The sequence below is a fragment of the Kitasatospora purpeofusca genome, assembly GCF_000718025.1.
GTDB lineage: Bacteria > Actinomycetota > Actinomycetes > Streptomycetales > Streptomycetaceae > Kitasatospora > Kitasatospora purpeofusca.
Genome location: NZ_JODS01000022.1, coordinates 1 through 57,671, shown reverse-complemented (window position 1 = coordinate 57,671; position 57,671 = coordinate 1). Strand labels below are relative to the sequence as shown.

The following is a 57,671-nucleotide window of genomic DNA, read 5'->3' as shown; positions in this document are numbered from 1 at the left end:
CGGTGCCGGTCGGCATCGCGGTCGAGGGCTTCCCGGCCCCCGTGGCGGCGGACGCCGCCGACCCGTCCGACCGGATCCTCGACCGGCTGGTGCTGGTCGACGCGCTCCGCTCGCTCGACCGCATCCACCAGGAGGCCGTGGTGCACGTCCATCTCCTCGGGCGCCCCGGCGCGGAGGTCGCCCGCGCCGTCGGGATACCCGTCGGGACCCTCAAGTCGCGTACCCACCACGGCGTCCGGTCGCTGCGCCGGCACCTGGTCGACCGGGGCGCGGTCGCCTCGTGACCGTCGCCGCCCTCCGTTCCGCGACCGGAGCCTCCTCTGTCGCAACCGTCCGTTCCGCCGCCGCCGTCGCGGCGTTCCCGCCGTCCGGCCTGCTGCCCGCGATGCCCGGCACCACAACGCTGATCGGCATCGGCGGGGTGCTGGTGCTGCTCGCCGTCCTCGCCCACCTCACCGCCCGCCGGGCGGGCGGCTGGCGGGCGTTCCGGCGCCGGCTGCGCCGCGAACTCGCGGCGACAGCGGCCGCGTTCGCCGCCCCGTTCGCGGCTCGCCTGCGGTACGGGCGCCAACTGCGCACCGTCCGGCTGCTGCTGGCCGACCGGGCCGGCTGGGCCGACGCCGAGCGGGCCGTCCTCGACGCCGGACGGGTGGCGGGGGCGCGCCCGTACGCCGTGCTGCTCGGCGCGCACACCGTCGGTGTGCTGGTGTCCTGCGGCCCGGGCCGGCCGCCGGTCCCGCCCGAGCCGTGGGTGGTGGACACGGCGGACCCGCGGCTCTGGTGGGCCGCCCGGGACGAGCTGCGGTCGACAGCCGCGGCTCGCGGCCAGGCGCCACTGCTGGCGCTGGTCGGCACCGACGGCCCCGCCGCGGTGCTGCTCGACCTCGCGACCGGACCCGCCGTGACCGAGTTCGGCGGCGACCGGGCGCTCGCCCACGCCGTACTCCAGGCGGTGGCGGCGCAGTTGGACGCGCGGCTGCCGGTGGGCGCCGTCACGGTCGCCGACGGCGTGCACGCGCGCCACACGGGTCCGGCGCCGGCCGAGGCGCTCGCCGCGGCCGACCGGGTCGCGGCGGACGGGGAGCCGGCCTTCGCCGTCTGTCCCGTCCCCCCCGCGGGATTCCGCCCCGCGGCGGGCGCCCGGCTGCTGGTGCTCGGCGGTGCGCGGGGCTCGGCCCGGCTGGTCACGGTCGACCGCGACGGCCTCCGGCTGCGCGGGACGGCGCTGCGGGTCGAGGCGGTCGCACTGGCCCGGGCCACGGCCCGGATCCTTCGGGCCCTGCCGCCCTACCCGGCCTTCGCACCGGCGGAGTTGGACGACTCCGACCTGGTGGAGCCGGGCGGTGTGCCGGTGGAGCCGGAGGAGCTGCCGGAGGCGGAGGAGCCGCCGGAGCGGCAGGAGCCCTCGGAGTCCCCCGGGGCGGAGGAGCCGGAGGAGCCGGAGGGGCCCGAGGAGCCCGAGGAGCCCGAGGAGTCGACGGCAGGGTCCGTGTCGGCCACGGTGATGACGACGGATCCGGATCCGTCCGAGGAACCGCCCGGGGGCTCTTCCGACCCGTCGGACCCGTCGGAGGAGTCCGGTCCGGGCGGCGAACTTCCCGGCACCGGAACGTCGCTGGCGCTCGTGCCGCTGCAGTTCCGGGTCGGACCGGTGTATCCGGAGCCGGACGAGGGGAGCGGATCCGGTTCGGAAGCGCCGCAGTTCCGGGTCGGCCCGGTGGTGCCGGACCCGACGGCCCTGCGGCTGCTGCTGCGTGGACCGGAACCGGAGCAGGAGCCGGTCGAGCCGGCCGAGCCCGGGGCGGCAGAGTGGCCGGAGCCCCTCCCGGAAGCGGAGGCGGAGTCGGCGTCCTGGCTCCCGCCGGAGGCGGCGTCCTGGCCCCCGCCGAACCCGAAACCGAACCTCAGCCCGGAACCGGAGCCCGAGCCGGAACCGGAGCCCGAGCCGGACGTCGAGGACGACTTCGCCGAGCCCGAGCCGGGACCGGCCGGGCACCCGGCCGGTGTCTCCGCCCGTCCCTCCGGGACCACCCTGCTGCCCGCGCCCCGGCCCGTCGGCTGACCTCGCGACCGGGCCGTGCCCCGGCACCCCGGCACCCCGGCCGACGACCCGCCCGCCCAGTCCCGCCTGCCCGACCTCCTGGAGACCACCCGGTGAAGCTGACCGTCACCGTCGCCGACGGCACCGACCGCCGTGACCACGTCCTCGACCTGCCTCCCGGTGCGACCGTCGGTGAGCTGGCGGCGGCGCTCGACCGGCGGGACCCCGACCCCGCGGCGGCCGTCGCGACCGCCGGACCCGGCTACGGCCCCGGTCCTGGTCCCGGCCCCGGTCCCTCCGGCGGCGACGTGGAAGCCTTCCTGGCCGGAACGGGAGCCGTCGCCCCGCGCGGACTCCACCTCGGGCCGCGGCGGTTGGACCCGGGGACGGCCGTCGCCGGGACGGGAGTGCGGGAGGGCGCCGTGCTCGGCCTCGGCGCCCCCGCCGACGAGCCCGACCGGGTCCGGAGCAGCGCGCCGGACCGGCGCCCGGGCGACCCCGTCCAACTGGAACTGCACCTCGTGTCCGGTCCGGGAGCGGGGCGGGTCTGGCGGCTCGGACCCGGCAGCCACGAGATCGGCACCGACCCCTCCTGCACGGTCCGCCTCCGGGCTGCCGGCGCGCCCGCGGGCGGCCTCTGGCTGACCGTCGGCCCGGACGGCTCCGCGAGTTGGCACCGCGCTCCCGTCGGCCCCGGCCGGTCGAAGAGCCCCGGAAGCACCCTGGGCAGCGACGCCGACCGCGGCTTCGACAGCGACTTCGACAGCGACTTCGACACTGACGGCTACGGCTACGGCGACAGCGACGGCGAGGGCTCCGCCCCGGGCGCCCCCGGGGGCGGCACCCCGCCCGCGGACGAGGGAGACGAGGCGGTCGCGCTCCGCACGCCGAGCCCGCCCGCCAAGGACCGCAACGCCCACACCGACCGCACCCACCGCGGCGGCACCGGGGAGCGCGGCACCGGGGAGCGCGACACCGCCCCCGCCCGCCGCGCCGGCCGGAACGACCCGCGTCCGGCCGCCCACCGAGCCGACGGCGGCACCGCCTGGCCGCCGGGCGCCGACCTCACCGTCGGTGCCGCCCTGCTGCGCCTGGTCGAGCCGGTCGAGCCGGACGCCGCCGTGGTGCCGTCCGCCGACGGCATCGGCGTCGACTACAACCGCCCGCCGCGGATCGTCCCGCACCTGGACGCCGAGCGGATCCGGCTGCCGCTGCCGCCGGTCGCCCCCTCCCGGCGGCCCTTCCCGCTGCTGCTGATGCTGGCCCCGGTCGTGCTCGGCATGGTCATGGTGGCGGTCTTCCAGTCGTACTTCTACCTGGTCTTCATCCTCTTCAGCCCGCTGATGGCCGTCTCCAACTGGATCGTCGGACGGCGCGGCAACCGCAAGCAGCACGAGGACGCGGTGGCCCGCTACGAGGCCCGGCGCCGGGTCCTGGAGCAGGAGGTCCGGACCGCCGCCGACCGCGAGCGCCGGGTGCGCGGAGTGGCGGGGCCGGACCCCGCGACGGTCGCGCTGACCGCCACCGGCCCCGGCGGCCGGCTCTGGGAGCGGCGCCGGCACGACCCCGACCACCTGGTGCTGCGGATCGGCACGGTCGACCAGCCGTCGGTGAAGGAGATCGACGACCCGGCGCGGGACGAGAACCACCGCCTGGTGCGCTGGAGCATCCCCGATGTGCCGATCGGCATCGAGGTCGCGGAGTTCGGCGTGGTGGGGGTGGCCGGTACCGGGCCCGCCGTCCAGGCGCTGGCCCGCTGGCTGGTCGCCCAGTCCGCCGTCCTGCACAGCCCGCGGGACCTGCGCGTCGTCGTCCTCTCCGACCGCTCGCGCGCCGACGGCTGGGCCTGGGTGCGGTGGCTGCCGCACCTGCGCCCGCCCGGCGGCGGGGCCGGACCGGTGGTGGCCGTCGGCAACGACCCGGAGTCCACCGCCAACCGGATCTCCGAACTGGTCGCCCAGATCCAGGCCCGGCGGCGGGTGCTCGGCTCCTCCATGGGCAAGGCGATGTTCAACGAACCGGACGTCCTGGTGATCGCGGACGGGGCCCGGCACCTGCGCGACGTGCCCGGCATGGTGCAGGTGCTCACCGAAGGACCCGGGGTCCGGGTCTTCAGCGTCTGCCTCGACGCCCAGGAGCGGCTGCTGCCCGAGGAGTGCGGCACCGTCGTCCTCGCCGCCGGGCACCGCCTCACCGTCCGCCGCACCGGCGCGCCCGACCTCACCGACGTGCGCGCCGACCTGGTCGACGCCGACTGGTGCGAGCAGGTGGCCAGGGCGCTCGCGCCGGTCCGCGACGTCAGCCCCGAGCACGACGCCGGTCTGCCGCAGTTGGTCCGGCTGCTGGACCTGCTGCGGCTCGAACCGCCGGACCCCGCCGCCCTGCTGGCCCGCTGGCGCCGGCGCCCGGCCGCCACGTCCTTCCTGATCGGGACGGGCTACGACGGCCCGCTCACCCTCGACCTGGTCCGCGACGGACCGCACGCTCTGGTCGCCGGGACCACCGGCTCCGGCAAGTCGGAGCTGCTCCAGTCCTTCGTGGCCTCGCTGGCCGCCGCCAACCGCCCGGACGAGCTCACCTTCGTCCTGGTCGACTACAAGGGCGGTTCGGCGTTCCGAGAGTGCGCCGAACTCCCGCACAACCTCGGTATGGTGACCGACCTGGACGCCCACCTGGTGGAGCGCGCCCTGGAGTCGCTCGGCGCCGAACTGCGGCGCCGGGAAAGGCTGCTGGCCGATGTCGCGGCCAAGGACCACCCCGAGTACCGGTCCAAGCGGGTCGCGGACCCGACGCTGCCCCCGCTGCCGCGACTGCTGCTGGTGATCGACGAGTTCGCCACCCTGGTCCGCGAGGTGCCCGACTTCGTCCCCGGGCTGATCGGGATCGCCCAGCGCGGCCGTTCCCTCGGCATCCACCTGGTGCTCGCCACCCAGCGGCCCTCGGGCGCGGTCACCAGCGACATCCGCGCCAACACCAATCTGCGGATCGCGCTGCGGGTCACCGACTCCTCCGAGAGCCAGGACATCATCGACACCTCCGAGGCGGTGCACATCCCGGCCTCCGCGCCCGGGCGCGCCCTGGTCCGGCTGGGGCACCGCTCGACGGTGCCGTTCCAGAGCGCCTGGGCCGGTGCGGCCCGCCCCGACCCGGCCGGCGCGGCCGGCGCGGCCGCCGTCGAGCGGCCCCGTGGGACGGTGCGCGCCGCCGCCCTGTCCTGGACCGGCCTCGGCCGCCCGCTCGCCCTGCCGCTCGCGGCGGGCGACCCCGCCGCGCCCGCCGCGCCCGTCCCCACCGACCTGCAGGCCCTGGTCGCCGCCGTCCGCGAGGCCGCCGCCGCCCTCGACGACTTCACCCCGCAGCCCAGCCCCTGGCTCCCCGCACTGCCCGAGGAGGTGCTGCTCGACGAGGTGACGGCGCTGCTGCCGCCCCCCGAGGACGCGGCGCTCCCGGTGGTCCCCTACGCGCTGGAGGACGTCCCCCAGCTCCAGCAGCGCCGGGTCGCCACCGTCGACCTGGCCTCCTTCGGCCACCTGTACGTGATCGGCGCCCCCCGGTCCGGCCGCACCCAGGTCCTGCGCACCCTGGCCGGCTCGGTGGCCAGGGCGGCGTCCTGCGCGGACGTCCACCTGTACGGGATCGACGCCGCGGGCGGCGGCCTGGCCGCCCTCAACGCCCTGCCGCACTGCGGGGCGGTCGTCTCCCGGCACGACCAGGAACGGCTCGAACGGCTGCTGCACCGGCTCACCGCCGAACTGACGCGACGTCAGGAGCTGTGCAGCGAGCGGAACGCGGCCGGGCTCAACGAGCTGCGCGCCGCTCTGCCGAAGCCGGAGCGGCCCGCGCACGTGCTGCTGCTGATCGACGGCTGGGACGCGCTGTCCGGGCTGCTGGACGACCACGACAACGGCCGGCTCGCCGACCTGGTCACCCGGCTGCTGCGGGAGGGCGCGGCGGCCGGCATCCATGTCGTCGCCACCTCCGAGCGGTCACTGCTGGGCGGCCGGCTCGCCGCGCACAACGACCACAAGCTGCTGCTGCGCCAGGGCGACCGCAACGACTACCAGTTGGTCGGACTCTCGCCGAGCAAGGTGCCGGCCGGCATCCCGGCCGGCCGCGGCTGGCACACGCTCAGCGGCACCGAGACCCAGGTCGCGCTGCTCGCCCCCGGCGCGGGCGGCCGGGAACAGGCCAGGGCGCTGGCGGCGATCGGCGCGGACAGCACCCGCCGCGACAGCGCGGTGCCGGCCGGACTGCGGCCCTTCCCGGTCGCCGCGCTGCCCCGCTCGGTGGACTTCGCGGAGGCCTACGCGGCCGTCCCGGAGGAGTCCCGCCGCCCGCTGTGGGGCCTGCTCGGCCTCGGCGGCGACGACGCCGGACCGGTCGGGGTGGACCTCGCGGGGGCCGCCGCCGCCTTCGCGGTGCTCGGCCCGCCCGGATCCGGGCGCAGCACGGCGCTCGCCTCGCTCGCCGTCTCCCTGCTCGCCGGCGGCACCGGGCTGGTCGTCCTCGCGCCGCGCCACTCCCCGCTGCGGGCGCTGGCCCGGCACGCCGGGGTCCGGGTGCTGACCGACGCGGACCCGTCCGCGCAGGACGTGCAGGCCGCCCTGGACGAACTCACCGGCCCCCGCGTAGTGGTGGTCGACGACGCGGACCTGCTGGCGGCACCCGCCTGCGACCGGGTGCTCAAGGAGGTCGCCGCCTTCGGCCGGGACCGCGGCCTCGGCCTGCTCTACGCGGGGTCGGCGGACGCCCTCCAGGTGGCGATGGGCAGCTGGCTCAGCGCGGCCAAGCGGGCCCGGCGGGGACTGCTGCTGGGGCCGAAGAGCCTCCAGGAGGGCGACATGATCGGGGTCCGGCTGCCGGTGCACCTGATCCGGGCCACCCCGGTCGCGGGCCGCGGCTGGACCACCGGGCGCGGTGGCGAGGCGATGGCCGTGCAGGTGCCGCTGACCGTGCTGCGCACCGAGGACTGAGCGGGGCCGGGGCCGAGGGCTGAGCGGGGCCGGGGGCGGAGCGGGCGTCATGCGCCGCTCCGCCCCCGGCCCGTTCGGTGGCGGCGTCAGCTGCTCTCGCGCAGGCTGCTCGCCATGTCCTGGTCCATCTGGTGCATCTGGTCCTTGATCTGGCGGAACTGCTTCGCGAAGCCCTTGATGCCCTCCATCGCGGCCAGCAGGCTGGTGTTGAACTTGTCGTACGCCTCCTGCATCGCCGGGCTGGACTGCTGGAACACCATGCCGTCGCCGAGCAGGTTGTTCACGTTGTTCTTCAGGTCGTTGAGCATCGGGACGATGTTCTCGGCCGCCGAGTCGAGCTGGCCCGAGGTGGTCTCGATCTTCTCGAAGTCGAGGGAGATGTTGGGCATGTCGCGGTCCTTTCGAAGGGGGGATGGCCGGCCGGGGAGGTCATGGGTCCCGGCCGGTTCGGGCGGCGCCCTCAGTCGTCCTGGGAGCTTCCGCCGCCGGTCTGCTGCCACTCCTGGCCGGGGCCGTTGCGGTGGTACTGGGTGGCCGTGCCGTCGTTGTCGGTGACGGTCATGTCGCCGCTGCCGTCCTCGTGCAGATGCGTCTCGGCGTGGTTCTTGGTGCCGTCCGCGTACACGGTGTCGGTGGTGAACGAGCGGCCGTGGTCGGAGTAGGAGGTGGTGGAGGTGTAGCTCTGCCCGTCGTGGGTGACGGTGGTCTCCTCCTTGATCACGTTGTGGTCGGCGTCCAGGGTGAGGTGGGTGTGCACCGAGCCGTTCGCGGTGTCGATGGTCTGGTCGACGGGCGGTGCGCCGGGGTCGGTGGCCCGGCAGAACTCCGGCACGGTGCCGTCCGCGCCGGGGTGGCACTGGTCGGCGTGGGCGTTGCGGTACTCCCAGGCGGCCTGCCGGTCGCGCCACTGGTCGAGCCCCATGTTGGCGCCCATCACGCCCAGGCCGTCGGCGATCTGGGCGTCCACGTCGAAGAAGCCGTCGGCGACCGCGCCGAACACGTCGCCGAGCTGCTTGAGGTGGTCCACGGCCCGGTTCATCGGGTCCTTGGAGAGCCGGTAGAGGCTGCGGAAGCCGTTGGTGACGTTCGGGTCGCCGAACACCGCCTGGGCGTCGCCGAGCTTCCCCGAGCCGTACTGGGAGAACAGGCTGTCGTGGAGGGTCGGGGAGATCCGGTCGGCCAGGTTGTGGAGGTCCTTGCGGGCCTCGTGCAGGACGCCGTAGTCCATCGAGAAGTCGGGCACGGGATTTCCCTCCGGTCGGATCGGCACGCGGTTCCCGGTCGACCACGTGCCGGCGGCCCCCGCGGTTCACCGGAGGCCATGTGACGTCCGCCGTGAGCCGTGAGCCGTGAGCCGTGAGCCGTGGGCCGTGAGCCGTGAGCCAGGAGCCGTGAACCGCCCGCCGTGAACCGCCCGGGACCCCGGCACGTGGTCCTCCCGAGAGGTGCCGCGCGCCGCGGCGGCCGGGCCGTGCCCACGGACGAGGAGGAGACGACGGTGCCCCAGCGTCCGACCGACTGGAACGCGATCGGCCTGTCCGCCGACCCCACACCGGGGGACCCGGACCGGATCGACGAGGTGCAGCGCTCCCTGGCCGACCTCGGCCGCACCGCCCGGGAGATCGACGACGCGCTCGCCGCCGTGCTCGACAAGACCGGCCAGGGCGCGTTCACCGGGCAGACGGCGGACGCCCTCCGGGACAAGATCAGCGGGCCGCTGCGGGCCTTCGTCCAGTCGGTGGCCGACGGCTTCGAGAACTCGGCGCGGGCCCTGACCACCTACGCCGGAGTGGTCCGCGACCAGCAGTGGCGCGCCGACAACGCGCTCTCCCAGGGCCGCGGCCTGGCCCAGGACGACACCCGGCGCACCGAGCTGGCGAGCACCGCCCGCCAGGCCGGCACCGCCCAGGACGAGGCCGGCCGCACCGCCGGCTCGGCCCTCAGCAGCGCCGCCCGCGGGATCAAGCAGCCGGTCTCCGACTGCGACCTGTTCTGGGAGGCCTTCCAGTGGCTGGCGATCGCGCTGATCCTGCCCGCGCTGATCTTCGGCGGGCCGATCGCGCTGATCGCCATCGGCGTCAACCTGGCGATCTTCGTGAAGACCGCGGTCGACTTCTCCCAGGGCAAGGCCAGCGCGCTGGACCTCTTCCTGTCCGGCCTGGGCATGATCGCCCCCACCACCAAGGGCCTGCCGCTGCTCAAACTCATCAGCGCCGGGGCCAAGTTCACCTGGACCGGGATCAAGGGCGTCGCCCAGGCGATCGGCGGCTTCTTCCGCGGCGTCTTCACCGGCGGCGGCTCGCACGCCTTCGCCTTCCTGCCGGGCCTCGCCGATCTCGCCCGGATGACCGGTGGCTGGGTGAGGACGGGCGGCCTCTGGGTGCTGAACGGGGTCACCCGGCTGCCGCACTTCGCCGGGATCACCTTCCGGGCCAGCGGGATCGCCGTGGTCAACGGCGTCAAGGGGCTGCCCGCCCTGGTCCGCGGTCTGCCGGCCAACCTCGGCCGGTTCGGCTCCGCCTCCTGGGACTTCGCGCGCGCCCAGCTCGGCGGCGCCAAGTGGCTGCGGCTGGTGCTCCCCGTCGACGCGGCCGAGATCGGTCGCTACGGGCTGCGCGGCGCCCTGCGGATCGGCCTCTGGGAGCGCGGGGTCCTCGGCAACTTCCGGTACGGCGCCCCGCTGCTCGGCACCGCCGGGCGGACCGCGGCCGCCGTCCCCGTGCCGCCCCCGGTGCACACGGTCGACGCCCTGGTGGACCTCTCCCGCACCGACCTGGCGAAGGTCAGGGTCGGCGACTGGGCCGGTCCGCGTCGGCTGGAGATCCCGCACCTGGAACCGTCCGGCTCCGGTCTCTCCTACACCAGGCCGTCCGACTTCCGCCTGCACAACGACCTCGCCGACCGCCTCTCGCTCGCCCCGGACGCCGTCCGCAAGCTGGACGCGCTGCTGGACATTCCGGTCCGCGAGCTGCACCCGGTCGGCAGCTGGACCGGCGGCACGGTCGTCACCTCGGGCGGACTGCACGTGGAGACCGGACTCGGCGTCAGCGCCGCGCCCGGCGGCCTGCACGGGATCGGCGGACTCACCGGTGCCCCGACCCCCGCCCCCGTGCACCTGGCCGACACCCTCACCGCCGGCGGCCCCGCCACCGCCCACGCCCCGAACCTCCAGACCCAGGCCCTCGCCCTGCACCAGGCCGGCGGCGCGCCGACCGCCCTCGGCACCGGCGCGCTGCACACCGCCTCCCCGGCGGCCCCGGCCGTCCACACGGCCGACCTGCTCACCCCGTCCGCCGTCGCCGTCCCGCACCTGACCACCGGCACGCTCCCGACCGCCGCACTGCACGGCGGCGGCGCGGGCCTGCCGTCGACCGTGACGGGCGCCGTGACCGTGCCCGGCCTCGGCACGGCCGGGCACGGCGCGCACCTGAACGGCGCCCTCGACCTGCTGGCCACCGGCTCCCCGCTGAACCGGGCCGACGCCCCCGTCTTCACCGCGGGCGGGAACCTCGGCGACCACAGCACCCGCGCCCTGGCGGCCAGCCAGGTCAACCTGCACCTGGGGGAGTTCGCGGCGCCCCGGGTCGCCGCGACCCCGGCGCCGGTGCTGCCGTCGGTGCACGCCGTCACCCCGCCCACCGCCCTCGTCGGCGTACCCGGCCCCGGCGGCGTCACGGACCTCGGAGGCGTCGGGGCCGGGGCGCACGGCGGTCTCGGCCGGGTGGACGAGGCGCTCGGCCTGCTCCAGCCCGGCCCCGGGCACGGGTCGGTCCAGGGACTCGCGGGTCCGGTCCCGGCTGCGCCCGCCCCGCTGCCGCCCGCCGTCCTCGGTTCGACGCCGACACCGACACCGACGCCGCTGCCGCCGGCCGCGCCGCTGGTCCAGGGTCCGGCCGCGCCGCTGCCGCCGGTCGGGCCGGCGCACCCGGCCGCCGGGTCGGCGCACGACCTGCCGACCGTGCCCGCGACCGGCGGACACGGTGGACACGGCGGTCCCGAGCGGCTGACCGGCCCCGAGCGGCTGACCGGTGCCCAGCTGGACCGGCTCTGGCGCGAGCAGGGCGACCGGGTGGCCGGGCTGTTCGGCGCGAGCGACGACCCCGGCCGCGGCGCCCGGCTGGACGCCTGGGCCGACCTCACCCTCGCCCGGCACGACCTCGGCCGGGCCGAGCGCCTGCTGTCCGACCTCCACGCGCGTCCCGGCGGCGGTTCCCGGCCCAGCCCGGTGGTGATCCACGCCCAGGCGTCGGTGGACGCGGCCGCGCTCAAGGTCGACGCGGCCCTCGACCGGGTCACCGGCCTGGGGATCGACCCCGCCCGGATGGACCGCGACCTGGCCGCGCTGACGGCCGACAGCCTCCGCGAGCGCCCCCGGCTGCTCGGCGGCTCGGACGGCGGCGGCGGGGTGCCGCCGCACGTCGGCCAGCAGCCCCAGCTCGCGCCGCACCCGGCTCCGCAGCACGGGCCGGCCCAGGCTGTCCAGCCCCCGCAGCACGTCCAGGCGCCGCCGCCGGTGCAGCACATCCAGGCACAGCACATCCAGGCACAGCACGTCCAGCCGCAGCCGCCCGCGCCGCAGCCCGTCGTGCTCGCCCTCGCCGACCAGGGCACGGCGGGCCCCAACGGCCTGCGGGTCGAGTCCACCGTCACCCCGAACGGGACCGTCCACCGGGTGCTCGACTCCCACCACGTGCCCGACCCGATGCTGCAGCCGACGCCCCGTCCCGGCGGCGGCTTCGACCTGCACGACACCCGGCTCGGCACCACCCACTCGTACGACGGCAACGGCCGCCTGGTCGCCGAGGACCTGCCGCTCACCGGCCTCGACGGCACCCCGGCCGGCCTCCGGGTGCACACCGACTTCGATGCCCAGGGCGCGGCCACCCACCGGGTGCTCGACCCCAACGGCGCGACCGGCCTCCAGGCCGCCCCGCGTCCCGGCGGCGGCTTCGACCTGCGCGACCCCGCCACCGGCGGCCACCGGGGCTTCGACCACGCCGGCGGGCTGGTCGAGGAGGGCCGTCCGCTGCTCCGCGGCGACGGCACGCCGTTCGGCCCGGTCCTGCTGCTCGGGCACGACAACGGGACGGTCACCCGCTCGCTGTCCGGCGGCGGCCACACCCTCACCGAACTGCCCGGCGGCGCCGGCCTGCGGGTCACCGACCCGGCCACCGGCCGCTCGGCGCTGTTCGACCACGGCGGGGCCTTCCGCGCCGAGGGCCTGGCCCTGGGCGATGCCGCGGGCCTGCGCGGCCACCGCTTCGCGACCCGGCAGGGCGGCGGGTTCGTGGTGACGGACGTGGCGGGGGCGGTGCTGCCGGGTTCCACGGCGGTGGGCGTCGCGGGCGGCGGGGTCCGGGTCACGGACGCGGTGTCGGGCGGCTCGGTGCGCTTCGGCGCGGACGGTCTCCAGGTGGAGCGCGGTGTGGCGCTGGCGGACGGGGCGGGGGTGCGAGGTGCGCGGTTCCTGGAGGGGAACCCGCCGCGGGTGACGGACGTGTCGGGTGCGGCGGTGCCGGGTCTGTCGGGCGAGGGCCTGGCGGGCGGCGGCTGGCGCGTCACGGACGCGGCGTCGGGGGTGTCGACGCGGTACACGGCGCAGGGCGCCGTCGTCGAGCACGGTGTGGCGCTGGCGGACGGGGCGGGGGTGCGAGGTGCGCGGTTCCTGGAGGGAGCGCCGTCGCGGGTGACCGACACGACGGGTGCGGCGGTGCCGGGTCTGTCGGGCGAGGGCCTGGCCGGCGGTGGCTGGCGCGTCACCGATCCGGTGTCGGGGGTGTCCACGCGGTACACGGCCCAGGGCGCCGTCGTGGAGAGCGGGGTCGCGCTGGCCGACGGTGCCGGGGTGCGCGGTGCCCGGTTCCTGGAGGGCAACCCGCCGCGGGTGACCGACGTGACGGGCGGACCGACAGGTCTGTCCGGCGAGGGCCTGGCCGGCGGTGGCTGGCGGGTCACGGACCCGGTGTCCGGTGTGTCGACGCGGTACACGGCCCAGGGCGCCGTCGTGGAGAGCGGGGTCGCGCTGGCCGACGGTGCCGGGGTGCGCGGCGGCCGCTTCGTCGTCCCGCAGGGCGGCGGCGGGCACGCGCTCACCGACGCGGCCGGGGCCGTGCTGCCCGAGCGCGTGGTGGCGCACCCCGGCGGCGGGTTCCGGATCGAGGGCGCGCCCGCCGTCCCGGGCGGCGGCGTCCCGTACGAGCGGTTCGCCGCCGACGGCACGCCGACCGCCGGCGGTCGGCAACTGCTCAACGGCAACGGCACCGTGGTGGGCCACCTGGAGCGACCGGTGCCCGCGCCCGGCCACCCGGCGCCCGCCGGGCAGCCGGCCTGGCTGGACGCCGCCTTCCAGCCGGACGCCACCCGGGTGGTCACCGCCGACGGCGCCGGTCTGCGGGTCACCGCGCCGGGCGGCTCCTACCGGGTCTTCGACGACGCCGGACGCCTCACCGACGACGCCGCCCGGCTGCACGCGCCGGGCGGCGGCGCGCTCGACCAGTGGGTGGTGGTCCACACCCCGCCCGGCGGCCCGCGCACCCTGGAGGTCCTGGACGCCACCGGCACGCCGGTGCCGAACCTCACCGCCGCCGACCGGCCGGGAGGCGGCTTCCAGGTCACCGACGCGGCCGCCGACAACGGCTTCGTCCGCTACGGCGCCGACGGCGGCCGGCTGGAGACCGGCACCGCGCTGCGCGGCCCCGACGGCAATCCGGACCGGACCTTCGCCGTCCTGCCGCCGCCCGGCCCCGGCGGCGCCGCGCTCCCGGGCCACCTGGAGGACGCGGCCGGCCTTCGGGTCCCCGAACGGACCGTCACCGTCCGCGCCGACGGCGGCCTCCAGGTCTCCGTCGACCGGCCGAACGGCCCGCGGCACGGCGAGTTCACCGCCCACGCGCCGGGGGACGGACGGATCACCCAGCAGGGCTTCAACGTCGTCGACGGCGGGCGGCGCACCGACCACCAGTACGTCGTCGACCACACCCCGGCGGCCGGCGCGACCTGGAGCAGGCAGCCGCACCCGGCGGCCGCCGCCCCGCCGCCCGCCGGCACCGGCGCCTTCCACCACGGCCGGGTGGAGACCCTCGGCGGCGGCAACCGGATCCGGCTGATCTCCTCCACCTACACGCCCGTCGAGGTGTTCGAACGCCGGGTGCTGCCCGGCGGCGGCCTGCTGGACTCCTTCCGCCGCACCGACACCCTGCTGTTCGGCGACCTCGACCGCCGCACGGTCTGGACGCAGTGGGACGCCGCCGGCGGCCTCGGCGCGCACGGCACCCGGCGCTACGACACCTCCGGCTTCGGCTGGCGGGACCTCGACCACCGCGGCAACCCCGTGCACGAGTACCGGGACGGGCTGCAGAAGACCGGCGGCGTCACCGGCCACACCTTCGCCGTCCGCAACGCCGACCGCAGCTGGACCTGGCACCGCTTCGACGGCGCCGGCCAGGAACTCGCCCACGGCCCGCGCACCCAGCACCGGGACGCCGGCTGGACCGACCGGCTGGCCGACGGCACCCTGGTCCAGAAGCAGTGGGGGATGGGCCACGGCCCGGGCAAGGCCGGCCAGTTCCTGGAGCACACCTGGCAGGGCGGCGGCGTGCGGCAGACCTGGGAGCGGCACTCCCCGCACGGCAAGGAGGTCGGCAAGCGCGAGGTCCTCGCCACCGACAACGCCGTGCTGACCACCAGCCGCTGGTCCGAGCAACGTCCGCCGGTATGGGTGCGCCGGCACCTGGTGGGCGCCGGCGGGCCGCAGGGCGTCGCCGCGCACCTCGCGGACGACACCCGCTACCAGGTCTTCCTGTGGGACAAGGCGGGCGGAGTCAACCCCGGCGGCGGCGTCCGCTACGTCGGCATGGACGGCGCGGCGGTCGACCTCGGCGCCGACGGCCGCTTCGTCCGCTCCACCGGGAAGCTGCACGGCGGCACCACGCTCAAGGTCGGCGACCACGCCAACCCGCCCGCGCACCCGCCCACCAACCCGGCGCACCTGCCCTGGGAGGAGCCCGGCCGCCGCGGCTACCGGGCCGAGCTGGTCCCGCCCGCCGGGGCCGGCCGCGACCACCCCGTGTGGCAGGACCGGTTCAGCCCGGACGGCGGCGCCAACTGGCAGGTCGCCCGGGAGGGCTTCGCGGACGGCTCGGTCCGCGAGTACCGGGTGCCGCCCCAGGTGGACCCGGCGACCGGCAACGTCCAGGGCCGGGGCACCCACGCCTGGGTCCAGCGGGACGCGCACGGCAACCTGACCGGCAGCCACGACATCTGGCAGGACCCCCAGGGCAACCGGATCGAGGTCACCGGCACCGGCCGCCCCGACTCCGGGCGGTGGACCTGGACCGCCACCGACCACCTCGGCAACCGCACCACCGGCCGCCGCGAGTCCTTCCGCGGCTCCGACGACCCCCGGCTGCCCTGGGACGACTCCTTCCGGGACTTCGACGCGGGCGGCGCCCTGCTCCGCGAGCGCAACATGCTGGACGGCGGCCGCTGGGTCGACTCCTGGCGGGGCGCGGCCCCGCCCGGCGGCGGGCAGCACTGGCACACCGCCAAGTACGAGGCGAACGGCACGGCCGTCGACTTCGGCGCCGGGCAGCAGGTGCGCCGCTGGTGGAACGCCGACACCCGGGCCTGGCAGGACGACTGGACGGCCCGCACCCGGCACTTCCGCGACGAGTTCCGTCCGGCCGCCGGCGGCCCCGCCCTCACCCTGCGCGAGGTCCCCCCGCACCTCGCGCTCGGCGAGGGCCCGCTGCGGGTGCGCCAGTACGTGCCCGGCGGCAACGCCCCGCACCCGGCCGGGAGTTGGAAGGAGTTCGACCACGGCTCGGTGGTCCGGGAGCGCAAGCCGCTCGGCGACGGCACCTTCCTGGAGAAGGACGCCTGGCGCGGCCAGTGGCGCCGCTACGACCAGCACCAGCGGATCATCGCCCAGCGCACCGACAGCGGCCTGGTCTGGGAGACCGGGCCCGGCGGCAACCTGCGGGTCACCGGCAACGAGTACGACTTCCGCGGCCCGCTCACCGAGATCCGCGGCTTCGGCCGACGGGTCCGCGAGGCCAACCGGCTGCCCTGGGGCGACTCGGTCGAGGTGCGGGTGCCGCGGATGCAGAACGCCCTCGCCGGCGTCCCCGGACTGCCGGCCGCGCACAACGGCGTCGTCCCGCTCGGCGAGGCCCTCTACCAGCCGTACTGGAAGGTGCTGGCGAAGAAGGTCGCGCTGGAGTTCGGCCAGGAGTTCGTCCTGGAGTTCGGCGCCAACCTGGCCGTCAACGGCATCGTCGCCGCCGCCAACAACAAGCCCTTCACCGGCAAGGACGTGCTCAAGTCCTTCGCCAACGCGGCGGTCGGGGCGGGCGTCAAGAGCCTCGTCTCCACCGGCATGCACGAACTGCGCGGCAGCGCGGTCGGCGGCCCCAAGTCGGTGCTCGGCAACGTCGACGGCGGCAAGCACGAGCTGCGCCACCCCAACAACCACGACAAGCACTGGGCCAACGAGTGGGCGGGCAACGAGACCCCGACCCGCTGGCGCGGCGGTACCTACGACTTCTTCTACAACGCGGCGCTCGGCGGCGTCGTCGGCTGGGTCAACGGCGCGATGAACGCCTCCGTCTGGGGCGTCACCGGCGCCGACGGCAAGACCCATGTGCTCAGCGGCATGGACGCCTTCCTGGACGGCGGCATCGCCGGCCTGGCCGGCCTCACCACCGCGAGCAGCGCGGCGCTCGCCAAGAACGCGATCATCGCCGGCGGCGGCAGCCGCCTCTTCCACCGCCAGGGCTTCGCCGAGTTCTGGCTCCAGCTCCCGTTCAAGATCTTCGAGAAGACGGTCACCTCGCTCTGGCTGACCAACGCCTACCGGGCGAGCATCGACCCCGCCTGGTACCGGGCGCCCCTGCCCGCCCCCGCGCCCGCCCCCGTAACGAAGCAAGGACAGCAGCCCTGATGCCCCACCGGACCACCCGGACCCACGCCGTCGGCCCGCGCGGCCGCGGCGCCCACCGCCTCGTCGCCGACGCCCTGAAGGCCGCGCAGCCCGGCGACACCGTGGTCGTCGCGCCCGGCCGCTATCAGGAGTCGCTGGAACTGGCCCGCCGGGTCGTCCTGGTCGCCGAGCAGGGCCCCGGGACGGTGGTGCTCGCCGCCCCGCCGGGCGGCGCCCCGGCGCTCCGCGTCCTCGGCCCCGACTGCCTGCTCCGGGGCCTCGACCTGGAGGGCGCCGACCCCGGGGACCCGGCCGTCACCGTCACCGCCGGGGCCGGCCTCGTCCTCGACCGCTGCACCGTCACCGGCGGCCGGATCGAGGTCCGCGGGCCGGAGGGCGCCGAACCGGGGGACTTCCGCGAGGGCGAGGAGGGGACCTCCGCCGTCCTGCTGCGCGACTGCCGCCTGACCGGCGCCCGGCACGCCGCCCTGCGCCTGTCCGGCGGCGCCCGGGTCCGGATCGAGTCCACCACCGTCACCGACATCGACGGGGTGGGCGCGGTGCTCGCCGGCACCGCCCGGCTGGACGTCACCGGCCTGCGCCTGGAATCCACCACCGGCTCGGGCATCCGGCTGCGCGGCAGGTCCCGGCTGCGGATGACCGAGTCCCGGCTGACCTCGCCCGGCCGCGCCGGGCTGCTGCTGGAGGACACCGCCCACGCCCTGGTCACCACCACCCGGATCGAGACGCCCGGGACCGCCGGCCTCCACCTCGGCGGCGACTCCCACGCCGACCTGACCGACACCCGGGTGCTGCGCCCCGCCGCCAGCGCCCTGGTGCTCCAGGACTCGGCCCGGCTGACCGCCGACGGCTGCACCGTCACCGCCCCGGGCGCCAACGGGCTGCTCGCCACCGGCACGGCGCGCGCCCGGCTCACCGACTGCCGGCTGGAGGACTGCGGGTTCAGCGCGGTCCACATCTCCGACCGGGCCGAGGCCGCGTTCACCGACTGCCGGGTCCGCCGGGGCGCCGAGCACGGCTTCCACGTGGCGGGCTCGGCGGTGCTGGGCCTCACCGACAGCACCGTCGGCGAGATCGCCCTGACCGGCGTCGCCGTCACCGACGAGGCCCGGGCCACCGTCACCGGCTGCCGGATCGACACCGCGCACACCGGCGTCGCCGTCGCCTCCCCGGCCGGCACCCGGATCGACCGCAGCACGGTCGTCGGAGCCGCCCGGGCCGGCCTGGAGGTCTCCGCGGGCGGCCGCGCCGTGCTGACCGGCAACCGGGTCACCGGCTCCGGCGCCGCCGGACTCCTGCTCGACTCCGGCTCCGAGGCCACCGTGGAGGGCGGCTCGGTCGAGGGCGGCAGCGGCTCCGGCGTCGTCGTCTGGACCGGCGCCCGCCCGGTGATCACTGGCCTGCGGATCGACGGCACCGGCCGCAACGGCGTGTACTTCGCCGAGGGCGCGGGCGGCCTGCTGACCTCCTGCGACCTGGTCGGGACCAGGCTGCCCGCCCTGCACCTGGCGGCCGGCGCCGCGCCGAGGCTGCGCCGCTGCCGGGTACTGGACTGCCCGGCCGCGTTCGGCGGCGACGGGTCGGCGGCCCCCGTCCTGGAGCAGTGCGACGTCGACGGCGTGCCGCTGGCCTTCGTCGGGGCACTCCAGCCGCCCGCCGCGCCCGCCGCGCCCGTCCTGCCCGGCGCACCCGTTCTGCCCGGCACACCTGCCGTGCCGGCCGTCCCCCTCCCGCCCGCCTCGGCGCCCGCCGAACTCCCCACGGCGGAGCCCGAGGAGGAGCACCTGGACGACCTGCTGGCCGAACTCGCCACCCTGGTCGGCCTGGACCGGGTCAAGCACGACGTCCAGTCGATGGTGAAGCTGATGCAGGCCGTCCGGCTGCGCGAGGAGGCCGGCCTGCCCGCGCCGCCGCTCAGCCGCCACCTCGTCTTCGCCGGCAACCCCGGCACCGGCAAGACCACCGTCGCCCGCCTCTACGGCCGCCTGCTCAAGGCCCTCGGCCTGCTGCGCCGCGGCCACCTGGTCGAGGTCGACCGCAGCGCGCTGGTCGGCGAGTACGTCGGCCACACCGGCCCGCGCACGGCGGCCGCCTTCAACCGGGCGCTCGGCGGCGTCCTGTTCATCGACGAGGCATACTCGCTGGTCCCCGAGTCCGGCGGCCACGACTTCGGTCTGGAGGCGGTGGCGACCCTGGTCAAGCTGATGGAGGACCACCGCGACGACGTCGTGGTGATCGCCGCCGGCTACCCGGCCGACATGGCCCGCTTCGTCGGCTCCAACCCCGGCCTCTCCTCCCGCTTCACCCGCACCCTGCTCTTCGAGGACTACTCCGCCGCCGACCTGGTGGCCATCGTCGAGCACCAGGCGCGCGAGCACCGCTACGAGCTGACCGGTCCGGCGCGCCTGCGGCTGCTGCACCACTTCGAGACGCTCCCGCGCGGCGCCGGCTTCGGCAACGGCCGCTCGGCCCGCCAGACCTTCCAGGAGATGACCGAACGCCAGGCCCAGCGGATGGCCGAGGCCGTCACCCCCACCCCCGACCAGCTCTCCACGCTCGAACCCGCGGACCTTCCCGCCCCCGTCCTCGGCTGACCGGCGGGGTTGATCCCTCCCCCCGGCGCGGGCCAGGATCCTGACTCATGAACGACACCAACGACGTCAACGACACCAACGACAGCTGGGACATCGTCAACGCCCTTGCGCACCGGTTGGACGCGCACTCCGACCGCACCGACGAGCAGCGCTGGACGCTGCAGGCCCTCAAGCTCCAGGAGGAGGCCGGGGAGGTCGCGGAGGCCGTGATCGGAGCCCTCGGCGTCAACCCGAGGAAGGGCTTCTCGCACGACTGGGACGACGTGCGCAGGGAGGCCTGCGACGTGGCGCTGTCCGCCCTGGTGATGCTCACCCGGATGGGCGGGGACCCGCGCCGCTTCTTCGAGGAGCACCTCCGCTCGGTGGCCGGCCGCGACCTCCCGGACATTGCGGTTGACATTACGGCCTGACCACCGGGCGGCGCGGCCCGCAGCCGGGTCAGCGCTGGCAGAACACCTGGGACACCGCGGTGAACCAGCCGCCGGACTGCCGCACGTCCGAGGCGAGCCGGTAGCACTGGCTGCGCTGCCACCCGGCCGCCTGGGCGTAGGAGAGGGCGACATTGGTCGCACTCTCGATGGCCGACCCCATCGTGCCCCCGGTCCCGCTGCCGGTGAACTTCGCCGTCTCGGTCGCGGCGACCGCCCGGCCCGCACCGGTCGTCGCGGCCTGGGCGGAGGCCGCGCCCCCGAGCAGGCAGGCCGAGGCGGCGAGGGCGACGGCGGTGACGCGTAGCCGGACCATGGACGTACGGATCATGGGAACTCCTCGATGACGTGCGGCGTGCCGCTTGTGGCGATCGGTGGGCCCGGGGCCGGGCCGGCACGCCCAGTCTCAGCAGTCCCGCCACGCCCGACCAACACCCTTCGACCCACGTCGAATCCGGGCGGCCGCCCGGGGCCGTCGTCCCCCTGGCGTCCCGGCGAAGCGCCAGTAACATGAGCAGTCCTCATATTTCCATCCGGGAGGCTGCCATGCCGGACCGCTTCGACCTGCCCACCGGTTTCCGCTGGGGTGTCGCCACCGCCGCCCACCAGATCGAGGGGGCGGTGAACGAGGACGGCCGCGGCCCCTCGATCTGGGACACCTTCACCGCCCGCCCCGGCACCGTCCGCGACGGGCACACGGGTGCGGTGGCCTGCGACCACTACCACCGGTATCCCGAGGACATCGAGCTGATGCGCGGCCTCGGGCTGGACGGCTACCGCTTCTCCATCGCCTGGCCCCGGATCCAGCCCACCGGCGCGGGGCCCGCCAACCCCGCCGGACTCGCCTTCTACGACCGGCTGGTCGACGCCCTCCTCGAAGCCGGCATCACCCCGCTCCCGACCCTCTTCCACTGGGACCTCCCGCAGGCCCTCGAAGACCGCGGCGGCTGGCTGAACCGCGACACCGCCCACCGCTTCGCCGACTACACCGCCCTCGTCGCCGACCGCCTCGGCGACCGCGTCCCCGCCTGGATCACCCTCAACGAGCCCTTCGTGCACATGGTCTACGGCTACGCCCTCGGCATCCACGCCCCCGGCCGCGCCCTGATGCTCGACGCCCTCCCGGTCGCCCACCACCAACTCCTCGCCCACGGCCTGGCCGCCACCCTCCTCCACGAGCGCGGCCTCGACGTCCTGATCTCCAACAACCTCACCCCGGTCGAACCGGCCTCCCCCTCGCCCGCCGACCTCGCCGCCGCCGACGCCTACGACACCCTCCACAACCGCCTGTTCACCGACCCGCTCCTCCTCGGCCGCTACCCCGACCTCACCGCCTTCGGCACCGGCCCCGACCTCCACGGCGCCGTCCGCCCCGGCGACCTCGACCTCATCACCGCCACCCCCCTCACCGGCCTCGGCGTCAACTACTACAACCCCACCCGCATCGCCGCCCCCACCGACCCGAGCCTCCCCTTCACCTTCGCCGAGATCCCCGAGGTCCCCCACACCGCCTTCGGCTGGCCGATCGTCCCCGACGGCCTGCGCGCACTCCTCGTATCCCTCCACGACCGCTACGGCACGGCCCTCCCACCGATCACCATCACCGAGAACGGCTGCTCCACCCCCGAGGGCCTCGACGACCCCACCCGCATCTCCTACCTCTCCACCCACCTCGACGCCCTCGCCACCGCCGCAGCGGAAGGCGTCGACGTCCGCGGCTACTACACCTGGTCCCTCCTCGACAACTTCGAATGGGCCGAGGGCTACCACCAACGCTTCGGCCTCGTCCACGTCGACTTCGACACCCAGCAGCGCACCCCTCGCGCCTCCTACGCCTGGTACCGCGACCTGGTTGCCGCCCACCGGGCGCGGCTGCCAAGGTAGTTGGCTTCAATCGCTGCGGGATGTATGGCCTTCCGGCAGTGGCCGAGAGGTCATCCGGATGGTGCGGCCTGCGGCGGCTGGGCCCGAGAGCTGCGCAAATGACAGGGCGTTCTATGAATCCGCAGCCCATCGCCAGTGGTCTCAGTCGCGGGTCGGTTGTACGGGGACCCGAAGCGCGCCGCCTCCGGAGAGTTCGTGCAAGGTCATTGCCGGTTCGCGAGGCGGCAGGTTAGCTTCACTCCTGCACCACCCGTCCCGTACCAGTCCGGCCGGCGCTCCGTTCCCCGGCCGGGTCCCGCACCCGGATGATGTGGAGAGCACATGGCTCGAATAGATTCCTTACTCCGGCTCGGCCTGGCCGCACCGGTCGTGCTGTCGCTGACCGCCTCGCTCGGGGCCCTCCCCGCGACGGCCTCGGCGGCTCCCCGGGCGCAGGTCGCCGAGCGGGCCGCGGACGCGAACGCCCTGGCGTACGTGGTCAACACCAGGACCGACCGTCGCACGATCGCAGCGGTGCAGCGGGCCGTCACCGCGGCCGGCGGCAGCATCGTCGTCACCTACGACGGGATCGGCGTCATCGTCGTCCACTCGGCGAATCCCGACTTCGCCCGGCGCATGCGCGCGGTGCCCGGCGTGCAGTCGGCGGGGGCCACGCGGACCTCGCCGCTGAGCCCGGCGGGGGCGGGCGACACGGGCCTGGTGCGGCCTCTGTCCGCAACCGAGGTCGCGAGCATAGGGAAGGCGTCCGGCAGCGGCGCCGAACCCCTCGAAGCCGAGCAGTGGGCGCTGCGGGCGATCGGCGCGGACCAGGCCGCGAAGATCGACCCGGGCAGCGGGAACGTCACGGTGGCCGTGATCGACACCGGCGTCGACGACACCCACCCGGACCTCGCCCTGAACTTCTCCCCCTCGCAGTCCGCGAACTGCGCCGGCGGCAAGGCCGACACCACGTACGGCGCCTGGCGGCCGGTCGACCCAAACTACTTCCACGGCACCCACGTGGCGGGCACGATCGCCGCGGCCCGCAACGGCGTCGGCGTCGCGGGCGTAGCGCCCGGGGTGAAGGTCTCCGGGATCACGGTCTCCCAGCCCACTCCGCGCCAGCTGATCTACGCCGAGAGCGTGGTCTGCGCCTTCGTGTTCGCCGCCGACCACGGCGTGCAGATCACCAACAACAGCTACTACGTGGACCCTTGGCAGTACAACTGCCTGGACGACCCCGACCAGAAGGCCATCATCGACGCGGTCGACCGCGCCCAGCTCTACGCGCAGCGCAAGGGCACCCTCAATGTCGCCGGGGCCGGCAACGCCAACCACGACCTGGCCTCCGACGGTTTCACCGACGGCGGCAGCCCCGACGACTCCACCCCGTCGAGCCGGACGGTCGACCCGCACACCTGCTGGGACCTGCCCGCGCAACTGCCGGGCGTCGTCACGGTCAGCGCGACCGGCCCCACGAACACGCGGGCGTACTACTCCAACTACGGCCTCGGTGTGATCGACGTCGCGGCGCCGGGCGGCGACCAGTACGTCGCTTCGGACACGCCGTCCAAGAGCGGCGGCATCCTGTCGACGTTGCCGAACAACCAGTACGGCTACGAGCAGGGCACGTCCATGGCCACGCCCCACGTCGCCGGTGTGGCGGCGTTGCTGAAGTCCGCCCACCCGCACGCGACCCCGGAGCAGTTGCAGGCGATGCTCAAGGCCCAGGCGGACAACCCGGGTTGCCCGACGGCCCCGGCCGCCGGTACCGCCGGAGCCGGTGAGGCCACCGCGGACGCCGTCTGCGTGGGCGGCAAGCGGGTCAACGGGTTCTACGGCTTCGGCATCGTCAACGCCCTGCGCGCGGTCAACTGATCGTTTCAAAATGAGTCTTGGTCGGCAGGCTGTCCGGGTGCGTGTTGCTCTTGTGCCCGGATGACCTGTGGGGGCGGGTGGCTCCGCTGCTGCCGCCCGCTCCCGAACGACGCCACCGCCACCCCGGGCGACTGCGGGTCCCGGACCGGGCGGCGGCCCCGGCGGGCATCATCCACGTGCTGCGGACCGGTGTCGCATGGCGCGATGTCCCCGTGCGGGCCGTGGGCTGCTCCGGAGTCACGGCCTGGCGCCGCCTGCGGGACTGGACCGAGGCCGGCATTTGGCCCCGTCGGCATGCCGCACTGCTGACCGCACTGCGCCGCACGGACCTGCTGGGCCTGGACGACTGCGCCGTGGACGGCTCACACGTCCGAGCTCTCAAAGGGAGGATCATGTCGGCCCCTCACCCGCCGACCGTGCCCGACTCGGCCCCGAACACTATGTGATCGTGGACCGTTGCGGCACCCCGCTCGCCGTGACGCTCACCGGAGGCAACCGTCACGACATCACCCGACTGCTGCCCCTGCTGGACGCGATACCGCCGATCCGAGGACTCCGAGGACACCCCCCGCCGCAGGCTCCGGCGGCTCTTCGCCGACCGGGGCTACGACTACGACGAGTACCGCCGCCTGCTAAACGTGGTCGCGGTAGCGCGCGGTATCACCGGTCCGCTGACCGAGCTCGCCCCGCAGGTGCACCCGGTGTCCGTCGACCTAAACGTCGGCGCGGTACGCCTCCGGCTGACCGGTCTCCTGTCGGTCACCGACGACGACTGGATCCAGGGACTGACGATCAACTTTCTCGCCGCAGTCCGAACCGCCCGAGCGGCCCTGCCCCGTCTGATCGAGCGCGGCAACGCCTCAATCGTGACCGTGAGCTCGGTCAACGCGTTCCTGCCCGACCCGACGATCATCGACTACTGCGCGGCCAAGGCGGCGCTCTCAAACTTCTGCAAGGCCCTCTCCAAGGAGGTCGGTCCGCGCGGAGTGCGGGTGAACACAGTCAGCCCCGGGCCGGTGTCCACAGCGCTGTGGCTCGGTGACGACGGCGTCGCCGCGACTGTCGCGAAAGCGGCGGGCGGAGATCCGGAGGACATCGCTCGAGCCGCCGTCCCGCAGTCGGCGATCGGCTGCTTCAGCCTCCCCCAGGAGGTCGCCGATCTGGTCGTGCTGCTGGCCGGCGACCGGGCGGGTAACGTCACCGGCAGCGACTCCGTCATCGATGGCGGCCTCGTCCGGACACCCTGAAATCCGCCCGGTCCGTGCGGACGGCGCCCATGCGAGATGCCGCTGACACTGGTCGGTTCCCCCTGGAACTGCGGTCACGCCGCGACCGATTGCCAGGAAGTCCACCGGCGTACCGGGGGAATCTGCCGCAGAAGGGAAGGGTCCTGCCGCCGCAGTGCCTCCAGCTGTCGGCCCTGCACGACGCAGACCCTCGACACCCCCTGGGGGGGTCGAAGGCCGGGGCGGCGCGGGGCGCGCACGCATGCCACGGTCCGCCGCGGAACCCTCAGCGGTGCGAGGGGGCCAGCAGCGCCTGGTCCTGGTGGCTGAGGCCGAGCCGGTCGGAGTGGAACCGGTGGTGACAGGCGAAGGCCGCTCACGGGGTCGCGCCGGAGCCTGCCGATGTCGGTGAGGGTCCGCAGGGCTTCCCGCAGTCGGTGAAGGTGGCGAACCAGGATCGGTGGCTGCTCCTCGACACCTTCTACCACCACGGCTTCAAGGCACTGTCGTCTGTCGGTCCGCTCAAAATCCGCCCGGACCACCTGTCCAGAAGTGCGTCGGCCGTCAAGCGGGAGAAGCGTGCCTCCTGAGTTGCTTCCTGTTTTTGAATGCGGCGCCCGGCGGCGTCTAGGTTGTGCAAAACGAGCCGGGATTCCATCGATGGAAGTCCAGGGTCCGGCTGGTTTGCCAGATTTTCGGGAGGGACAAAAGAAATGCGCAGTACTTTCTTCAGGGTGGCCGTCGTCGCGGTGGTCGCGGGCGGCGCTGCCGTGGCGGTCCCCGCGACGGCCTCCGCGCAGCCTGCCGCATGTTTCGTCAAGGCCGAGCTGGACCTGGGGCGGGGGAAGGCGACCTCGTGGTGCATCAGTCCCGGGCCGAGGGAGATGAAGGAGCATCGCGCCGTGATCAAATGTACTGTTTTGCGTGGCCGTAACAATGCCCATGACGTCACGTTCTCCGTATGGGGACCGTGGCAGAAGATAGGCGAGCAGTCTGTCGCGATGTGTGGGTTCAGCTCCAGCACGGCAGGGTTTTCGTTCGAGACCCGTTGACCCACTGTGCATGATTCGCTTGCACAGCAGGAAGGCGCTAGGAAAGGAGCCGGGTGAATGGACCTGGTGATCGGTGACCCACTCCACGGACGGGTGGAGATCTCTGTGGATCGCGAGCGAGGGGTGATCGATGTCCGATCCTCCTCCCTGCCGGATACGACCATGATGCGCCGCGAAGGGTCCGTGGCCGGTGACCCATCGCCCATCGGCACCCGTGACCCGCAGCAGATCGTGCTGACAGTGGGGAACGAATCGGGCCGGGTCGTTCCTGGAACAGGGTTCGCCACCCGCAGGTCGTACCGCGTCGACGTCGAGTTCTGCGACGCCTCCTACGTGTTCGCGCCTGTCTCGGAAAGCCTCACCCGCTTCACCCGGAACGGGGCTGAGCTGGCCGTGTTCGAGCGGACGCCCATGGGCTCGATCACGGCTTCCTGGGCATCCCGGACCGCCCTCACCCCTGGTGAGGCCGCGCTCGGCTACGCGCTCGTCGGCGCATACGGGGTGGGGTCACCCGGAATGCTCAAGTCGATCATCGGGCACGGAGGGTCTCCCTTCTAGCCCTTCCCTCGCGCGAGTGCTCGGACGGGTTTTCCCGTCCGAGCACTCGCGCGAGGTGCCGATGCGTCTGCCGGAATGAATGGGGCGGGAGATCAGGGCGGAACAGGGCGCCTGGGCTACCACTCAGCTCGTTGACGCTCCGCAGTCAACTTGTTACGATTGATTGGATCTTGGTCGACGTTTCGACCGAATTCCCGTAGTCCGCCGACAGGATCCGGCGGGCGTCGGAGGCGCATCGACATGGCAACGCACCCCCTGGTCGCGCTGAGAACCGCGACCGGCCTCTCGCAGGCCGCCTACGCCCGGCTGATCGCCAGGACCCACGCGGAGCTCGGGCACGGACAGATGGCCGCGCGGCGGGAGAAGGTGTCCCGATGGGAATCCGGGCGGATTGCCCCCGAGTTCACTGCCCAGCTCGCCATGGCCCGTATCCACCAGGTGGACGAGGGCATCGTGCTGCGTCTGGGATGGCCGCAATGGCTCATGGCCGCCACCGGGGACGACGACCTCCTCCAGCAGCCGTGGTCCCCGCAGGGCGCCGTCGCCGTCTCCCGGCTCACCGCGGCCGCGGCGGGGGAGCCCGGCGCCGCGCTGATCGCCACCGGCTCCTGCCTCACCGCCCAGATCCGCGGCGTCCTCGCAGCCCTCGCAGGTGGAGCCCGCCCGCCCGAACGCGGCGGTCCCCGCATCGCCCCCGAAGCACTCGTCTGGGCCGAGCAGCGCATTCTCGCCCTCGAACGACTCGAAACCGGCAGCCCCGTCCCCCAGCACGCCCTCTACCTCGCCGCCCGCACCGAGTACCGGCTGATCACCGATCTGCTGACCAGCCACGGATACGACCGCGCCACCGGCACCCGACTGCTCCTGCTGTGCGCCCGCACCGCCACCCTGTGCACTTGGACCAGTCACGTCGCGGGAGACGAAGCCTGGACCGAGCGCTACAACCTCGCGGCGATCCGTGCGGCCTCTGCCGCCGGAGCACCGCATCACACCGTCGCCTACCTCACCCAGCTCTGCTACCGCCACCTGCGCCGCGGCGACCCCCGCGACGCGCTCTCCCTGCTCCGGGCCGCCCGCGCGATCGTCCCCCGCCCCACGCCACGTCTGGCCGTCAAGCTGCACGCCCGTCAGTCCGTCCTCTCCGCCCGGCTCGCCCAACGCACCGCCGGCCTGCGCGCCCTGGACCGCGCCGAACACGCCCTCGCCGCGGCCTCACCGCAGTGGGACCCGGAAGCCGATCCCACCAGCGGCAACATCAACGAGGACTACCTCGACTTCTCCCGCGGCCACACCTGGCTGCGTCTGGGGCAGCCCACCCGCGCACTGTCCTGCTTCAGTGCCCTGCTCGGCGACCGAGCGGCCCCGGACCGGTCCCCGAGCCCCTACGACCCCGTCCAACTGTGCCCGGCCGTCGAGGCCCAGCTGGACGCCGGACGGATCGACGAGGCCGCAGCCACGATCCGCCGCGCCATCGACCGTACCGGCGGTTTCCTGCCCGGACTCGCCAACCGCTTCCGCCGCTACCTGGCCCCCCACGCCGGCCACCCGGACGTGCGGGAACTCCTGGAGCGACTGGCCGAACGCCCCCCGGCGCACGCCGTACCCGACCGCGGGCAGCAGAACCCGTGAGATCCGACCCGGCCGGCCGTGATGTACCGCCGGAGCCGGACGGACCGGTGGGAACTGCGCACGGGGATCGTCCTCCGTCCTCGATCGGATCGAGGAACGTCGGGACGCTCAGACAGGGGGCTCGGTGGCCAGCCGGTAGGCCACCAGGTCGCCCACCGAGATCAGCACCAGCCCGTCGCGCGCGGCGAGTTGCTGCAGGTCGTGGAGGCGGGCCATGCGCCAGTCCGGCCGGACGACCTCGCACATGGCGGTCACACCGGAGAGCCCCGCCAGGCGGGACAGGTCCACCCCGGCCTCGGTGTGGCCGTCGCGCTCCAGCACGCCGCCGCGAGCGGCGCGCACCGGGAAGACGTGGCCCGGCCGGGCGAAGTCGCCCGGCGCGACGGCCGGGTCGGCCAGCGCCTGCACGGTGCGCGCCCGCTCCTCGACCGGGATGCCGGTGGTTCCACCGGCGATCAGGTCCACCGAGACGGTGAAGGCCGTGCCGTGCAGACCGGAGTTCTCCGCCGCCATCTGCGGCAGGTCGAGTTCCTCGCACCGCTCGAACGGCACGGCCGCGCAGACCACGCCGGAGGTGTGGTCGAGCATGTACCGCAGCGCGGTCTCGTGGGTGTACTCGGCAGCCACCATGAGGTCGCCTTCGTTCTCGCGGGACTCGTCGTCGAAGACGATCACGAAAGCGCCACGGCGGAAGGCCTCGATCGCTTGCTCAACCTGCTGCAGGCGGTCGGCTCGTGGGAAACGCGTGGTTGCCATCTGCTCTCTCCTGAGGTCGGGAAACCCTGGACCGGGAGGTCCGGAGGGTTCACTGGTCTGCGAGAGAACGCGGCCATCCGGAAAGACACATGCTTGCGCGCACGGCCCTCCACAATGGACGGCGCCGAGTGCGCGGGGAGGGACGGCGAACGGCAGCTCGCCCCCGTGCACAGACGCCGTTCCGGGGAAAGCGAGCACCAGGTCCGTACGGTGGGGCGGCAAGCCCACTACCGGCCGGACACGGTGTCGCCGCGCACTGCCTTCCATCCGGACTTTCACCGTCGGTCCTGGAGTTTCACCAGGTCAACCAGCCGATGGCTTCGGCTGGGTCGCGGACTTTGACCGCCGGTTCGGAATTGCACCGACCCCGGAGCGCGCGAACACTCAGACCGATCATGACACGTGTGCCCCGGGTTGTGGATGTGTGCCCCGAAGGAGGCAACAAGTCGGTGGCTGGGGGACGGTCCGTCACATCGACTTCCCGCTTGCTCTCCCGAGGGCGACCCGCACCGAGACGAACACCTCCAGCAACGCAGGTCGTCCGCGACAACGCCCTCGCCGTCGCGGGCGAGGGCGGTGTCGCGGATTGTCCGCATGCGTTCCGTGACCCCGTGCCACGTGGGCGCGAAGCACCGGCCCTGGGACCACGTTGGACCACGCCAGATGAGCGCCCATGAAGGCTGAGGGGTGAAAACGGACGCTTGTGCGCAAGGAAAACACTGGGTCACCGTCAGCAGTTCGCAGGCCCAGTACGCCTGGTACCGCGACATGATCGCCGCCTGCCGGGCGCGGGATGCGTCACCGAGCCGGTAACTTAGCTGCAGCACAGTAGAGTTCGTGAGAGTCGTGACTGCCGCTAAAGATCTGCCCGTCATGGCCGGCCTGTTCGACGGACCGAGGGCCCCCGTACCATCGGGGGGCCGGTGGCGGCGGTGACGCCGGTCGGCTGACACGTCAGGGAGGGGTCGGGTGGCGGACGGCAAGCACGAGGACGGCGATGCGAACCCATCGGAGTTGGCGGCGCTGCGACTGAGGCTCTACCTAGAGTCGCTCCAGCTCCTGATGCCCGAGCCGCAGTTCAAGCTTCTGAGGGACCTTCTGTACGGCTATGCCGAGCTCGGCGGAGGCCGGATCGAGGTGAAACTGGGCGACGAGGAGCGGGAGCTGTTCACACCTGCCGTGCAGCACGAACTGCTCGTTCTCCTCGGCCTGCTCGGTGCCATGGCACCTGGGCACGAGGACCGCGCCGACCGGGTGGTGGCCGACCTCGGTGACGGTGAGTGGGTCAAGGGGGCCATGTCGCTCGTACCGCCGGAGGTTGCCTCCGACCCGACCCGCCTGCGCCGACTGCGTGACAGGTTCGACGCGGTGGAAGGCCGGCGGGCGGGCGACCGTGCGACGGTGGAGGGAATCGCAGAAGTGAGCGGGATGGCGGGGACGGAAGAAAACTGATCTGAGTGAGTTCAGCTCCGCAGCTGCCTCTCCGACGGCTGACCGAGCCGGGACGTGGCCTTCGTCCACGGCGAAGAGACAGTGCCGAGCACAATCCTGCGGATCGCCCTGACCGGACTCGTGCGGTGATTGCCGATGACCAGCCGGCTGCCGGTCGGGCTGCGCTCGGGAGGGGAGGGAACGCAGGAACCCGGCCCAGGACACCTCGGCCCTGTGCGGATTGCGGTGGTCGATCCTGGTCTCGCAACCAGGGTCTGTGCCCGGTAAGCAGCAGAAGAGGCAACTGCTGCCGCGAGGCGATGCTGTGGGTGGCGTGCGGTGGATCCTGAGTGGGTGTGAACCGAGGTTGTACCCCGGACAGGCCCCACTCGTTGTCCGCTCCCGTCCACCAAGGGCGGGAGTCAATGCTCGTCGGTCTCGTGACGGCGGACCGCGGGCGCCCCACGGCCCCGCGGTCCGCCGTTGCCGCTACCGGACCGCCGCCACGGGGCGGGGTGCCTCGGGGGTGGGCTTCGGCTGGTAGTGCTCCGTGTGGCCTTCGACGTGGAGGTGGGGGAGACGGCGGTCCAGCCAGGTGGGCAGCCACCAGTTGCCGCGGCCGAGCAGGTGCATCACGGCCGGTACCAGCAGCAGTCGGACGAGCGTGGCGTCGATCAGGATGGCCGAGCCCATGCCGACGCCGATGACCTTGATCGGCAGGTCGGGGGACGGGACGAAGGCCGCGAACACGGCGACCATGATGGCCGCAGCTGCGGTGATGACCCGTGCGGTGCCCGCCAGTCCGCTGACGATGGACTCGGCGTTGTCGTTGCTGCGGAGCCAGGCCTCGCGCATCCGGCTCACCAGGAAGACCTCGTAGTCCATCGAGAGGCCGAACAGGACGGCGAAGGTCAGCACGGGAACGAAGGCCGGCAGCGGGGTGGGGCTGTCGATGCCGATCAATCGGCCGGCGGTGCCGCCTTCGAGGACGAGCGCGACCACGCCGTACGCGGCTTCGACGGAGAGCAGGTTCATCACCGCGGCCTTGAGGGCGACGGCGAGGCTGCGGAAGGCCACCAGGAGCAGGAGCATCGACACCGTGACCACGCCGCCGACCAGCAGCGGGATGCGACGGGAGATGTTGTCGGTGCTGTCGATCGCGCTCGCGGTCGCCCCGCCGACGTGCACCCGGACGCCGGGGCCGACCGCACCCGGGACGACGTGGTCGCGGAGGTCGCGGACCAGGGACTTGGTGGCGCTGGACTGCGGACCGCTGTCCGGGACGACGGTGAGCAGAACTGAACGGCCGTCGGTGCCGGGCACCGGAGGGGTCACCGCCGTGACGCCGGGCACCGCCTTCAGCGCGGCGGGCAGCGCGGCTGTCGCGTCGGCGGGGGTGCCCGGCGCCAACTCGGCGACCAGGACCAGCGGTCCGTTGCTGCCCGGTCCGAAGCCGGCGGCCACCGTGTCGTACGCCAGCCGGTTCGAGCGCCCGGCGGGGTCGTTGCCCGCGTCCGGGAAGCCGAAGCGCACGCCCAGGAACGGTGCCGCGAGCGCCAGCAGGACGACGACGCCGGTGACGGCACCGAGGACGCGGTAACGCTCGACGAGCCTGCTCCAGCGCAGCCAGCCGGCGCCCACCGGGCTCCCGCCCCGGGTGGTGCGGCGCCGGGGCAGGGGCAGTCGGAGGCGCTCGATGTGTCGGCCGAGGTAGCCGAGCAGGGCGGGGAAGAGCGTGGTGGACGCGGCGATCACGACGAGCACGGAGAGGATCGCCGAGACCGCGGCGCCGCGCATGAACGACAGACCCATCGCGAACAGCCCGAGCATGCTGACCACCACGGTCGTTCCGGCGACCACGACCGCGCGACCCGCGGTGTCCAGCGCGGCGACCGTGGCGGCCTCGGGTTCGAGCCCCTCGGCGCGCCACTCGCGGAACCGGGTGACCAGCAGCAGCGCGTAGTCGATGCCGACGCCGATGCCCAGCATCGCGGCGAGCGAGGTGGACCAGTCCGGGACCGGCATGATCGCGGCGAGGACCGGCAGCAGGGTGGCGCTGACCGCGAGCCCGCCGAGCGCGGTGAGCATCGGCAGGCCGGCGGCCACGACCGAGCCGAAGGTGATCACCAGGATCACGGCGGCGGCCGCGATGCCGATGGCCTCCGAGCCGATCGCGCCCTGCTCGGCCTGCTGGACCGTCATGCCGCCGAGGTGGACGCGCAGGCCGCCGTCGACGGGGCGGGCGAGGTCGAGCAGCCGCCGGGTGTCCGCCTTCGGCATGTCGGGTGCGACGGCGACGTCCAGGTGGATCTGCCCGAGGGCGGTGCGGCCGTCCGCCGACACCTTGCCGCGCGGGCCGTACGGGTCGTCGATGCCGCTGATGTGCGGAACCTCCGCCATCCGGGCGAGCAGGTCCTTGACCCGGTCACGGGTGGCGGCGTCGGTCACGCTGCCGTCCGCGGTCAGCACCAGGCTGATCGACTCACCGCCCAGCCCGGGGAAGTCCCGTGTCAGCAACTGCTGGGCCTGCTTGGAGTCCGAGCCGGGCGCGCTGTAGTCGGCGCTGTACTTGGCGCCGAGGCCGGCCGAGAGGCCGAAGGCCGCGCCGGCGGCGAGCAGCCAGAGCAGCACCGTGCGGCCCCGGTTCCGGAAGCTCCAACCGGCTGTGCGGCCGAGGGGGCCGGGCCGGTGTGACCCGCTCTCGCCGGCGGCTGTCCGCCGGCCGTCGCGCAGTCCCTGGGACATGTGGTCCTCCGTGCGTCGTCAGGGGCTCCGCCCCCAGACAATGCGTTACGCTTCATAACGCACATGATGAAGCGTAACGTTCCCCTCGGTGGGCACGGATTGTCAACGCGGTGACTGGTACGGCGGGCGGACGGAGATGCGATGACGGATGGGTCGACCGACGAGAGCGGGCAGCTGAGCCGCCGCGAACGGCTGCGCGCCGACACCGTGGAGGAGATCAAGCGCGCGGCCCTGACCCTGATCGTCGAGCGCGGCGCCGCGAACCTCCGCTTCACCGACATCGCCCGCAGCATGGGGATGACCCCGCCCGCCCTGTACCGCTACTTCGCCGACCGGGACGAGCTGCTCACCGCCCTGGTCGCCGACTCCTACGACAGCCTGTCGGACGCCTTGACGGCAACCCGCGGGACCGTGCCGCCGGACGACCTGGACGGCCGCTTCGGGGCCACCTGCACTGCCTACCGCACCTGGGCGCAGCGGAATCCGGAGCGCTTCGCCCTCATCTTCGGCTCCCCCGTACCCGGGTACGCGGCCCCGCCGGACGGGCCGACCGTGGCGGCCGGTCAACGGGCGATGGATCACATGGCCGAACTCGTCGCCGACACGGCCGAGCGCGGCCGGCTCGGCAGCTCGCTGGTGCCGGACCCGGCGGAAGCCCTGATGCTGGCCTGGGCCACGGTTCACGGCTTCGTCACCCTCGAGGCGCACGGCCACTTCCACATGCTCGACCAGCAAGCGCGGGACCGCCTCTTCGCCGTCCAGGCGGGCGTCGCCGCGCGCACCGCAGGCCTGTCGCCGGCCGTGGACCAGCGGTGATCAGGTCCCGCCCGTCACCGACGTGCGCTACCGGTTCGACAGGCTCGGATCGGAGGCAGCCTCGGGCGCGATCCGCTCGAACAGCAGGTCGCTGGCCCGGCTGCCGTCCGGAAGGACGGTCTCGCGCAGCGCCTGCAACAGTTCCACGACCGCAGGCGCTCGGGAGCGGCCGCGCAGTGACGGCGCGACCCGGCCGGCGACGATGTCGGCTGCGGCCGGGTCCGCGGCCCTGGCGCGCAGCCAGGCCGTGGTGCGAGCAACGGCCTCGGCCGAGTCCGCGAGGTTGCCGAACAAGTCTTGCAGCCCACGGCGGAGTTGAGTGTCCTCGAACGGGGAGTTCGCGCCGAGCAGCCATGGCAGCCTGGCATCCGTGCAACTCATCAGGGCGAGCAGGGCCAGCCGCCCGGCCGACGGCGGCCAGTCCTTCACCAACCAGTTGTCCACCTCGCGGACCAGCAGCGGGCGCGTATCGGTCGTCCCGGCGAGGCCGTCGAGGATGTCCAGTACTTGTGCTCGGATGTCGAGGTCGTCCGTCTGAACGAGGTTGCGAACCCGCGTCATCGCCAGTCGGCGGGCTCTCGGTGTGCTGTCCGCCGAGGTGAGGACTCGCCGGCAGACGTCGGCGACCACCGCACGCAACGGCTTCCCCTGCTTCGCCCACTTCGTGAGCAGCCGCCAGGCGGTGCCGCTCATGTGCTCGTCCGCGAGCACCTGTTCGGTGACGTCCACAAGGAGGCTCGCGCGGTTGGCGTCGACGGTCAGATCCTTCACCTTGTCCAGGTGTTCCGCCTTGCCGTGTCTGAGGATCAGTGCGGACAACGCCCGCGGAGCCGGGTCCGCCTCCGCCCGGGAACGGATCGGCAGATGTACCAGCCACGCGAGCAGTACGTCGCGAAGCGGGGGGAAGTTGTCCCAGGCGTAGTCGATGACGGCCTCTGCGTAGCCGGGCCGGTCGAACGTGACCCGGTCCTGCGGGTCCACTTCGGCGGACATGGCAGCGAGACGGGGGCGTAGACCTCGCCGGGCGAAGATCGTGCCCAGGCTGGGCGAACTCACCGGTCGCGGTCCCCCGGATTCCGTTACGACGGCCGCTTCCAGAGCATGGGCGTCCGCTCCGATGACCGAAGCCGGTGCGACTCGGTGGACGGCCAGCGTGAGCAGCAGGCAGCGGTCCGAAAGCGAGAGCGGACTCTTCTCGGCGACCGGGCGCTCGCCGGGGTCGCCGAAGAGAACGTCGAAGTCGGCCCGCCAGTCGGCCAGTGCCAGCTCGATCTCGCTCTGGAGGCCGTCGGGAGGAGCCGTCTGGGACGCCAGGTGTTCCACCCTGACAGGACGGGCGATGAGGCCGGGAGTGGAACTGTCACCGGGGCCGGTCCGTTGCCGCTGGTGCGCACTCCACTGCTGGAGGACCGTCTCCACGCACCGAACGGCCTCGACCGCGTCACGCCCCCGAATCGAATTCCTGGCGCTCGTCGATCGGACGTACTGGACCAGCGAAGCATGGCCTTTCGCCTTCAGACGGTGCTCGACGAGCTGTTGCGCATCGGGCGGCGCCGTCAGACGAACGACCTCGATCCCCGCTCCGGAGGGCGGGTGATGACCCTTCAGCAGCTCGGTCGTGACGGTCAGGATCAGGCGGGATCCGCACTGGCGCAGCTTCCCCGCGTAACTCGCCAGATGGTGCATGAAGCCGCTGTCGAACCGATCGGTTTCGGGGTCCTTCAGTTCCAGCAGAAGGGTGTGACGGGGTTCGATCGGGAGCCGTCCGACTGATGGATGACTCCAGTCGGCCTCCAGGTCGAGAAGGACGGAGTCGGTTGAATGGCGTGCGGCGAGGTGCTGCGCGAAGGTCGTGACACCGTACCCCCGGCGTGACACGACGATGAGAACACCGCATGTTCCGCTCGGCCGGAGTGCTTCTGCGCCCGCGGACCAAGCCGAACTCCACTCCGGCGGAAGGAAGAAGGCCGGGGAGTCTCTCAGCCCGGCCCGGTCGATCTCTGTTCCGTCGAGAACGTCGCGCCTGCGTGTCTCCTGGTTGAAGTTCTCGATCCTATTGGCGAGTACACCGATATTGGTGGTTCGGGCCGGGGGTGTGTTCTGCGGAGGGTGTCCGGAACGAGGGTCGTACGGTGGGGGCAGCACGAACTGCGTGGGTCGGCTCTCGATGTCGGTCTCGCGTGCACGGTTTCGAGTGGGGACCGAAGCGAGCAGGTTGTCCAGGTCGTCCGGTGTCCATGGGGCCTCGGAGCTCACCTGGTGGGCTGCCCTTCGGCCGGCGCGGCGCCGGCGTGATTGACCTGCTGCGTCCGTAGCGTGTTGATGTTGTTGGCCATCGTGTTGATGTTGACGTTGCCGGACAGGTGGATGGCGCCCGGGTCGGTCGCTCCGGAGGGGGCGCTTCCGTCCTGAACCGCAGCTGCCTTGTTCGGCTCCACGTACTGGGCGATCAGGTCGGGGCTCAGTCGGGGTACGTGGATCCACGCGGATCGGGCGAAGGCCTTTCCCGGAACGGAAGCGGGTACCTCGAGGAAGTCGCGTTCCTGCATGAGCCTGCTCCGGCGGGCGAGCACTACTCTGCGGTACATCTCGTCGGACAGCGCGAGGGCTGTGTAGCTCCCGTGGGCGGCTGCTGCGGCGATGCCGGCCCGGACGGCGTCGGAGTCGACGAACCGCGCCGTGTCGTTGATGGCGTCGGCCAGGTTGCTCGGGGGCATGGGGCCGACGTGCACGCTCACCCGAACCAGCAGTGGCGGATCGTCCCGCTGCCGACTCCGGTCGTATTCGTGCAGTTCCTCGTCCAGGAAGCGGATGAGCGGGTCCACCAGTCGCCAGGTTCGAGCCGGTGGGAGGATGAGGATGCAGCCGTCACCGGTGTCCTGAAAGTTCGTCGGGTTCCTCTCCTTCCACTCGGTTGCCAGGTCGCTCAGCGCGAACGAGGACTCCAGGGCGTTGTCCAGCGCAAGCCGGAGCGCGGGTTGGCGGTGTTCGGGGGCCCGGCTGAAGTCCTTGATGTCAGTCGCGAAGACCGTGCGTTCGGGAGGCAGGTCCCAGGGATGGGCCGGAACGGTGAGGTCCATGGAGGGAACTCCGTTTCTCGTCGAGCGGGAGGGGCAGGGCGTTCTCGGGCTGCTTATGTCATGGAGCTCATCATGGCCGCCAAGCCGGCGAGCGCTACCCCGATTCCGCCCAGAGCGAGAGAGGTACGCACCTTTGTGTGCTTGGCCCAGGCGATGCGGGAGAGCGCCACAAGCTGCCTGCTGAGCGCCGGGAGCAGGTCCTGTTCGGCCAGCGATTCGGCCAACTCCGCTGCAGGCCAACGCCTGAGGTGGCCGAAGTAGACGGTGTTGCTCGGCCAGTCGTCCGTCGAGTCGTTCGCACCGATGCGCGGAACGACCGCGGCGACGGCGAAGAGGAGGGCCGAACCGACCAGTACCGCGCTGAGCCAGAGGATCACGACAAGGGCCGGGTGCCGCCATTGAGGGGACGGCCCGGTCGGCATGCTTCGTACGGCGCTCGTGATCGCGACCAGGGCCGCTGTTTCGAGGCTCAGTGCGAATGCGGCCTTGACGTCCACCCGGCCTATCGAGTCGGAGAGCGAGCCGTGGATCCGCCAGGCCCGGTCGATCGCGGTGGAGCTGGCGGTGTCGTTCATGTTCTCGGAATCCGAAGAACCGTTTGATCCGTTGGTTGAAAGGCTCACGTGATTCTCCCCTCGACTGGCGTCCGGGTTCGCCGGCGTGACGACTTGTCCGGTGACCTTGGTACCCCGGTTCGGAGGCAGCCGTCTGCGTCAAACGACGCAGACGGCTGAGCGGATACCTTGGAGGCGAAGGGTGGTGGAAGGTGGTCGGATCGGCGCTCCCCGCGGAGTGGAGGGACCTGATCAGGTCGGCAGGCCACGAGGTGTCATGGAGGCGTGGTGAGGTCCTGATACGGGAAGGTGAGACCCCGGATCGGGTGGTTCTCCTGGAGCGCGGATTGGTCAAGATCACTGCGGCCTCGACGAACGGCTTCACCAGCGTTCTCGCCATACGTGGCCCGGGGGAGTTGATCGGTGAGCTGTCATGCGTGGACGGCGAGACGCGGTCCGCGACAGCGACGGCGATGGCGTCGGTCTCGGGGGTGGCGCTGGCCGCACCGAGGTTCATCACTCTCATGGAAGCGCACGGCGGGTTCGCGCTCGCGGTCCTGCGGTTCGTGGCCGTTCGACTGAGGGAGTCCGACATCGGTCGGTCGGATCTCGGGGCGTTGCCGACGGTTGCGCGGACCGCGCTGGTTCTTGCGCGACTCTCCCGGAACTACGGTTCGCCAGTGCCCGGACCGGGCGGCGGTGCGGCTCGTCGGCTTGCCGTCAACCAGCAGGAACTGGCAGGAGCGGTCGGTGCGTCCCGGGAGTCGGTTGTACGGGTTCTCCGCGAGCTCACCGAGCGCCGCCTGGTTGCTGTCTCGCGTGGACAGATCCTGGTGCACGATCCGGCGGCCCTCGCTGTCTGGCCGGATACGGCGTAGTGCGTGTCCTGGTGTACGGCACAGGGGCCTGCCGGGTGCGAGCGAAGCGGCGTGCACGCGCTGCCGCAGAGGCCGACGGGCTTGTGGTCGGCTTCGTCGGCTCGGCGACCGTGCCGGTCGCAGCCGTTGCTGAGCGGCTGCGACCGGCACGGTCCGGACAGCGCTAGCGGGCCGGGGCGAGGTGGCTCGCGGTGGCCAGACTGTGGAGCAGGTCGATGGTCTCGTCCTCGTGCGACGCGAAAGCTCCGTGGTCGCTGTGCCAGGTCACCGCGCGGGTCGCGCGGGTGGCGAACCGGCGTTGCAGGTCCGGGTGCACGACGCGGTCCTCGGTGCAGACGACGTAGGTGCTGGGGCGGTGGTGCCAGGCGGCGTCGGTCGTCGGCTGATGGCCGGGGGCCATGGTCTGGGGGACGAGCCGGGCGGTGTAGCGGGCGCGTTCCCCGGTGTCGAGTTGGGCGTGGAACAGCCGGCCCGCGGCCTCCGGGTCGATCGTGGTGGTGCCGGCGGGGCCGGCGATCATGCTGGACCGCAGATCGGTGGGCGGCGCGCCGGCGAGCAGGCCGAGGGCGGTCTCGCCGCGGTCGGGCATCATCGCGGCGAGGTACACGAGGTGTCCGACCTTGTGCGGCGGAAGGCCCGTGATGACGGCGCCACCGTAGGAGTGGCCGCACGCGACGGCGGGGCCACCCCCGGACAACTGGTCCAGTGCGGTCTCGGCTGCGGCCTTGTCGGCCGCCAGCGACCCGCGGTGCAGCTCGGCGACGGCTACGGTGACACCGCGGGCCCGAAGCCCGGCGGCGACGCCGTCCCAGGCATGGCCGGTGTGCCACGCGCCGTGCACCAACAGCACTCCTCGGGGCGGGACGGGGTAAGGGGAACGAGTCATCAGGAGCTCCTCGGTGGTCGGGCAACGGCGGGAACACTGGCGGCGCGCGGACGGTGCCCCACGGCTGCCGGACCCGTCCATAAGAGCCACCGGCCGGGAAAGGGATTCGGCTTCTGCCGGAAATCCTCATTTCCGGGACGCCCGGTACCGCGATCTGATCGCCGTCCACCGGGCCCGACCGGCCCGGCGGTTGAGGCCCGGTCCGGTCCGACGCCGGTGTCCCGGGTGTGACATCGGCCACACCGGTGCCCGCCAGGAGGTGGTCAACTGGCGCTCGCAGTGGTCGAATCCGCAGGTCATGCGCACCATGCGGCGCTCCGGGCGGGCCGGGGGCGGGTGAATGATCTGGCTGGCCGGGGAGGTTTGGGCCTAGCCTGCCCGCCATGTCCCAGAACACGAACACTCCCGGTTTCCCCGGGCAGCCGGCCGCTCCGGCCGGCGACTCCGCCAAGGTGCAGCGCCAGGTGCAGAAGCAGGCGGGCGTCGGACCGGTCACCGGTGGCGGCGGCACCCTCTTCTCCGAGCCCGTTCTGGTGGTGAACCAGAAGGCCAAGCTGATCGAGCTCACCAACGAGTACGCGGTCTTCGACCAGAGCGGTGCCACGCTGGGCTCGGTGGTCCAGGTCGGTCAGGGCGCGCTGCGCAAGGCGATACGGCTGCTCACCTCGCTCGACCAGTACCTGACCCACAAGCTGGAGATCCGGGACGCGAACGGCGCCCCGGTGCTGCTGCTGACCCGCCCGGCGAAGTTCATCAAGTCGCGGGTGATCGTGCAGCTTCCGAACGGCCAGGAGGTCGGCCAGATCGTTCAGCAGAACGCGATCGGGAAGATCAACTTCGCGCTGGAGGTCGGCGGGCAGAAGGTCGGCGCCGTCAAGGCCGAGAACTGGCGGGCCTGGAACTTCTCCATCGTCGACGAGACGGACACCGAGATCGCCCGGATCACCAAGACCTGGGAGGGCCTGGCGAAGACGATGTTCACCACGGCCGACAACTACGTGCTCCAGATCCACCGCCCGCTCTCCGACCCGCTGCTCAGCCTGGTCGTGGCGACCGCGCTGACCGTGGACACCGCGCTGAAGCAGGACGCCCGCGGCCTCGGCTAGTCACGACCGCAACGACCGCAACCCGTCGTTGTCCGTGCCCCGCCCCTCCGTCCGGGGGTGGGGCACGAACGGCGAACGCGGCGGGATCAGTTGGGGCGGCGCCGGGTGAACTCCGCGATCTGGGAGCGCCGCAGGGCGTCGAACTTGAGGTCCTCGCGGCTGGGGTCGGGGAGGACGGCATTGGGCCAGACCAGCGCCAGTTCGTAGCCGAAGTCGGCGAGCCAGTCGAGGCGTTCGGTGAGGACGGCGCCCGGTGCCTGGGTCTTTCGGGACTGCTGGAGGACCGGCCAGGGGTTCTGGGTGCGGCGCATCGGTCCGATCTGGTCGAGCACCACCTTGTCGCCGCGGGCGGCGGCGTCCCGTTGCAGGGCGTCCAGCTCCCCGGCGGTGATGCAGCCGAACTCGCCGAGGAACGGGCGCGGGCCGCTCAGGCCGGACAGCACCGGCAGGGCGTCCACCCCCCGGAGCGAGGCGTAGTAGTGGAACTGCGGGCGGGTCACCTTGACGCTGCCGAAGACGTTGGCGATGTCCCGGTGGAAGCGGTGCCCGACGGTGGACGGCAGACCGGCCGCCTCCACGGCCGCGACGCAGTCCCGCATGAGCGCGGTGAGTGCGTCCTGATTGACGTACTGGCCGAAGAGGTCGCCCGTGATCGGGCTGACGCACCAGTACGGCTCGTTGACGACGTCCACGGCGTGAACGACCTTGCGGTGCTTGGCGATCGCCGCGACCAGCGGCTTGACGGTGCCGTTGACGAAGGTCGCCCGGAGGTTCCGGTCCTCGGCCACGGCCCGCCGGCCGCGGCCGTAGTTGAGGTCGGTGGGGGTGGGCGGCCCGGGGCCGAAGTACTTCAGCGACCAGGCCTCCGGCTCGTCGAAGAAGCCGAAGTCGAGGAGGACCGGGATGATCCGCATGTCCGCCTTCTCGCACTTCACCAGGAGCTCCTCCACGTCGTCGAGGAACTTCGGATGGATCCGTTGCGGTGGTTCGAAACGCCAGCGGGCAGCGCCGTTGAGGGCGCTGACGCAGAAGACGGTGCCGTCGTAGTTGACGCCGTGCGCCATCAGCCACATCCGCACCACGGTGACGCCGAGGCCGCGCAGCGTGGCCAGGTTCCGGTCCAGGCCGGAGCTGGCCGCCTGCCACGGATGCGGTCTGCCCTTCTCGTGGATGTTGGGCCCGATGGTGATCGGGTCGTTGCGCATCCAGGGGTAGTTGACCCCGACCTCCATCAGGACCTCCAACGCTCGGCTTCCGCCGGCTCAGCTCATCTGCGGGAGATTGGTGTTGAGTTGAATGTCGGTGCCGGAGGACGGGGTGTACTCGTTCCACTCGGCGATCAGCTCGCCCTTCTCCCCGGGCTGGACGACGGGAACCGGCGTCACGGTGCCGTCGTGCCGGTGCAGCAGCCGGTCGACGGTCAGCCGGCCGGGGTCGGGGACCGCCACGACCGTGCAGGTCTCCTGGAGGTCGCGGTGGCGGGTGGAGTCGATCACGACCGGCGCGCCGACGGTGAAGCCCCGGCTGGAGGTGACCGGGACGGTCACCGGCAGCGCGGGGTTGGCCGGGTTGGGCCCGATGACGACCGAGCACTCGGTGCTCACGGTGTCCTCGATCCGGACGGTGCCGCGGCCCGGGTTGGCCGGCGGGATGCCGGGGTAGTAGCGGTCGTCGTAGGCGGCGATCTCCTGCGCGACGGTCAGGTAGGGGTGGTCGGCGGGGATGTCGGCGTCCTTGAAGCCGCCCTCGCAGAAGCGCACCCAGGCGTCCTCCCAGCCCTTGCGGATGGTCAGCACGATGCGTGCGCCGCCGGCCCGCAGAAAGGCCTGCCGGGTGGGGTCGGGGTGGCGGATGCGGCGGATGAAGTCCCAGGAGTCGGGGGCGTCCCAGAAGTAGGAGTAGAGGAAGGTCACCACGTTCTCCCACTCCACGGCCTGGTTGACGAAGCGGACCAGGTCCTCGTGGCGCCTCAGCCCGGCCCAGGCGCCGTCCGGCGGGTGGAGCATCCCCGGCGCGAACCCGGCGCCGTGCGCGGTGTCCACGCCCGCCGCGCGGAGCGCGTCCACCGCGCCGGGGGCCATGAACTCGTACTCGGTGCCCAGGAGATGGCGGAGCACGCACTTCATGATCTCGTCGTTCTCCTCGCGCCGCAGGGTGAGGGTGTCCACCCCGGCGAGGCGGTCCTCCAGGGCGGAGATCCGGTTGGCGATGTCCTGCTGCTCGGCGAGGTACCTGGTCTGCGCGGCGTCGTGCAGCATGTTCCACACCTGGGACTGCCAGCGGGAGAACAGCTCGGGCGTCCGGGCGGTGGTGACCTTCAGACCCACCCAGGCGGGCCCGACGTCATGGAGGAAGATCAGCACGTTCTGCTCGCCGGTGCGGCCCTTGAAGGCGTTGTACGGCGGGTCGCTGAGCACCACGGCGTCGTGCAGGGGATCCCCGGAGTCCCTCTCGAAGCCGCTGCCCTCCACGCCGTAGTGCATCCGCGGGTTGTCGCTGAGCATGCCGAGGTGGAACTCCGCCGTCACGGCCGAGATCGCGTAGCCGTCCTCGATCCGGAAGCGCATCGGGTAGAAGTGCCAGCCGCCGCCGGCCGGCACGTTGTCGTTGGGGAAGAGCTCCTTGGTGGCCTCGGGCGGATCGGGCACCTGCACGCCGTACAGATCGCCGAGGTAGCGGTAGTGCTTGCGGTTCGGCGGGAACCCGGGCGCCTGGTCCGCCGGGCGGACGTCGTCGGTGATGTCGTCGTGCGGCAGGTTGAAGACGAACGGACCGAGGGCGGCCCGCAGCGCGGCGAGTTCGACGTAGTCCTTGCGGATCGCGGCGGAGGGCTCCGGGACCACGATGTCGTAGGCCGCCCGCAGCCCGTACCGGTAGAGCCGGACCCGCCAGGTGCGCAGCAGGCTGAAGTAGTCGATCCGGACCGCCTGCGTCTGGCTCGGGTTCTTCACCGTCCGGGTGGTGGTCTCCTCGGTGCCGGTGACGGTCAGGGTGGAGATGGTGACCTTGTGCTCCTGCTTGGCCCGCGAGGACGCCTTCTGGGTCAGCCCGGAGGCGTGCTTGCGGCTCTCCGACGCGGAGGTGGAGGAGCTGTCCTGGGCGGTGAACCCCGACGAGGCCGAGCCGTTGATCACCGGAATGCCGCCGGACACGGTGCCGGTGATGTTGAACTGGTTGGAGTGCTGCTGCTGGCTGGCGGTGGACTGGGAGAGCTCGGTGTTGTCGGTGACTCCCGTCTCGCTGTAGCTCTCCAGCGAGTCCGTCACGATGGAGGTGAACTCCCGGGAGGTGACCGACCACTCCTTGTGGGTGACGGCCGTCTCCTCCAGCGGGGCCAGTGGGATGGTGGCGATCAGCTCACCGCGCTGGATGCCGGCCGGCGCCATCTCCAGGCGCTCCAGGTTGAGCATGCTCAGCCGGCTGGAGCGGGTGTTGAACACCAGGTTCTGGACGGCGAGGACGGCCCGGTCGGCGTGTGTGTCCCCGTCCTGCCCGCCGCTCCCGTTCCCGTTCCTGCTCCGCCGCAGCTGCGCGACCGCGAGGCCGAACGCGACGAGTTCGCCGACCGGCACTGCGGCGAACGGCGCCGGCCCCGGAGGCTCCGCCGCGCCCTCCTCGTAACCGGCGAGCAGCCGGGCGAGCGCCGCTCCGCCGGGTTGGCCGGCGGCCTGCGCGACGGCCTCCACCTCGCCCGGGCGCAGCGCGAGTTGGTGGGCGAAGCTGTGCTTGAGCAGCGCCTGGCCACCGGACGGCGGCGTGATGTCCAGCGCGACCAGGGTGGCCTTGGGAATGTGCCGCGAGGCCGGCGCCAGGACGGGCGAAGGGTCCGTCGGGGCCGCCGGGGTCGGGGGAGTCGGGGTCGAGGGGGTCGGGGGATTGGCAGGGGTCGGGACGCCAACTGCCGCTGCCGGAGCGGCGGACGACGGGTGGCCGGCGGTGGTGGCGGGCTCGGATGCGTGATCGGACATGGTCGTCCCCCCGGACGCGTCGATCTGGCGAGCAGTCAGGAAGCGGGCACATCAAGCCTAGGAATCCCGTCCGCACGATGACCAGGCCCCGACCTCCACTGTCACCTCATCGAGTGACACCACCACGGCGTGTCGCCCTCGTTGCCCCGTCCCGCGCCTCGGCGCGCGGGCCCGGGCGGATCCTGGCCCGGGCGGGCGCACCGTCGGCGTCGGACGGTCGCGGGCGGGGTACGGCGGGCCGGGCGCAGCGGGGTGGGTGGTCAGGCCGGGGTCAGGGCGGATTCGTCGAGGCCGTCGAGGATGAAGCCGTTGTCGAAGCGGACCCGGTAGCCGGTGCCGGGGGCGAATCCGGCGCCGGGGCCTGTGGCGGCGATGACGCGTTGGCGGAGGTCGTCGACCAGGGCGGTTGCGAAGCTGTCCAGGCGGGCGCCGCGGACCTGTTCCTCGAAGCTGGCGCGGAGGGCGTCGGCGGTGCCAGTGGTGCCGGCCGAGGCCGGGCCGGCGCCGGTGACGGTGCCGACCAGGCCTCCGGCGAGGGAGAGGGGGCCGGGGGCGCCGAGGCCGGCGGCCCTGCCGTCGGCGGTGACCGGCACGTCCCTGGTCAGCTTCACCCTGGCACCGATCGCGTACGACATGGTGGTCCCCCCTCGTTCGAACACTGTCCTGGCCGGGCAAGCCTAATCGGGCTGTTGTGAGGGGCAAGGGTGTTCGGTGCCGTTCAGCGCGGCCGGTCGTGCTGCCAGTCCCAGGGGACGGCGGCGAACACCGGGGCGTCGGCCGCGCGGCGGAGGCGGTGCGGGCCGCAGTCGCGGTCGAAGCGGGCGTGGCTGCCGGGGGCGGCGTCGCGGAGGTCGGCGAGGAGGGCGTTGTCGGGGACGAGTCGGGCCAGGCCGGAGAGGGCCGGGTCGGCGTCGGCGGCGCGGAGCAGAGGTGCGGGGCGGAGCGGGAGTCGGGGGCCGTCGGGGTGCAGGGCGTCCCAGAACTCGTCGGCGTAGGGCTGGACGCCGTCCTCGAAGCCGACCTCGTCGACGAGGTCCTCGGCGGTGGTGATCAGCCGGTCCAGCCAGGCGGCGAGCGAGGGGGCCTGGACGTACAGTCCGCCCTCCCGGTACTGCATCAGCACGTGGCCCCAGGTCCCGTCGGGGGCGATGTCCACCCAGGTGAGCCCGCCGCCGCCGTCGTCCGACACCATGTACCGCGGGTCGGGCAGGGCGGGGTTGCTCCGCTGACGCGGGTGGCCGGTCAGGCGGACCTCCACCGGCGGGACGGAGAAGCCGCCCAGGTGGTGCAGGAGTTCGCGCTCGGCGGGCGGTACCGGGAACGGGAGGCCGGTGGCGCCGAGGCCGGGGCGGACGGCGAGGTCGAACGGGACGCGGGCCGCCAGCGCGTGCAGACGGGTGGCCAGGGAGTGACCGGTGATCATGGCGCCAAGCTACCGGAGCCGTTGCCGCGGACGGAGCTGCCGGAGCCGCCGGAGCCGCCGGGCCGGACCGGAGCCCGCCGGATCGGCCGGGTGGGTGCCCGTCGGCGCGGGAACACCCCGCGGGCCGCTCCACCCGCTATCCAGGGTTCATGCCGCTCTCGCACCCCAGCAGTACCGGAGGACTTCCCGGACGGCGCCCCGCGCCCGGCGGCGGTGCGGCATGCCGGTGAGGCGGCCCGGCCCGCGGCGTCCGACCGGGTCGGTCACCGGCCAGGCGGTCGGCCCGGCGACCGGGGCTGGCCCCGTGCTGCGCCGGCTGTCCGACTACGCCTGGCGGCTGCTCGTCGTCGCGGTGGCCGCGTACCTGGTGCTGACGGTGCTGGGGCGGTTCCACCTGATCACGCTGGCCGCCTTCCTCGCGCTGGTGATCACCTCGGTGGTCCGGCCGCTGGTCGATCTGGCCGGGCGGGTCGTCCCGCGTCCGTTCGCCGTGCTGATCGGCCTGGCTGTCGCGATCCTGGTGCCGGCCGGTCTGCTCGCGCTGATCGGCGAGACCGTGGCGGCCGATGTGGACCGGCTGGACCGGGAGTTCCAGGGCGGTCTGGACCGGCTGGAGCGGGCGCTGGAGGGCGCGCCGCTCCGCCTCGATCCCTCGACCTTCGACGACCTCCAGCGGAAGGTCGCCGACTTCGTCTCCGAGCACCGCTCGACGCTGATCAGCACGGCCCTCAGCGGCGCCGGGCGGCTGGTCGAGGTGGGGACCGGGGCCGCGCTCGCGGTCTTCATGTCGGTGTTCTTCCTGCACTCCGGGGACCGGATGTGGCGGTGGACCGCCGCCCAGTTCCCGGCCGCCGCCGGGGAGCACCTCGACCGGGGCGGCCGGGTCGCCTGGCGGACCTTCGCCGGCTACACCCGGGGCATCTTCGTCGTCGCCGCGACCAACGCGGTGATGGTCGGCATCGCCCTGTACTTCCTGGACGTGCCGTTGGCCCTGCCGTTGACGGTGCTGGAGTTCTTCGCCTCCTTCGTCCCGCTGGTCGGCTCGCCGATCGCGATGCTGGTCGCCTCGGTGGTGGCACTGGCCGCCCGGGGGCCGGTGATCGCGATCGTCGTGCTGCTGCTGATCGTGGTGATCGGGCAGATCGAGGGCCATCTGCTCCACCCGCTGGTGATGAGCAGGGCGGTCAGCCTGCACCCGGTGGTGGTCGCCGTCTCGGTGCTCGCGGGCAGCATCGCGGCGGGTGTCATCGGCGCGGTGGTCGCGGTGCCCCTGGTCTCGGTGCTCTGGGCGGTCTACGCCGACCGGCGCGGTCCGGTGGAGGGGGAGGAGACGGTACCGGGGCCGGGGACCGCGGCCTCGGTGCCGGTGGGGCGGCGCCGGTGACCTGCGCCGGGCCCGGTCGGTTCAGCGGGCGCTGCCGAGGTTCCGGTCGGCGTCGCTGCCTTCGAGCATGAGGGTGGTCTCCTCGATGCGGCGGAAGCGGCCGTCGGCGGCGAACTCGGCGAAGACGTAGACCTCCATCCGGACGGTGGAGCCGTCCGTCTTGACGACCTCCATGGTGTGCCGGTCGGCGTAGCGGTCGCCGTCGGCGAGCTCGTCGTGCACCGCGACCGATCCGCCGGCGACGACCGTGCGCAGGTGGGCGATGTGCGCGAGGAACTCGGTGCGGTCCGCCCAGCTGCCGTCGGTGCGCTGGCGGTAGTCGGGGGCGAAGTGCCGGTCGGCGGCCTCGTCGAGGTCGAGGCCCGGGGTGAGGAGGAGGTCGGTGAGGGCGGCGCGGATGTCGGTGCGGGTGGTGGTGGTGGTGGTGGTGGCGGCGGTGGTGGCGTTCACGGGTTCCTCCGGTGGGGTGGCGGGTGTCCCTGCGACACCCTGCTGAAATGCGTGCCTTGAGCACGCTTATGACTGTAGCAGGGAAAGCGTGCCCCGCGCACGCTAATCTTCGGGGGTGACCGATACGACAGGACAGGACATCGCCGAGGCCCTCGGGCTGCTCCTCCGGCGCAGCACCCGCACCAACCTCCACGCCCGGCTGACCGAGGGACTGGGCGAGGGGGTCGACGACCTCACCTACCCGCTGCTCAGCGGCCTCGCCCGCACCGGCCCCCTCAGCGCCGCCGACCTCGGCCGCGAGATCGGGCTCGACCGCACCACCGTCACCCGCCGCGCCGACCGCCTGGAACGGACCGGCCTCCTCGAACGCCACCCCGACCCGGCCGACGGCCGCGCGACCCTGCTGGCGCTCACCGACGACGGCCACGACATCGTCGCCGTGACCCGCCGACGACTCGCCGCCGACATCGAGACCTCCCTCGCCGGCTGGCCCCCGGCCGACGCCCGGACCTTCGCCCGCCTCCTGCGCCGCTTCCTCGACGAGGGTCCGTTCGCCCCCGACCGCGACTGACCCCGGCACCCGCCGCCCGCCGCCCGATAGCCTCCCCGCGGGGATCGACCGATGCGACGGGGCGTCATGACCGGGGGCGGGACAGTGGGCGAGGGGCAGGTCGTGGGCCGGGGCGGGGCCGGGGACGAGCACGGCGGGCGTCCGATCGAGGAATCGGCGCCACTCGGTCAGCCGGAGCCGGAGCCGGAGCCGGAGCCGGAGCCGGAGGCGACACCGACGCCGCAGTTGCCAGCGCGACCGGCCCGGCGCCGCTGGTCGCGCGGCAGGCGTCGGTCCGTCGGGCTCGGGCTGCTCGCGCTCGCCGCACTGCTCGTCGTGCTGACCTGCGCGGGGATGCGAGCCGGCCAGTCCGGAGGGCTGGTGGTGCTCATCGAGGTCTTCGACCACCCGCTGCCTCTCGGCGCCCTGGTCGGGGTGCTGCTCGCCCTCGCGGTCTTGATCGGGATCCGCTCCGTGTCGGCCAGGGCACTGCTGATCGCCCTGCTCCTCGGTGGGGCGCTGCTGATCTCACCCGTTGCGCTGCTGCTCTTCGACGACATGCCGGAGAAGACCGCGGACCGGCCGGCGCCGGGCCGGCCGGACCGCAGCCTGGTCATCCACGAGGGCGCCGCGATGATCGACCCGCTGTGGTGGGTGTCCGTTGACGAGGGCTCGGGGCTGACCGCGCGGCGGTGGCCGGTCGGTTTCTTCAACGGCGACGCCACCGACAACGAGCTGACCTCGGCGGAGTGGGACGGCCCGGACCGGATCCGGCTCGCGACCCGGGGCGGCGAGGTGTTCGTGGTCGCCCTCGACCCGGAGACCGGCCGACCGGGGCAGCAGGTGCGGGCCGGGTGACCGGGGGCTACGCCGCGAGGCTCCGTGCCGCGTCGCGGATGACGTCGAGCACGAAGTCGGGGTGGGACAGCATCGGCACGTGGCTGCTGTCGACGGCGTAGGTCTTCGCGCCCATGCGTTCGGCGGCCGCCCGCTCCAGGTCCGGGTTCACGGTGCGGTCGTTGTTCGCGACGATGTACCAACTGGGCTTCGTGCGCCACGCGGTGCCGGGGACCTGCTGGCTGAACAGGTCCGGGACCGGCACGGCGCCCGTGGCCAGGACGAGCTGCTGCTCCTCCGCCGGGAGGTCGCCGCAGAAGTCGCCGATGCCCGCCTCGGTGAGCCAGATGCGGCCGCCGGAGATGTCGAGGCTCTGGAAGACGGGTGTGCCGGCGAACTTGTTCTGCTGGTCCTGCGAGGTCTCGTCCTCGTCGGGGGCGAGTGCGGCGATGTAGACCAGCGCGCCCACGCGGTCGTGGACGCCCGCCTTGGTGATCAGGGTGCCGCCGTAGGAGTGCCCGACGAGCACGACCGGGCCGGGCACATGGTCGATGGAGCGGGTGACGCACGCGACGTCGCCCGCCAGCGAGTCGAGGCCGTGCTGCGAGCTCGCCACCGTGTGGCCCTCGGCCTGGAGCACGGGGACGAGCTTGTTGAAGCACGAGCCGTCGGCCCAGAGTCCGTGGGCGAAGACGATGCTGGCCTTGGTCGTCATGTTGTCCTCCTGCGTCGATGTCTAGCCATGACGGAAACCGTGGGGGCCGAAGCCCACTCCAGCCTCGGAGGTGCCCCGGACTTCCGCGCCCCCAGCCGGGCGCGCGGTGCATCCGAACGGGTGCCCGGTCCGGGGTCGCGGCCGCCCGGCGGTTACCGTGGCCGGAGTTCCGCACCCACCCAGGAGGCCCCCGCATGGCGATCCGGCGCATGGACAACGTCCTCATCGTCGTCGAGGACCTCGACGCCGTCGTCGCGTTCTTCGTCGAGCTCGGGATGGAACTCGAGGGGGCGGGGCCGCTGGACTGGCCCGGGGCGGAGCGTGTCATCGGCCTCCACGACGTCCGCCAGGACGTCGCGATGCTGCGGGTTCCCAACGGTCCCGGCCGGGTCGAGCTGGCGAGGTTCCACCGGCCGAAGGCGATCACCCCCGAACCGAAGGACGCCCCGGCGAACACGCTCGGCCTGCGCCGCGTCATGTTCGCCGTCGACGACATCGAGGACGTCGTCACCCGCCTGCGCCCCCATGGCGCCGAACTCGTCGGCGAGATCGTCCAGTACGAGAACGTCTACCGGCTCTGCTACGTCCGCGGCCCCGAGGGCATCGTCGTCGGCCTCGCCGAGGAACTCGGCTGACCGAGCCGCCGGCCGCCGCCGCTGCGCTCAGGGTGCCGGGGTCGGCTGCGAGATGCGGGTGAGGGCGTCGCGGAGGGCGGCGCGGGTGGTGATGCCCAGTTTGGGGAAGGCGCGGTAGAGGTGGGCGCTGACGGTGCGGGGGGAGAGGCGCATCTGTTCGCCGATCTCCTTGTTGGTCAGGCCTCCGGCGGCGAGTTCGGCGACGCGGCGCTCCTGCCAGGTCAGGGGCAGCGGGGCGGGCGAGGGGGTGTGGGGGGCGACACCTGCGGCCCGGAGTTCGGCGTGGGCGCGGGCGGCCCAGGCGGGGGCGCCGAGGCGGTCGAAGGCCTTGGCGGCCTGGGTGAGGGGGAGGCGGGCGGCCGCCGCGCCCTGGAGGCGGCGGATGCCGATGCCGTGGGCGAGCCGGATCCGGGCCAGTTCGAACGGGAAGCGCTCGGCGGCCGGGTGGGACTGGGCGCGGGCGTAGTGGGCCGCGGCCTCGGTGTCGTCCTCCGCCGTCATGGCCAGGGCGCCGTGGGTGACCAGGGCCAGCCGGGGGGAGAGGTCGGGCAGGCCGGCGTCCCTCGCGGCCAGCGCGTGGGCCCGGGCCTGTTCGGCGCGGCCGGTGTGCAGGGCCGCCTCGACGAGGTCGAGCAGGGTCCGCGAGGCCTGGTAGGCGTAGGGCCGGAACGCGCCCGGTGCCGTGATGCCGATGGCGTGGAGGAACGCGGTCTCGTAGTCGCCGTCGCCGAGTGCCGCGGTGGCGCCGACGGCGTCGGCGATCTGGGTCAGGAATCCCACGCCGCGCGGTCGGGCCCACGCGTCGACGGCGGCCTGCAGCTCGCGGGCCTCGGTCGTCCGGCCGCGTACGGCGGCGAGTTGGGCGAGGTAGGCCCGGGTCTGGTGGGCGAAGAGGCCGTGGCCGCGTTCGGTGGCCAGGGCGAGGGCGCGGTGCCCGGTGCGTTCGGCGGCGTCCCACTGGCCGAGCGCCAGCTGGTCGAGCAGGACCAGGTGCAGCATGACGATGCCGCTGGACATGGCGCCCGTGTCGAGCTCGCGGTCCACGATGCGCTCCAGGTACGGGCGCAGCGGGCTCAGGACGTCGAGGTGGTACGCCGACACGGCGAGGCGGGTGACGTCCCACGGGTCCTGGTCCGCCAGGCTCGCCGAGGCCCGCTCCACCCGCCGGGACCAGCCGGCGCCGTGCCGGACGACGTCGCTCCAGGTGCTGCCGTACATCCAGGCGCGTTCGGTGGCGAGCTCGCCGAGGGTGGCGAGGACCTCGTGGGTGCGCTGCCAGGTGGCGCGGTTGCCGGCGTACTGGCTGACGGCGAGCAGGAGGCTGACGAGCCGGTCGAGCACCTCGTCGGGGAAGGGGGAGTCGGGGCCCCGGTCGGAGTGGCCGGGGCGGCGGTCGGGGGAGTCCCGGAGCCGCTCGACGGCCGCGACGATCCGGCGGTGGGTGGCCCTGACCTCGCCGTCCCGGTACAGCGCCAGGTAGGAGTCGGCGAGGACGGCGGCGGGGCTCTCGTCCGCGCCGGGGGCGGCGGCGGCCAGCGCGAGGCTGCGTGCCCGGCCGAGGTGGTCCGCCTGCCCGGCGACGTACGCCGCCTCGCCGAGCCGCCTGGACCGGTCGACCCGGGTCTCGCTCAGCTCCGCGGCTCGGGTCAGCCAGGAGACGGCCATCCGCGCGCCGCCGCGCCGGGTGGCCGACCGGGCGGCGGCCTCCAGGTCGGCGGCCACGCCCTCCTCGGGGTCGACGGTGGCGGCCGCCAGATGGATGGCGCGCCGTTCCGGGTACTCCCGGTGCAGCTCCGCCAGCACCCGGTGGGCGGAGCGGCGCTGGTCCGGTGTGGCGAGCTGGACGACGCTCGACCGCACCAGCGGGTGCCGGAACGCCAGCTCGCCGGTGACCGGTTCGACGACCAGCAGGCCGCACGCGACGGCCTCGTCGACCTCGCGCATGCGGTAGCGCGCGATCGGTGCCGGGCCGTCGCCGGGCCGGGCGGCCGATCCGTCGAGGGCGCCCCGGAGCAGTTCCGCGCGGACGGTGTCGCCGAGGCGGGCGAGGCGGGCGGCGTAGATCTCCTGGATCCGCCGGGGGAGCGGTACGCCGTGCAGGCCGAGGAGGTCCTGGGTGGCCCGGTCGCCGGGGCCGGCGGTGAGGTGGGCGGGCAGTTCCAGCAGGGCGAGCGGGTTGCCGCCGGCCTGTTCCAGGACGAGCCCGCGGACCTGCCGGCCGAGCTGCGGGTGGTGCAGGTCCAGCAGGCGGGTGGCGTCCGCGTCGCCGAGGGCACCGACCGGTGCCTCCGGCAGCGCGGCGGTGTCGAACCGCGAGGCGGTGTCGGCGCGGACGGCCACCAGGAGCTTGACGCCGGGGCGGCCGGCCAGTCGGCGGCCGACGAATCCGCACACCTCGGCGCTGGCCCCGTCCAGCCACTGGCCGTCGTCGAGGACGAGCAGAAGAGGGCGGCCCTTCGCCGCCGTCCAGGACAGCAGGTCGAGTACGGCGATGCCGAGCGCCATGACGGGCGGCGGCGGACCGTCGGACCGGCCGAAGGCGGCGTCGAAGGCGGCGCGGGCGCCGGCGCTCAGCAGAGGGGCGTCGGAGGGCCGGTCGTCGGACGGCCGACCGTCGCAGGATCGGTCGTCGGAGGTGGGGAGCAGCGGGTAGAGGAGCTGGTGCAGCCCGGCGTGCGGCAGCCCGCTCTCCGCCTCGACCCCGGTGGCGCGGACGACCGACTGCCCGTCCTCGGCCGCGAGCCGTGCCGCCAGGTCGAGCAGGGTGCTCTTGCCGACACCCGCCTCGCCCCTGAGGACCAGGGCCTGCCCGTCGGGGGCCCGGACGAACGCGGACAGCCGCGCCCGCTCGGCGTCCCGACCGACCATCACCATGCCCGGTTCCACGCCCGGTTCCCTCCCCTGACCCGAAGGCGCGCGACCGCGGCCGTATTCAACTGGACGGTTAGTTGATTACACTGTGGCTCTGGTGAACCTGTCAAGTAAACGGTTAGTTAGGAGCAGGGTGCATGGAGCGCGACGCCGAGGCCACCAAGCGGAGACTCGTCGCGGCCGGCCGGGCCGAGTTCGCCGCACACGGGCTGAACGGCGCGCGCGTCGACCGCATCGCCGCCGCCGCGCGGAGCAACAAGGCGCAGATCTACCACTACTTCGGGAACAAGGCCGGACTGTTCGACGCGGTCTGGAACGAGCTGGTGGAGCAGATCGTGGTGAGCGTGCCGCTCGACGTGGACGACCTGCCCGGGTTCGCGGCCGGTCTGGGCGACCTCTACGCCGCGGACCCGGACATGCCCCGGATCATCACCTGGCAGCGGCTGGAGCACGGCGACGCCTTCAACGAGCTCGCCGTCGCCGAGGTGCGCAGGCGCAGCGCCGACATCGCCCGGGGGCAGGCCGACGGCCGGGTCTCGACCCGGTTCGAGCCCGAGGTGCTGTTCGCCCTGCTGGTCCATGTCGCGATGCTGTGGGCGGCCGCGAACCCGGAGGTGCTGACGGTCGTGGACGTCGCCGACCGTGAGCGCAGCCGCGAACTGATCCGCCGGATCGCCACCGTCCTGGCGGAGTGAGCCGGCCGGATACCGCTCAGCACTGCCAGAGGAACGCCGCCTCGGTGCAGGGGGAGCAGGTGAAGGCGTAGGCCCGGCCGCTGCCGAAGTTCATGGCGGTGAGGGGATCGGGGCCCTCCTGGAGCTGGACGGCGAGCCGCATCGGCTCCGCGCAGGTCGCACAACTCGGCGTCTGGTCGTACTGGAGCCAGGCCGGTGTGCCGTTGAGCCGGCCGAGGACGTGGTTCCGGGGGCGGCCGGTCCGGGCCGCCCAGGCGGCGCGTGCACTGTCGAAGTCCGGGGCGTCCGGGAGGTGCTGGGGTTCGGCGGCGCGGGTGGCGCCGAGGAGCAGGACCTCGTCCTCGTCCTCGTCCTCCTCTTCGTCCTCGAACTCGTCCGGGTCGTCCGGGTCGTCCTCCTTCTCCTCCCCTTCGGCCTCGCCCTCGTCGAGGTCGGCCGGCACCGGAAGGGGGATCGGCACCAGCCCCTGGGCGGGGAGGATCAGCGCGAGGTTGGCACCCGAGCGGGCCTCCCAGTCCTGGCAGACACCCGGACGGTTCTGGCAGGCGAACAGCACCAGCAGCCGGTCCTGCGGGCCCGGACCTCCGGTGACGGCCGCGCCGGACCCGTCCAGCACGATCTGCGCGAGGAACTGCATCGGGCCGCCGCAATCGGCACAGGACGGCCAGGCGGTGCCGGGCGGGGCGAGCGGCACGCCGCCGATGCGCGTGACCGTCGCGTCGGCCGCGACCGGGCCGCCCTCGGTGATCAAGGTCGTCATACGGCCCGACTGTAGGACACCGCGCCGACAGCGCCGGGCTCCCGCCGGCACTGCCCGGCCGCAGCCGGGGGGCGGGCTTGGCAGGCGGGAGGGGGAGTCTTGTATCGTTCTCCGCGAATCATCCAGAGGGGTGGAGGGACCGGCCCTACGAAGCCCCGGCAGCTCCCCGTTCGACCCGGCGTCCGAAGTACGCGCCGTGCCGATCGGGATCAGTGCCAACTCCGGCCTGTCGCCAATGTGGCGCGGGAAAGATGAGGAGACACGGTGCTTTCTGTGCTGTCCTTCCCCCGGGCGCTTCCCGTCCCGGACCTTTCGCGTACCCGTCTCGTGCCCGGCGCAGGCAATCGGCCGACTTCTGCGGCCCGCCCTCGCTGACCACCCCCCGGCTCCCTGCGGGGGGCCTCCGTGAGCGCGCCCCCTGGCGGCTCGCGGGATCTGAGACGGAGACATCCATGGAGAACACGAGTGGCGTCGGCGTGCTCGACAAGGTCACCTCGATCCTCGGCACCCTGGAGGCCGGTCCGGCCACCCTGGCCGGACTCGTGGCCGTGACCGGCCTGGCCCGGCCCACCGCGCACCGGCTCGCCGTCGCGCTCGAGCAGCACCGGCTGGTCGCCCGGGACGTGGAGGGCCGGTTCATCCTCGGCCCCCGGCTCGGCGAGCTCTCGGCGGCCGCCGGGGAGGACCGGCTGCTGGCCGCCGCCGGCCCGGTCCTGGCCCGGCTGCGCGACGTCAGCGGGGAGAGCGCCCAGCTCTACCGCCGGCAGGGCGGCGTCCGCATCTGCGTGGCCGCCGCCGAGCGCCTCTCCGGCCTGCGCGACACCGTCCCGGTGGGGGTCACCCTCCCGATGAAGGTCGGCGCCGCCGCCCAGGTCCTGCTGGCCTGGGAGGAACCGGAGCGGCTCCACCGGGGCCTCCAGGGGGCGCGCTTCACGGCGACGGCGCTGAGCGGCGTCCGGCGCCGGGGCTGGGCCCAGTCGATCGGGGAACGCGAGCTCGGGGTCGCGTCCGTCTCCGCGCCGGTCCGTGGCCCGGCCAACCGGGTGGTGGCCGCCGTCACGGTCTCCGGTCCGATCGAACGGCTCACCCGCCACCCCGGCGCCCTGCTCTCGCAGACGGTCGTCGAGGCGGCCGACCGCCTCACCGAGGCCCTCCGCGTCACCTGACGGGCCCCGGTCGCGGGGGTGTCCGCCCCTGCGGCCCGGTTCGTCAGCCCAGGCTGTCGAGGTCGATGCTGTCCGCCATGACGCGGTATCCGAGCGGCCCGGGGTGGAGGTGGTCGCCGGCGTGGTAGCCGTCCGGGATCGCTCCGGTGTCCTCGGGGTCGACGGCCCGGTCGAAGTCGGCCACCGCGTCGTACGCGCCGGAGGTACGGATCCACTCGTTCAGGTCGCGGCGCAGCCGGTCGGTCTGCGCGGTCCAGAAGGGGGCGCCGCCGAAGGGCATCAGCGTGGCGCCCACGGCCTTGACGCCTCGGGCGTGGGCGGCCCGGATCAGGGTGCGGTGGGCGTCGATCAGCCGCTGGAGCGTCACCGGCGGGTCGTCGCGGTCCACGCCGCAGATCTGGTCGCCGCTGCGGAGGATGTCGTTCATGCCGTGGGAGACGATGACGGTGCCGACGTTCGGCCGGTCGAGCACATCGCGCCGGAACCGGCGCAGGGCGCTGTCCCCGGCGCAGGCGGAATCGGCGAGCAGCTTGTTGGAGCCGATGCCGGCGTTGAGCACCGGCCGCGGTCGGCCGGTGGCGAGGAGCCGCTCGGCGAGCAGGTCGGGGTAGCGGTCGTCGCCGTCGACGGTGGCGCCGAACCCGTCGGTGGTGGACTCGCCGAATGCCACCACCGCCCTGCCCACGGGCCGCCCGCCGGTGACCTCGACCCCGCCGAGGTAGTACCAGGAGCCGTACCCGGGGCGGACGGCGTCGGTGAACGCCGCCGCGCCGGTGTCACCGCGATGGTCGCCGTCGGCCCGGTAGGTCGTGCTCATGGACAGCTGGTGGTAGGTGGCCGGGCCGGTCGGGCCGTCGAACCAGAGGGTCAGCGCCACCCGGTCGCGGGCCGCCGTCGGCAGCGGCACCGGATCGCTGAGGATCTCGCCGCCCGCGGGGACGACGACGGAGTCCCGGTGCCCGAAGCGCAACGGCAGTACCGTCCCGGGGACGACGGCCGCCCCGTCGGCGGCCCGGCCGACAGTGGCCCCGCTCAGTCGCAGTGGCGTCGTCCCGTAGAGATTGGACAGCCGGAACCGGACGGCCTTGCCGCCCGTGCCGAGTCGCACCACCTGCCGCACCGACTGGTGGTCGAAGCCCTGCACGGCCCAGGTCCGGAACCACGGCGCGGCGGAGGGCCGCATCATCGGCGCGGACCACGCGGCCGACCAGCGCTGCGAGTACGCCGGGGCCGCGCCCCCGGTGGCGGTGGCCGAGGCAGCCATGGGAACGGAGGTGGCGGCGACGGACAGGATGCTGGTCAGCGCGGCGACGGATGCGGCGCGGGCGAACACGTTCATGGAGCGCTCCTCGGGAAGGTCGGTCGGTCCTGCCCCCTTGACCCGGGGCGGTGCGGGAATGTGACAGCGGACCGGCACGGACGGCCGACGGTCGGGTCGGGGCGGACCCGATTTGTTCTGGGCGCGCAGGAGGAGTACTGTCGCCCAGTCGCCTGGCAGGGAGCACCGGACACGCAACAGCGCGGACGGTCCCGAGGTGGCCAATCCTCTGGAAATAACATCGTCACCCGGCTTCGGGTTTCTTTGTCGTGTCCATTTGTGGGGATTACGGCCGGATTCGCTTTTCGGAGCGGGGGTCGGCTAGAGTTTGGAACGTCGGACGGGGCGTCAAGCCGCAGAAGACATCAGCGAGTTGGACGAAGGAAGCGCCGGGAACGGCACGGAAAACATCTGATAAGCTGGGAACACGAAAGAACGAAGCGCCCGGAGGGCCGGTGTGAAAGC

General features: G+C 73.5%; 41 protein-coding genes, 1 pseudogene and 2 riboswitches (1 of these 44 running past the window's edge). Of the genes and pseudogenes, 24 read left to right on the top strand and 18 right to left on the bottom strand.

Annotated elements, in window-relative coordinates; genetic code table 11:
- The 3 genes from IF01_RS0127355 to IF01_RS0127340 all read left to right on the top strand — a co-directional run.
- Positions 1-284, top strand: the 3' portion of a protein-coding gene (locus IF01_RS0127355) for a sigma-70 family RNA polymerase sigma factor (RefSeq protein WP_051742603.1). Its footprint begins 265 nt before the window's first position; the window shows 284 of its 549 coding nt (coding positions 266-549); its start codon lies beyond the left edge, outside the window; the stop codon is at positions 282-284.
- On the top strand, positions 281-2,062 hold the full coding sequence (locus IF01_RS48530) for a hypothetical protein (RefSeq protein WP_051756302.1): 1,782 nt from the start codon (positions 281-283) through the stop codon (positions 2,060-2,062). Before IF01_RS0127355 ends, IF01_RS48530 begins: the two co-directional genes overlap by 4 nt.
- Positions 2,063-2,154: 92 nt before the next feature.
- Entirely contained in the window at positions 2,155-7,014 is a 4,860-nt protein-coding gene (locus IF01_RS0127340; protein ID WP_037781292.1) for an FtsK/SpoIIIE domain-containing protein, read from the top strand.
- Positions 7,015-7,100: 86 nt separating this feature from the next.
- Here IF01_RS0127340 and IF01_RS0127335 read toward each other — a convergent pair whose 3' ends face one another.
- Complete coding sequence (locus IF01_RS0127335) at positions 7,101-7,403, bottom strand: WXG100 family type VII secretion target (protein WP_030396211.1); 303 nt, start codon at positions 7,401-7,403, stop codon at positions 7,101-7,103.
- A 71-nt stretch (positions 7,404-7,474) separates the two neighbouring features.
- A complete protein-coding gene (locus tag IF01_RS0127330; RefSeq protein WP_030396210.1) occupies positions 7,475-8,257 on the bottom strand; it encodes a hypothetical protein in 783 nt (260 codons plus the stop codon).
- A gap of 255 nt (positions 8,258-8,512) precedes the next feature.
- Between IF01_RS0127330 and IF01_RS0127325 the strand changes: the two genes are divergently transcribed.
- Genes IF01_RS0127325 through IF01_RS0127315 form a run of 3 tightly spaced genes read left to right on the top strand, consistent with a single transcriptional unit; the run spans position 8,513 to position 19,958 of the window.
- Positions 8,513-16,954: a putative T7SS-secreted protein gene (locus IF01_RS0127325; RefSeq protein WP_157855363.1), complete on the top strand. Its 8,442-nt coding sequence runs from the start codon at positions 8,513-8,515 to the stop codon at positions 16,952-16,954.
- Positions 16,954-19,548, top strand: a complete 2,595-nt coding sequence (locus IF01_RS0127320) for a right-handed parallel beta-helix repeat-containing protein (RefSeq protein ID WP_030396208.1) — start codon at positions 16,954-16,956, stop codon at positions 19,546-19,548. Before IF01_RS0127325 ends, IF01_RS0127320 begins: the two co-directional genes overlap by 1 nt.
- A 47-nt stretch (positions 19,549-19,595) precedes the next feature.
- Positions 19,596-19,958 (top strand): MazG-like family protein, encoded by a 363-nt coding sequence (locus tag IF01_RS0127315; RefSeq protein ID WP_030396207.1) that lies wholly within the window; start codon positions 19,596-19,598, stop codon positions 19,956-19,958.
- A gap of 28 nt (positions 19,959-19,986) precedes the next feature.
- Here the strand turns inward: IF01_RS0127315 and IF01_RS0127310 are convergent, their stop codons facing one another.
- A complete protein-coding gene (locus tag IF01_RS0127310; protein ID WP_030396206.1) occupies positions 19,987-20,307 on the bottom strand; it encodes a hypothetical protein in 321 nt (106 codons plus the stop codon).
- A 215-nt stretch (positions 20,308-20,522) separates the two neighbouring features.
- On the opposite strand from IF01_RS0127310, the gene IF01_RS0127305 reads away from it, so the two are divergent.
- The 8 genes and pseudogenes from IF01_RS0127305 to IF01_RS44310 all read left to right on the top strand — a co-directional run bounded on the left by IF01_RS0127305 (position 20,523) and on the right by IF01_RS44310 (position 28,182).
- On the top strand, positions 20,523-21,860 hold the full coding sequence (locus IF01_RS0127305; protein ID WP_030396205.1) for a GH1 family beta-glucosidase: 1,338 nt from the start codon (positions 20,523-20,525) through the stop codon (positions 21,858-21,860).
- Between the two features lie 321 nt (positions 21,861-22,181).
- The gene (locus IF01_RS0127300; protein ID WP_030396204.1) at positions 22,182-23,717 is read left to right on the top strand and encodes a S8 family serine peptidase; all 1,536 of its coding nucleotides are present in this window, start codon (positions 22,182-22,184) and stop codon (positions 23,715-23,717) included.
- A 41-nt stretch (positions 23,718-23,758) separates the two neighbouring features.
- Positions 23,759-24,382 (top strand): annotated as a pseudogene (locus tag IF01_RS45950) (IS5 family transposase); the annotation flags it as partial.
- Positions 24,383-24,409: 27 nt separating this feature from the next.
- The gene (locus IF01_RS0127290; RefSeq protein ID WP_244215649.1) at positions 24,410-24,964 is read left to right on the top strand and encodes an SDR family oxidoreductase; all 555 of its coding nucleotides are present in this window, start codon (positions 24,410-24,412) and stop codon (positions 24,962-24,964) included.
- A 422-nt stretch (positions 24,965-25,386) separates the two neighbouring features.
- Positions 25,387-25,533: a hypothetical protein gene (locus tag IF01_RS48525; protein WP_157855362.1), complete on the top strand. Its 147-nt coding sequence runs from the start codon at positions 25,387-25,389 to the stop codon at positions 25,531-25,533.
- Positions 25,534-25,656: 123 nt separating this feature from the next.
- Entirely contained in the window at positions 25,657-25,995 is a 339-nt protein-coding gene (locus IF01_RS0127280) for a hypothetical protein (protein ID WP_030396202.1), read from the top strand.
- Between the two features lie 57 nt (positions 25,996-26,052).
- The gene (locus IF01_RS0127275) at positions 26,053-26,553 is read left to right on the top strand and encodes a hypothetical protein (protein ID WP_051756298.1); all 501 of its coding nucleotides are present in this window, start codon (positions 26,053-26,055) and stop codon (positions 26,551-26,553) included.
- 240 nt (positions 26,554-26,793) lie between these two features.
- Positions 26,794-28,182, top strand: a complete 1,389-nt coding sequence (locus tag IF01_RS44310; RefSeq protein ID WP_051756296.1) for an NsdA family TPR-like regulatory protein — start codon at positions 26,794-26,796, stop codon at positions 28,180-28,182.
- A 108-nt stretch (positions 28,183-28,290) separates the two neighbouring features.
- Here IF01_RS44310 and ribB read toward each other — a convergent pair whose 3' ends face one another.
- Positions 28,291-28,938: a 3,4-dihydroxy-2-butanone-4-phosphate synthase gene (ribB, locus tag IF01_RS0127265; protein ID WP_078880346.1), complete on the bottom strand. Its 648-nt coding sequence runs from the start codon at positions 28,936-28,938 to the stop codon at positions 28,291-28,293.
- Positions 28,939-29,187: 249 nt separating this feature from the next.
- Positions 29,188-29,318: riboswitch (FMN riboswitch) on the bottom strand.
- Between the two features lie 589 nt (positions 29,319-29,907).
- Between ribB and IF01_RS0127260 the strand changes: the two genes are divergently transcribed.
- Positions 29,908-30,390 (top strand): hypothetical protein, encoded by a 483-nt coding sequence (locus IF01_RS0127260; protein ID WP_051756291.1) that lies wholly within the window; start codon positions 29,908-29,910, stop codon positions 30,388-30,390.
- A 468-nt stretch (positions 30,391-30,858) separates the two neighbouring features.
- On the opposite strand, the gene IF01_RS0127255 is transcribed toward IF01_RS0127260, so the two are convergent.
- On the bottom strand, positions 30,859-33,114 hold the full coding sequence (locus IF01_RS0127255; RefSeq protein ID WP_051756288.1) for an MMPL family transporter: 2,256 nt from the start codon (positions 33,112-33,114) through the stop codon (positions 30,859-30,861).
- Between the two features lie 141 nt (positions 33,115-33,255).
- Here IF01_RS0127255 and IF01_RS0127250 point away from each other — a divergent pair, with 141 nt between their 5' ends.
- The gene (locus IF01_RS0127250) at positions 33,256-33,930 is read left to right on the top strand and encodes a TetR/AcrR family transcriptional regulator (RefSeq protein ID WP_051756285.1); all 675 of its coding nucleotides are present in this window, start codon (positions 33,256-33,258) and stop codon (positions 33,928-33,930) included.
- Positions 33,931-33,957: 27 nt separating this feature from the next.
- On the opposite strand, the gene IF01_RS0127245 is transcribed toward IF01_RS0127250, so the two are convergent.
- Genes IF01_RS0127245 through IF01_RS0127235 form a run of 3 tightly spaced genes read right to left on the bottom strand, consistent with a single transcriptional unit; the run spans position 33,958 to position 37,585 of the window.
- Complete coding sequence (locus IF01_RS0127245; protein ID WP_157855361.1) at positions 33,958-36,186, bottom strand: hypothetical protein; 2,229 nt, start codon at positions 36,184-36,186, stop codon at positions 33,958-33,960.
- Positions 36,183-37,010: a hypothetical protein gene (locus tag IF01_RS0127240; protein ID WP_051756282.1), complete on the bottom strand. Its 828-nt coding sequence runs from the start codon at positions 37,008-37,010 to the stop codon at positions 36,183-36,185. The genes IF01_RS0127245 and IF01_RS0127240 overlap by 4 nt, the downstream gene beginning before the upstream one ends.
- 53 nt (positions 37,011-37,063) lie before the next feature.
- Complete coding sequence (locus IF01_RS0127235; RefSeq protein ID WP_030396193.1) at positions 37,064-37,585, bottom strand: Pycsar system effector family protein; 522 nt, start codon at positions 37,583-37,585, stop codon at positions 37,064-37,066.
- A gap of 191 nt (positions 37,586-37,776) precedes the next feature.
- On the opposite strand from IF01_RS0127235, the gene IF01_RS0127230 reads away from it, so the two are divergent.
- Positions 37,777-38,442: a Crp/Fnr family transcriptional regulator gene (locus IF01_RS0127230; RefSeq protein ID WP_051756279.1), complete on the top strand. Its 666-nt coding sequence runs from the start codon at positions 37,777-37,779 to the stop codon at positions 38,440-38,442.
- Positions 38,443-38,605: 163 nt separating this feature from the next.
- Here IF01_RS0127230 and IF01_RS42335 read toward each other — a convergent pair whose 3' ends face one another.
- Positions 38,606-39,328: an alpha/beta hydrolase gene (locus tag IF01_RS42335; protein WP_063764308.1), complete on the bottom strand. Its 723-nt coding sequence runs from the start codon at positions 39,326-39,328 to the stop codon at positions 38,606-38,608.
- 383 nt (positions 39,329-39,711) lie between these two features.
- Here IF01_RS42335 and IF01_RS0127220 point away from each other — a divergent pair, with 383 nt between their 5' ends.
- On the top strand, positions 39,712-40,434 hold the full coding sequence (locus IF01_RS0127220; protein WP_078880344.1) for an LURP-one-related/scramblase family protein: 723 nt from the start codon (positions 39,712-39,714) through the stop codon (positions 40,432-40,434).
- Between the two features lie 86 nt (positions 40,435-40,520).
- Here the strand turns inward: IF01_RS0127220 and IF01_RS0127215 are convergent, their stop codons facing one another.
- The 4 genes from IF01_RS0127215 to IF01_RS0127200 form a co-directional block, all read right to left on the bottom strand.
- Positions 40,521-41,666 carry a hypothetical protein gene (locus tag IF01_RS0127215; RefSeq protein ID WP_157855360.1) on the bottom strand — a complete coding sequence of 382 codons (1,146 nt, stop codon included), beginning with the start codon at positions 41,664-41,666 and terminating at the stop codon, positions 40,521-40,523.
- 30 nt (positions 41,667-41,696) lie between these two features.
- Positions 41,697-44,402 (bottom strand): hypothetical protein, encoded by a 2,706-nt coding sequence (locus tag IF01_RS0127210; RefSeq protein WP_051756274.1) that lies wholly within the window; start codon positions 44,400-44,402, stop codon positions 41,697-41,699.
- A gap of 260 nt (positions 44,403-44,662) precedes the next feature.
- Positions 44,663-45,037, bottom strand: coding sequence for a hypothetical protein (locus IF01_RS0127205; protein WP_030396187.1), 375 nt, complete (start codon positions 45,035-45,037; stop codon positions 44,663-44,665).
- 83 nt (positions 45,038-45,120) lie between these two features.
- Positions 45,121-45,825, bottom strand: coding sequence for an SMI1/KNR4 family protein (locus IF01_RS0127200; RefSeq protein WP_030396186.1), 705 nt, complete (start codon positions 45,823-45,825; stop codon positions 45,121-45,123).
- Between the two features lie 304 nt (positions 45,826-46,129).
- On the opposite strand from IF01_RS0127200, the gene IF01_RS0127195 reads away from it, so the two are divergent.
- Positions 46,130-47,209: an AI-2E family transporter gene (locus IF01_RS0127195; RefSeq protein ID WP_051756349.1), complete on the top strand. Its 1,080-nt coding sequence runs from the start codon at positions 46,130-46,132 to the stop codon at positions 47,207-47,209.
- 21 nt (positions 47,210-47,230) lie between these two features.
- On the opposite strand, the gene IF01_RS0127190 is transcribed toward IF01_RS0127195, so the two are convergent.
- Complete coding sequence (locus IF01_RS0127190; protein WP_051756271.1) at positions 47,231-47,659, bottom strand: nuclear transport factor 2 family protein; 429 nt, start codon at positions 47,657-47,659, stop codon at positions 47,231-47,233.
- A 115-nt stretch (positions 47,660-47,774) separates the two neighbouring features.
- On the opposite strand from IF01_RS0127190, the gene IF01_RS0127185 reads away from it, so the two are divergent.
- Together IF01_RS0127185 and IF01_RS0127180 are read left to right on the top strand one after the other, a co-directional pair.
- A complete protein-coding gene (locus tag IF01_RS0127185) occupies positions 47,775-48,230 on the top strand; it encodes a MarR family winged helix-turn-helix transcriptional regulator (RefSeq protein ID WP_030396183.1) in 456 nt (151 codons plus the stop codon).
- 225 nt (positions 48,231-48,455) lie between these two features.
- Positions 48,456-49,067, top strand: coding sequence for a hypothetical protein (locus IF01_RS0127180; RefSeq protein WP_157855359.1), 612 nt, complete (start codon positions 48,456-48,458; stop codon positions 49,065-49,067).
- A gap of 7 nt (positions 49,068-49,074) precedes the next feature.
- Here IF01_RS0127180 and IF01_RS0127175 read toward each other — a convergent pair whose 3' ends face one another.
- Entirely contained in the window at positions 49,075-49,761 is a 687-nt protein-coding gene (locus IF01_RS0127175; protein WP_030396181.1) for an alpha/beta fold hydrolase, read from the bottom strand.
- Between the two features lie 194 nt (positions 49,762-49,955).
- Between IF01_RS0127175 and IF01_RS0127170 the strand changes: the two genes are divergently transcribed.
- Positions 49,956-50,396: a VOC family protein gene (locus tag IF01_RS0127170; protein ID WP_030396180.1), complete on the top strand. Its 441-nt coding sequence runs from the start codon at positions 49,956-49,958 to the stop codon at positions 50,394-50,396.
- Between the two features lie 27 nt (positions 50,397-50,423).
- Here the strand turns inward: IF01_RS0127170 and IF01_RS0127165 are convergent, their stop codons facing one another.
- Complete coding sequence (locus tag IF01_RS0127165; protein ID WP_030396179.1) at positions 50,424-53,264, bottom strand: helix-turn-helix transcriptional regulator; 2,841 nt, start codon at positions 53,262-53,264, stop codon at positions 50,424-50,426.
- A 140-nt stretch (positions 53,265-53,404) separates the two neighbouring features.
- Between IF01_RS0127165 and IF01_RS0127160 the strand changes: the two genes are divergently transcribed.
- On the top strand, positions 53,405-53,962 hold the full coding sequence (locus IF01_RS0127160; RefSeq protein WP_030396178.1) for a TetR/AcrR family transcriptional regulator: 558 nt from the start codon (positions 53,405-53,407) through the stop codon (positions 53,960-53,962).
- 16 nt (positions 53,963-53,978) lie between these two features.
- Here the strand turns inward: IF01_RS0127160 and IF01_RS47735 are convergent, their stop codons facing one another.
- A complete protein-coding gene (locus IF01_RS47735) occupies positions 53,979-54,722 on the bottom strand; it encodes a DUF1963 domain-containing protein (RefSeq protein WP_030396177.1) in 744 nt (247 codons plus the stop codon).
- Positions 54,723-54,837: 115 nt separating this feature from the next.
- Positions 54,838-54,980, top strand: a riboswitch (SAM riboswitch).
- Between the two features lie 194 nt (positions 54,981-55,174).
- Between IF01_RS47735 and IF01_RS0127150 the strand changes: the two genes are divergently transcribed.
- The gene (locus IF01_RS0127150; protein WP_030396176.1) at positions 55,175-55,888 is read left to right on the top strand and encodes an IclR family transcriptional regulator; all 714 of its coding nucleotides are present in this window, start codon (positions 55,175-55,177) and stop codon (positions 55,886-55,888) included.
- 43 nt (positions 55,889-55,931) lie between these two features.
- Here the strand turns inward: IF01_RS0127150 and IF01_RS0127145 are convergent, their stop codons facing one another.
- Positions 55,932-57,227 (bottom strand): SGNH/GDSL hydrolase family protein, encoded by a 1,296-nt coding sequence (locus IF01_RS0127145; protein WP_030396175.1) that lies wholly within the window; start codon positions 57,225-57,227, stop codon positions 55,932-55,934.
- Positions 57,228-57,671: the final 444 nt, after the last annotated feature.

Excerpts from the sequence above, each read along its gene's own strand:
- IF01_RS0127335 (WP_030396211.1), bottom strand. The coding sequence starts at position 7,403 with ATGCCCAACATCTCCCTCGACTTCGAGAAGATCGAGACCACCTCGGGC.
- IF01_RS0127320 (WP_030396208.1), top strand. The coding sequence starts at position 16,954 with ATGCCCCACCGGACCACCCGGACCCACGCCGTCGGCCCGCGCGGCCGC.
- IF01_RS0127315 (WP_030396207.1), top strand. The coding sequence starts at position 19,596 with ATGAACGACACCAACGACGTCAACGACACCAACGACAGCTGGGACATC.
- IF01_RS0127310 (WP_030396206.1), bottom strand. The coding sequence starts at position 20,307 with ATGATCCGTACGTCCATGGTCCGGCTACGCGTCACCGCCGTCGCCCTC.
- IF01_RS0127305 (WP_030396205.1), top strand. The coding sequence starts at position 20,523 with ATGCCGGACCGCTTCGACCTGCCCACCGGTTTCCGCTGGGGTGTCGCC.
- IF01_RS0127300 (WP_030396204.1), top strand. The coding sequence starts at position 22,182 with ATGGCTCGAATAGATTCCTTACTCCGGCTCGGCCTGGCCGCACCGGTC.
- IF01_RS0127280 (WP_030396202.1), top strand. The coding sequence starts at position 25,657 with ATGCGCAGTACTTTCTTCAGGGTGGCCGTCGTCGCGGTGGTCGCGGGC.
- IF01_RS0127275 (WP_051756298.1), top strand. The coding sequence starts at position 26,053 with ATGGACCTGGTGATCGGTGACCCACTCCACGGACGGGTGGAGATCTCT.
- IF01_RS44310 (WP_051756296.1), top strand. The coding sequence starts at position 26,794 with ATGGCAACGCACCCCCTGGTCGCGCTGAGAACCGCGACCGGCCTCTCG.
- ribB (WP_078880346.1), bottom strand. The coding sequence starts at position 28,938 with ATGGCAACCACGCGTTTCCCACGAGCCGACCGCCTGCAGCAGGTTGAG.
- IF01_RS0127255 (WP_051756288.1), bottom strand. The coding sequence starts at position 33,114 with ATGTCCCAGGGACTGCGCGACGGCCGGCGGACAGCCGCCGGCGAGAGC.
- IF01_RS0127250 (WP_051756285.1), top strand. The coding sequence starts at position 33,256 with ATGACGGATGGGTCGACCGACGAGAGCGGGCAGCTGAGCCGCCGCGAA.
- IF01_RS0127240 (WP_051756282.1), bottom strand. The coding sequence starts at position 37,010 with ATGGACCTCACCGTTCCGGCCCATCCCTGGGACCTGCCTCCCGAACGC.
- IF01_RS0127235 (WP_030396193.1), bottom strand. The coding sequence starts at position 37,585 with ATGAACGACACCGCCAGCTCCACCGCGATCGACCGGGCCTGGCGGATC.
- IF01_RS42335 (WP_063764308.1), bottom strand. The coding sequence starts at position 39,328 with ATGACTCGTTCCCCTTACCCCGTCCCGCCCCGAGGAGTGCTGTTGGTG.
- IF01_RS0127220 (WP_078880344.1), top strand. The coding sequence starts at position 39,712 with ATGTCCCAGAACACGAACACTCCCGGTTTCCCCGGGCAGCCGGCCGCT.
- IF01_RS0127215 (WP_157855360.1), bottom strand. The coding sequence starts at position 41,666 with ATGGAGGTCGGGGTCAACTACCCCTGGATGCGCAACGACCCGATCACC.
- IF01_RS0127210 (WP_051756274.1), bottom strand. The coding sequence starts at position 44,402 with ATGTCCGATCACGCATCCGAGCCCGCCACCACCGCCGGCCACCCGTCG.
- IF01_RS0127205 (WP_030396187.1), bottom strand. The coding sequence starts at position 45,037 with ATGTCGTACGCGATCGGTGCCAGGGTGAAGCTGACCAGGGACGTGCCG.
- IF01_RS0127200 (WP_030396186.1), bottom strand. The coding sequence starts at position 45,825 with ATGATCACCGGTCACTCCCTGGCCACCCGTCTGCACGCGCTGGCGGCC.
- IF01_RS0127175 (WP_030396181.1), bottom strand. The coding sequence starts at position 49,761 with ATGACGACCAAGGCCAGCATCGTCTTCGCCCACGGACTCTGGGCCGAC.
- IF01_RS0127170 (WP_030396180.1), top strand. The coding sequence starts at position 49,956 with ATGGCGATCCGGCGCATGGACAACGTCCTCATCGTCGTCGAGGACCTC.
- IF01_RS0127165 (WP_030396179.1), bottom strand. The coding sequence starts at position 53,264 with ATGGTCGGTCGGGACGCCGAGCGGGCGCGGCTGTCCGCGTTCGTCCGG.
- IF01_RS0127160 (WP_030396178.1), top strand. The coding sequence starts at position 53,405 with ATGGAGCGCGACGCCGAGGCCACCAAGCGGAGACTCGTCGCGGCCGGC.
- IF01_RS47735 (WP_030396177.1), bottom strand. The coding sequence starts at position 54,722 with ATGACGACCTTGATCACCGAGGGCGGCCCGGTCGCGGCCGACGCGACG.
- IF01_RS0127150 (WP_030396176.1), top strand. The coding sequence starts at position 55,175 with ATGGAGAACACGAGTGGCGTCGGCGTGCTCGACAAGGTCACCTCGATC.
- IF01_RS0127145 (WP_030396175.1), bottom strand. The coding sequence starts at position 57,227 with ATGAACGTGTTCGCCCGCGCCGCATCCGTCGCCGCGCTGACCAGCATC.